This window comes from Neisseria sp. P0008.S010 (genome assembly GCF_051962715.1).
Classification (GTDB): Bacteria; Pseudomonadota; Gammaproteobacteria; order Burkholderiales; family Neisseriaceae; genus Neisseria; species Neisseria elongata.
This window is the reverse complement of the sequence record NZ_JBQCVA010000001.1, coordinates 55,025-112,079: the sequence shown is the minus strand read 5'-3', so window position 1 is coordinate 112,079 and position 57,055 is coordinate 55,025. Positions and strand designations below refer to the sequence as shown.

General features: G+C 56.4%; 49 protein-coding genes, 2 tRNA genes, 1 other RNA gene and 2 pseudogenes (2 of these 54 cut by a window edge). 37 read left to right on the top strand and 17 right to left on the bottom strand.

Annotated elements, in window-relative coordinates:
• The 5 genes and pseudogenes from ACTHSL_RS00595 to ACTHSL_RS00575 all read left to right on the top strand — a co-directional run.
• A protein-coding gene (locus ACTHSL_RS00595; protein WP_440379943.1) for an alpha/beta hydrolase crosses the window boundary here: on the top strand, positions 1-757 show its 3' portion. 83 nt of this gene lie to the left of the window's left edge; the window shows 757 of its 840 coding nt (coding positions 84-840); the start codon falls outside the window, past its left edge; it ends in the stop codon at positions 755-757.
• A gap of 76 nt (positions 758-833) precedes the next feature.
• A pseudogene (locus tag ACTHSL_RS00590) lies at positions 834-1,277 on the top strand (GNAT family N-acetyltransferase).
• 118 nt (positions 1,278-1,395) lie between these two features.
• Complete coding sequence (locus tag ACTHSL_RS00585; protein WP_440379942.1) at positions 1,396-1,839, top strand: EVE domain-containing protein; 444 nt, start codon at positions 1,396-1,398, stop codon at positions 1,837-1,839.
• Positions 1,840-1,970: 131 nt separating this feature from the next.
• Complete coding sequence (locus ACTHSL_RS00580; RefSeq protein ID WP_440379941.1) at positions 1,971-2,825, top strand: mechanosensitive ion channel family protein; 855 nt, start codon at positions 1,971-1,973, stop codon at positions 2,823-2,825.
• A 128-nt stretch (positions 2,826-2,953) separates the two neighbouring features.
• Positions 2,954-3,703, top strand: a complete 750-nt coding sequence (locus ACTHSL_RS00575) for a DUF4336 domain-containing protein (RefSeq protein ID WP_440379940.1) — start codon at positions 2,954-2,956, stop codon at positions 3,701-3,703.
• Between the two features lie 74 nt (positions 3,704-3,777).
• Here ACTHSL_RS00575 and ffs read toward each other — a convergent pair.
• Positions 3,778-3,874, bottom strand: an RNA gene (gene ffs / locus ACTHSL_RS00570) — signal recognition particle sRNA small type.
• A 224-nt stretch (positions 3,875-4,098) separates the two neighbouring features.
• Here ffs and ACTHSL_RS00565 point away from each other — a divergent pair.
• The 6 genes from ACTHSL_RS00565 to ACTHSL_RS00540 all read left to right on the top strand — a co-directional run bounded on the left by ACTHSL_RS00565 (position 4,099) and on the right by ACTHSL_RS00540 (position 13,327).
• Positions 4,099-7,929 carry a DUF3683 domain-containing protein gene (locus ACTHSL_RS00565; protein WP_440379984.1) on the top strand — a complete coding sequence of 1,277 codons (3,831 nt, stop codon included), beginning with the start codon at positions 4,099-4,101 and terminating at the stop codon, positions 7,927-7,929.
• Positions 7,930-8,364: 435 nt separating this feature from the next.
• Positions 8,365-9,090, top strand: coding sequence for a phosphoadenylyl-sulfate reductase (locus ACTHSL_RS00560; RefSeq protein ID WP_440379939.1), 726 nt, complete (start codon positions 8,365-8,367; stop codon positions 9,088-9,090).
• 78 nt (positions 9,091-9,168) lie between these two features.
• A complete protein-coding gene (locus tag ACTHSL_RS00555; protein WP_440379938.1) occupies positions 9,169-9,876 on the top strand; it encodes a helix-turn-helix transcriptional regulator in 708 nt (235 codons plus the stop codon).
• A gap of 342 nt (positions 9,877-10,218) precedes the next feature.
• Positions 10,219-10,872 carry a glutathione S-transferase family protein gene (locus ACTHSL_RS00550; protein ID WP_440379937.1) on the top strand — a complete coding sequence of 218 codons (654 nt, stop codon included), beginning with the start codon at positions 10,219-10,221 and terminating at the stop codon, positions 10,870-10,872.
• Between the two features lie 198 nt (positions 10,873-11,070).
• Positions 11,071-12,780: a molecular chaperone HscC gene (locus tag ACTHSL_RS00545; RefSeq protein WP_440379983.1), complete on the top strand. Its 1,710-nt coding sequence runs from the start codon at positions 11,071-11,073 to the stop codon at positions 12,778-12,780.
• A gap of 82 nt (positions 12,781-12,862) precedes the next feature.
• Positions 12,863-13,327 carry a hypothetical protein gene (locus ACTHSL_RS00540; protein WP_440379936.1) on the top strand — a complete coding sequence of 155 codons (465 nt, stop codon included), beginning with the start codon at positions 12,863-12,865 and terminating at the stop codon, positions 13,325-13,327.
• Between the two features lie 79 nt (positions 13,328-13,406).
• Here ACTHSL_RS00540 and ACTHSL_RS00535 read toward each other — a convergent pair whose 3' ends face one another.
• Positions 13,407-13,586, bottom strand: coding sequence for a protein MIGRI (locus tag ACTHSL_RS00535; RefSeq protein WP_440379935.1), 180 nt, complete (start codon positions 13,584-13,586; stop codon positions 13,407-13,409).
• Between the two features lie 83 nt (positions 13,587-13,669).
• Here ACTHSL_RS00535 and metX point away from each other — a divergent pair, with 83 nt between their 5' ends.
• The 6 genes from metX to fabB all read left to right on the top strand — a co-directional run bounded on the left by metX (position 13,670) and on the right by fabB (position 20,302).
• Complete coding sequence (metX, locus tag ACTHSL_RS00530) at positions 13,670-14,806, top strand: homoserine O-succinyltransferase MetX (protein ID WP_440379934.1); 1,137 nt, start codon at positions 13,670-13,672, stop codon at positions 14,804-14,806.
• Positions 14,803-15,387, top strand: coding sequence for a methionine biosynthesis protein MetW (gene metW / locus ACTHSL_RS00525; RefSeq protein WP_003772131.1), 585 nt, complete (start codon positions 14,803-14,805; stop codon positions 15,385-15,387). The genes metX and metW overlap by 4 nt, the downstream gene beginning before the upstream one ends.
• 81 nt (positions 15,388-15,468) lie before the next feature.
• A complete protein-coding gene (gene dnaX / locus ACTHSL_RS00520; RefSeq protein WP_440379933.1) occupies positions 15,469-17,829 on the top strand; it encodes a DNA polymerase III subunit gamma/tau in 2,361 nt (786 codons plus the stop codon).
• Positions 17,830-17,901: 72 nt separating this feature from the next.
• Positions 17,902-18,237 carry a YbaB/EbfC family nucleoid-associated protein gene (locus tag ACTHSL_RS00515; RefSeq protein ID WP_003772128.1) on the top strand — a complete coding sequence of 112 codons (336 nt, stop codon included), beginning with the start codon at positions 17,902-17,904 and terminating at the stop codon, positions 18,235-18,237.
• A gap of 255 nt (positions 18,238-18,492) precedes the next feature.
• Complete coding sequence (gene fabA, locus ACTHSL_RS00510) at positions 18,493-19,020, top strand: 3-hydroxyacyl-[acyl-carrier-protein] dehydratase FabA (protein WP_049253351.1); 528 nt, start codon at positions 18,493-18,495, stop codon at positions 19,018-19,020.
• A 67-nt stretch (positions 19,021-19,087) separates the two neighbouring features.
• A complete protein-coding gene (fabB, locus tag ACTHSL_RS00505; RefSeq protein WP_440379932.1) occupies positions 19,088-20,302 on the top strand; it encodes a beta-ketoacyl-ACP synthase I in 1,215 nt (404 codons plus the stop codon).
• Positions 20,303-20,441: 139 nt separating this feature from the next.
• Here fabB and xseA read toward each other — a convergent pair whose 3' ends face one another.
• Positions 20,442-21,794 (bottom strand): exodeoxyribonuclease VII large subunit, encoded by a 1,353-nt coding sequence (gene xseA / locus ACTHSL_RS00500; protein WP_440379931.1) that lies wholly within the window; start codon positions 21,792-21,794, stop codon positions 20,442-20,444.
• A 202-nt stretch (positions 21,795-21,996) separates the two neighbouring features.
• Here xseA and ACTHSL_RS00495 point away from each other — a divergent pair, with 202 nt between their 5' ends.
• The 3 genes from ACTHSL_RS00495 (at position 21,997) to ACTHSL_RS00485 (ending at position 24,340) form a co-directional block, all read left to right on the top strand.
• Positions 21,997-22,287 (top strand): TM2 domain-containing protein, encoded by a 291-nt coding sequence (locus tag ACTHSL_RS00495; RefSeq protein WP_440379930.1) that lies wholly within the window; start codon positions 21,997-21,999, stop codon positions 22,285-22,287.
• 71 nt (positions 22,288-22,358) lie between these two features.
• Positions 22,359-23,963 carry an NAD(P)-binding protein gene (locus ACTHSL_RS00490; protein ID WP_440379929.1) on the top strand — a complete coding sequence of 535 codons (1,605 nt, stop codon included), beginning with the start codon at positions 22,359-22,361 and terminating at the stop codon, positions 23,961-23,963.
• A gap of 68 nt (positions 23,964-24,031) precedes the next feature.
• Positions 24,032-24,340: a hypothetical protein gene (locus ACTHSL_RS00485; RefSeq protein ID WP_074897187.1), complete on the top strand. Its 309-nt coding sequence runs from the start codon at positions 24,032-24,034 to the stop codon at positions 24,338-24,340.
• Between the two features lie 266 nt (positions 24,341-24,606).
• Here ACTHSL_RS00485 and rnr read toward each other — a convergent pair whose 3' ends face one another.
• A complete protein-coding gene (rnr, locus tag ACTHSL_RS00480) occupies positions 24,607-27,048 on the bottom strand; it encodes a ribonuclease R (RefSeq protein WP_440379928.1) in 2,442 nt (813 codons plus the stop codon).
• 97 nt (positions 27,049-27,145) lie between these two features.
• On the opposite strand from rnr, the gene ACTHSL_RS00475 reads away from it, so the two are divergent.
• Positions 27,146-27,232: transfer RNA gene (locus ACTHSL_RS00475), tRNA-Leu, on the top strand.
• A gap of 28 nt (positions 27,233-27,260) precedes the next feature.
• A tRNA-Leu gene (locus ACTHSL_RS00470) sits at positions 27,261-27,347 on the top strand.
• Between the two features lie 107 nt (positions 27,348-27,454).
• On the opposite strand, the gene ACTHSL_RS00465 is transcribed toward ACTHSL_RS00470, so the two are convergent.
• On the bottom strand, positions 27,455-27,877 hold the full coding sequence (locus ACTHSL_RS00465; protein WP_440379927.1) for an ester cyclase: 423 nt from the start codon (positions 27,875-27,877) through the stop codon (positions 27,455-27,457).
• 456 nt (positions 27,878-28,333) lie between these two features.
• Between ACTHSL_RS00465 and ACTHSL_RS00460 the strand changes: the two genes are divergently transcribed.
• Positions 28,334-30,076 carry a bifunctional alpha/beta hydrolase/class I SAM-dependent methyltransferase gene (locus tag ACTHSL_RS00460; protein WP_440379926.1) on the top strand — a complete coding sequence of 581 codons (1,743 nt, stop codon included), beginning with the start codon at positions 28,334-28,336 and terminating at the stop codon, positions 30,074-30,076.
• Positions 30,077-30,514: 438 nt separating this feature from the next.
• On the opposite strand, the gene ACTHSL_RS00455 is transcribed toward ACTHSL_RS00460, so the two are convergent.
• From ACTHSL_RS00455 to ACTHSL_RS00435, 5 genes are all read right to left on the bottom strand, one after another.
• On the bottom strand, positions 30,515-30,925 hold the full coding sequence (locus tag ACTHSL_RS00455; RefSeq protein WP_440379925.1) for an SMI1/KNR4 family protein: 411 nt from the start codon (positions 30,923-30,925) through the stop codon (positions 30,515-30,517).
• Between the two features lie 21 nt (positions 30,926-30,946).
• Entirely contained in the window at positions 30,947-31,090 is a 144-nt protein-coding gene (locus ACTHSL_RS00450; RefSeq protein WP_440379924.1) for a hypothetical protein, read from the bottom strand.
• Between the two features lie 82 nt (positions 31,091-31,172).
• Complete coding sequence (thiD, locus tag ACTHSL_RS00445) at positions 31,173-31,994, bottom strand: bifunctional hydroxymethylpyrimidine kinase/phosphomethylpyrimidine kinase (RefSeq protein ID WP_440379923.1); 822 nt, start codon at positions 31,992-31,994, stop codon at positions 31,173-31,175.
• Between the two features lie 35 nt (positions 31,995-32,029).
• Entirely contained in the window at positions 32,030-32,662 is a 633-nt protein-coding gene (gene pdxH, locus ACTHSL_RS00440; RefSeq protein ID WP_440379922.1) for a pyridoxamine 5'-phosphate oxidase, read from the bottom strand.
• Positions 32,663-32,751: 89 nt separating this feature from the next.
• Positions 32,752-33,558, bottom strand: coding sequence for an outer membrane protein assembly factor BamD (locus ACTHSL_RS00435; RefSeq protein ID WP_107970446.1), 807 nt, complete (start codon positions 33,556-33,558; stop codon positions 32,752-32,754).
• Here ACTHSL_RS00435 and rluD point away from each other — a divergent pair.
• Positions 33,557-34,675, top strand: coding sequence for a 23S rRNA pseudouridine(1911/1915/1917) synthase RluD (gene rluD / locus ACTHSL_RS00430; RefSeq protein ID WP_440379921.1), 1,119 nt, complete (start codon positions 33,557-33,559; stop codon positions 34,673-34,675). The two genes, ACTHSL_RS00435 and rluD, sit on opposite strands and share 2 nt — an antisense overlap.
• Before the next feature lie 72 nt (positions 34,676-34,747).
• Here rluD and ubiB read toward each other — a convergent pair whose 3' ends face one another.
• Positions 34,748-36,259 (bottom strand): ubiquinone biosynthesis regulatory protein kinase UbiB, encoded by a 1,512-nt coding sequence (gene ubiB, locus ACTHSL_RS00425; RefSeq protein WP_440379920.1) that lies wholly within the window; start codon positions 36,257-36,259, stop codon positions 34,748-34,750.
• Positions 36,260-36,450: 191 nt separating this feature from the next.
• On the opposite strand from ubiB, the gene ACTHSL_RS00420 reads away from it, so the two are divergent.
• The 3 genes from ACTHSL_RS00420 to ACTHSL_RS00410 all read left to right on the top strand — a co-directional run bounded on the left by ACTHSL_RS00420 (position 36,451) and on the right by ACTHSL_RS00410 (position 39,149).
• The gene (locus ACTHSL_RS00420; RefSeq protein WP_440379919.1) at positions 36,451-36,852 is read left to right on the top strand and encodes a DUF5339 family protein; all 402 of its coding nucleotides are present in this window, start codon (positions 36,451-36,453) and stop codon (positions 36,850-36,852) included.
• 98 nt (positions 36,853-36,950) lie between these two features.
• A complete protein-coding gene (locus ACTHSL_RS00415) occupies positions 36,951-37,409 on the top strand; it encodes a hypothetical protein (RefSeq protein WP_440379918.1) in 459 nt (152 codons plus the stop codon).
• Between the two features lie 87 nt (positions 37,410-37,496).
• Positions 37,497-39,149: an electron transfer flavoprotein-ubiquinone oxidoreductase gene (locus ACTHSL_RS00410; protein ID WP_440379917.1), complete on the top strand. Its 1,653-nt coding sequence runs from the start codon at positions 37,497-37,499 to the stop codon at positions 39,147-39,149.
• A 60-nt stretch (positions 39,150-39,209) separates the two neighbouring features.
• Here ACTHSL_RS00410 and ACTHSL_RS00405 read toward each other — a convergent pair whose 3' ends face one another.
• The gene (locus ACTHSL_RS00405; protein ID WP_107854770.1) at positions 39,210-40,025 is read right to left on the bottom strand and encodes an undecaprenyl-diphosphate phosphatase; all 816 of its coding nucleotides are present in this window, start codon (positions 40,023-40,025) and stop codon (positions 39,210-39,212) included.
• A 186-nt stretch (positions 40,026-40,211) separates the two neighbouring features.
• Here ACTHSL_RS00405 and argF point away from each other — a divergent pair, with 186 nt between their 5' ends.
• The gene (gene argF, locus ACTHSL_RS00400; RefSeq protein ID WP_440379916.1) at positions 40,212-41,207 is read left to right on the top strand and encodes an ornithine carbamoyltransferase; all 996 of its coding nucleotides are present in this window, start codon (positions 40,212-40,214) and stop codon (positions 41,205-41,207) included.
• 90 nt (positions 41,208-41,297) lie between these two features.
• Here argF and ruvX read toward each other — a convergent pair whose 3' ends face one another.
• A complete protein-coding gene (gene ruvX, locus ACTHSL_RS00395; protein WP_428846546.1) occupies positions 41,298-41,762 on the bottom strand; it encodes a Holliday junction resolvase RuvX in 465 nt (154 codons plus the stop codon).
• A complete protein-coding gene (locus ACTHSL_RS00390) occupies positions 41,755-42,306 on the bottom strand; it encodes a YqgE/AlgH family protein (RefSeq protein ID WP_440379915.1) in 552 nt (183 codons plus the stop codon). The genes ruvX and ACTHSL_RS00390 overlap by 8 nt, the downstream gene beginning before the upstream one ends.
• Before the next feature lie 191 nt (positions 42,307-42,497).
• On the opposite strand from ACTHSL_RS00390, the gene ACTHSL_RS00385 reads away from it, so the two are divergent.
• The 4 genes from ACTHSL_RS00385 to ACTHSL_RS00370 all read left to right on the top strand — a co-directional run bounded on the left by ACTHSL_RS00385 (position 42,498) and on the right by ACTHSL_RS00370 (position 45,768).
• Entirely contained in the window at positions 42,498-43,223 is a 726-nt protein-coding gene (locus tag ACTHSL_RS00385) for a YebC/PmpR family DNA-binding transcriptional regulator (protein WP_440379914.1), read from the top strand.
• A gap of 85 nt (positions 43,224-43,308) precedes the next feature.
• The gene (locus ACTHSL_RS00380; protein ID WP_440379913.1) at positions 43,309-44,019 is read left to right on the top strand and encodes an SIMPL domain-containing protein; all 711 of its coding nucleotides are present in this window, start codon (positions 43,309-43,311) and stop codon (positions 44,017-44,019) included.
• Positions 44,020-44,101: 82 nt separating this feature from the next.
• Positions 44,102-45,523 carry a phospholipase D-like domain-containing protein gene (locus tag ACTHSL_RS00375; RefSeq protein ID WP_440379912.1) on the top strand — a complete coding sequence of 474 codons (1,422 nt, stop codon included), beginning with the start codon at positions 44,102-44,104 and terminating at the stop codon, positions 45,521-45,523.
• A gap of 113 nt (positions 45,524-45,636) precedes the next feature.
• Positions 45,637-45,768, top strand: coding sequence for a cell surface protein (locus ACTHSL_RS00370; protein ID WP_440379911.1), 132 nt, complete (start codon positions 45,637-45,639; stop codon positions 45,766-45,768).
• A 62-nt stretch (positions 45,769-45,830) separates the two neighbouring features.
• Here the strand turns inward: ACTHSL_RS00370 and ACTHSL_RS00365 are convergent, their stop codons facing one another.
• Positions 45,831-46,673 carry a 23S rRNA (adenine(2030)-N(6))-methyltransferase RlmJ gene (locus ACTHSL_RS00365; RefSeq protein WP_440379910.1) on the bottom strand — a complete coding sequence of 281 codons (843 nt, stop codon included), beginning with the start codon at positions 46,671-46,673 and terminating at the stop codon, positions 45,831-45,833.
• Positions 46,674-46,861: 188 nt separating this feature from the next.
• Here ACTHSL_RS00365 and alaS point away from each other — a divergent pair, with 188 nt between their 5' ends.
• The 5 genes and pseudogenes from alaS to ACTHSL_RS00340 all read left to right on the top strand — a co-directional run bounded on the left by alaS (position 46,862) and on the right by ACTHSL_RS00340 (position 53,033).
• Positions 46,862-49,771 carry an alanine--tRNA ligase gene (gene alaS, locus ACTHSL_RS00360; RefSeq protein ID WP_440379909.1) on the top strand — a complete coding sequence of 970 codons (2,910 nt, stop codon included), beginning with the start codon at positions 46,862-46,864 and terminating at the stop codon, positions 49,769-49,771.
• Between the two features lie 104 nt (positions 49,772-49,875).
• Entirely contained in the window at positions 49,876-50,226 is a 351-nt protein-coding gene (locus ACTHSL_RS00355) for a VOC family protein (RefSeq protein WP_315539270.1), read from the top strand.
• Between the two features lie 136 nt (positions 50,227-50,362).
• On the top strand, positions 50,363-50,710 hold the full coding sequence (locus ACTHSL_RS00350) for a VOC family protein (RefSeq protein ID WP_440379908.1): 348 nt from the start codon (positions 50,363-50,365) through the stop codon (positions 50,708-50,710).
• Positions 50,711-51,216: 506 nt separating this feature from the next.
• Complete coding sequence (locus ACTHSL_RS00345; RefSeq protein WP_440379907.1) at positions 51,217-52,038, top strand: CPBP family intramembrane glutamic endopeptidase; 822 nt, start codon at positions 51,217-51,219, stop codon at positions 52,036-52,038.
• A 315-nt stretch (positions 52,039-52,353) separates the two neighbouring features.
• Positions 52,354-53,033, top strand: a pseudogene (locus ACTHSL_RS00340) (IS1595 family transposase).
• A 52-nt stretch (positions 53,034-53,085) separates the two neighbouring features.
• Here the strand turns inward: ACTHSL_RS00340 and ACTHSL_RS00335 are convergent.
• Both ACTHSL_RS00335 and carB read right to left on the bottom strand, forming a co-directional pair.
• Positions 53,086-53,919 carry a LemA family protein gene (locus tag ACTHSL_RS00335; protein ID WP_440379906.1) on the bottom strand — a complete coding sequence of 278 codons (834 nt, stop codon included), beginning with the start codon at positions 53,917-53,919 and terminating at the stop codon, positions 53,086-53,088.
• A 37-nt stretch (positions 53,920-53,956) separates the two neighbouring features.
• On the bottom strand, positions 53,957-57,055 hold the 3' portion of the coding sequence (gene carB / locus ACTHSL_RS00330) for a carbamoyl-phosphate synthase large subunit (RefSeq protein ID WP_440379905.1). Its footprint extends 117 nt past the window's final position; the window shows 3,099 of its 3,216 coding nt (coding positions 118-3,216); its start codon lies beyond the right edge, outside the window — the gene reads right to left on this strand; its stop codon occupies positions 53,957-53,959.

The window sequence follows — 57,055 nt, the reverse complement described above, 5'->3', positions numbered from 1 at the left end:
CTACCAACTGTTTGCCCCCACAGCCCCTTCGCCCGAACACGTCCGGCGCGACCTTGCCTACGGTGGGCACAAACACCAGAAATTCGACCGCTACGGCCTGCCCGACAAATCGGACATCATCGTCTATATACACGGCGGCGGCTTTGTTGCCGGCAGCAAAGGCAACCCCGACAGCCCGTTTTTCGCCAATATCGGCGCATGGGCGGAAGCCAGTGGAATGCAGGCCGTCGTTCCCGACTACCGCCTTGCCCCCGACTATCCCTATCCTGATGCACGGGACGACATTACCAGCGTTGTCGGCCTGCTGCACCGCGAACGGCCCGATGCGCGGATTTGGCTTGTCGGGCAGTCCGCAGGCGCGGCCCATGTTGCCGATGCACTCGCCTTCGGGCAACGCCAAAACGTGCCGCTGCCGGTTGCAGGCGTAATCATGTTTTCGGGGATTTACGACCCGCCGTCAGCAGGCACGCACCCGGGCATCAGTGCCTATTACGGCGCGCCGTCCGAACGCACCGGCAATCTGCCGCAACTCGGCCGAATCCGCGTGCCCGCGCTTTACACCGTCTCGCAATACGACCCGCCGTTGTTCCGGCAGCAGGCGCAGGCTTTGCGCGATGCCTGCCCGCAGGCCGACTTACGCGAACTGCCGCACCACAACCACCTTTCCACAGCATTAAGCATCGGCGGCCCGCAGGACGATGTCGGTGCAATGTTGCTGGACTTTATCAGACAGAATACTTCTGCCCACGCGGCATAACCCACACCGTTTTCAGGTAGCCTGAAAGCCCTTGGAGACCACCTCGCCGATAAATATCGTCCCGCTAGCGGAACAGCTGCAGCACATCGACACCCTCGCCCACGCCCTGCACGCCGAATGACACGATTTCGCCCCGTGGCAGAACGTGAAAAAAATCCGCACCTATTACGCCCGCTGCTTGGAAGACAATGACCTGCTGCTTGCCTGGCTGGCGGTGGACGGTGGGCGACTGCTCGGTTCGGCCGCACTGAAACGGCACGACATCGCCGCGCTGCCGCAATACGAATACTGGCTGGGCGACGTGTTCGTGCTGCCCGAAGCACGCGGGCGCGGCGTGGGCAGGCATCTGATGGAACACGCCCTGATTGAAGCGCAGCGGCTCGGCCTGCCCGAACTCTATCTTTACACGCCCGACGTGCAGGCGGTGTACGCCAAATACGGCTGGCGCGAAATTGAAACGCGGCCGCATAACGGCGAAACCGTGTCGGTGATGCGGCTGGCATTGGGCAGCGGCGCGTAGGGTAGGATAGGCGTTTTCAAGCAGCCTGAATGCCGTCTGAAACCCCAAAAAGCAGCCTGCACTTTCGGAAAATCCAAGTGCAGGCTGCTTCAAATCCGCAACCGATAGAAAGACAATAATGACGAAATATTGGATTGGCACCGTATCCCAAGAACACGTCCTGCGCGGCGTGGCAGGCGGGTTCTGCCAAGTGTGCCACGGCAAAGCCGCACCGCTCAACCGCATGAAGCGCGGCGACTGGCTGCTTTATTACAGCCCGAAAATCCGCATGGACGACGCGGAAAAACTGCAAGCCTTTACCGCATTCGGTCAAATTACGGACGATACCGCCTATCCGTTCCAAATGAGCGAGACCTTCATCCCCTTCCGCCGCAATGTGGACTATGCCGAAACCCGCCGCAACTGCCCGATAGACATCATCCGCACGCATCCCGAATGGAAAAAATACGCCGCTATGCTGCGTTACGGACATTTTGAAATCAGCCGCGATTTCTTTGATTTTGTGCGGACGTATATGCAGTCGCCGCCCGACACAGTCTGGCAACAACAGGGATTTTTGTAAGGCGGGCACCGGCTGCCCACGCGTTTTCAGGCTGCCTGAAAAACAAAACGCGCAGGCATTCCGCCGCCAAAGGCAGCCTGAAACTGCACAGCATCAGAAATTCTCAATACACATCAATGGAGTAACACTATATGAACAATATGGACATCAACCTAGACCAACTCTCTTCCCTTTCCGGCTGGCAGCGGTTGGCCGAAATGGGTATGTCGTTCGGCACCAACCTTCTGGCCGCTCTGGCCATTTTCCTTATCGGCAAATGGATCGTTACCTATCTCGTCATCCTGATGAAGGCCACGCTGACCCGTGCCAAAGTGGATAGGACGCTGGTCAGCTTCCTCGGCAACGTGGCCAATATCGGTTTGCTTATCCTCGTCATCATCGCCGCACTGGGCAAACTGGGCATCCCCACCACATCGGTTACTGCCTTAATCGGCGGCGCGGGATTGGCGGTCGCCCTGTCGCTGAAAGACCAACTGTCGAACTTTGCTGCCGGCGCGCTGATTATCCTGTTCCGCCCGTTCAAAGTGGGCGATTTCATCAAAGTGAACGGCTTTGAAGGCTTTGTGAGTGAAATCAAAATGGTGCAGACTGCATTGATCACACCGGACAACGAAGAAGTTATCCTGCCCAACAGCGTGGTGATGAGCAACAGCATTGTAAACCGCTCTTCCGATCCGCTGTGCCGTGCCCAAGTGGTGGTGGGTGTGGATTACGCCTGCGATTTAAAAGCCGCCAAAGCCGCTGTGCTGAAAGCCGCCACCGAACATCCGCTGTGTGTGCAGACAGCAGGCCGGGAAGCCGTGGCACACGTGACCAATCTGGGCGACAGCGCCATTGAAATCACACTGTGGGCATGGACGAACGAGGCCAATTTGGGCGCGTTCCGCTTCGGGCTGAACGAGCAGGTGGTGGAAAACCTGCGCGCCGCAAAAATCAACATCCCATTCCCGCAGCGCGATGTGCATATTATCGGGCAGCAGGCGTAAAGGAGTATTCTAAATCAGTAGCCGTATATCGGATTTTCGAATCAGGCATCTACCCAAAGGCCGTCTGAAAGTAAAAATTTATCCCCAACCATCCTGTATCCGAAATTCTATCAAAACGAAAGTAACCCATGACAAACACTTCCGTCCCGCTCTATCAACCGCTTAATACGCTAAAACCCGTTGCCGACAATATTTGGATAGCAGACGGCGGCATTATCCACATGGATATGGTGGTGGCCAAAGTTCCGTTTTCCACACGCATGACCATTGTGCGGCTGTCAGACGGCAGCTTGTGGTGTCATTCCCCGATTGCGCCTGACGAGCAGTTGTTCCGGCAAATTGACGCACTCGGCGAGGTGCGCCATCTGGTTTCCCCCAACTATATCCACTACGCACACATCGGCGCGTGGAAAAAACGTTATCCGCAGGCAGCCGCATGGGCCAGCCCCAACGTTCGCGAACGCGCTGCAAAGCAGAAGATTACCGTCTGCTTCGATAAAGATTTGGCGGATACCGCGCCGGAAGATTGGTCGGCAGACATTGCCCAGCATATTTTCGGCGGCAGCAAAGTGATGCAGGAAGCCGTGTTTTTCCACCGCGCCAGCAAAACACTGATACTGACGGATTTGATAGAGAATTTTGAAACCGACAAAATGAACTGGTTTTGGCGCAGTGTAATGAAGCTGGCCGGCAATACCGACCCTGACGGAAAAGCGCCCATTGATATGCGCGCCACGTTTACCGACCGCGCCGCCGCCCGTGCCAGCCTTGCCGCCATCAAAGCATGGCAGCCTGAAAAAATTATCTTAGCGCATGGCCGCTGTTATTGGGAAAACGGCGCGGCAGAATTGGAACGCGCATTCCGCTGGCTGGATTAAAGGCTGTCTGAAACTTTTCAGACGGCCGCAAAAGCAAAACACCGAACATGGAAATGTTCGGTGTTTTTTGATAGGGCGGCGAGCCTAACCCCCGGCACTGACTTATCAGAGTGGGCTGCTGGCTTCCGCCCCTGACCCGTTGCTCCAACTCACCATGCGGGGAGACCCGCCATAAGGAAGGCGCGGATTATAACCGTATTGCGGCAAAACACCAAGCGGTATTTTCCCTGCCCCGCTTTCGTCCGCCCTCATTGCAAACAAGCGGATTGTCTACAGTTTAGACTTGAAATAACATTGAAGTTACATTACATTACAAACCATCACAAATCCGGCCGGGCTTTCAGACGGCCTCAATAACAAAACGACGGCAAATGCCGCAACACGGACACCAAACCATGACGACTGCCACACAACAACGCATCCGCGAAATCCCCTACAACTACACTTCTTATTCCGACCGGGAAATCGTCGGCCGGCTGTTGGGCGAAAAGGCTTGGCAGACGCTGGAAGATTTGCGCGGACGGCGCAAAACGGGGCGTTCGGCGCGGATGCTGTTTGAAGTGTTGGGCGATATTTGGGCGGTGGTGCGCAATCCTTATCTGGTGGACGACCTGCTCGAACACACCCATCGCCGCGAAGCCCTGGTGCGCGAAATGCGCCACCGTTTGAACGAAATCCAAAAGCGGCGCGACGACGACCCGCAGGTGGGCGAGCTTTTGCAGGCGGCGGAAAACGCCGTGTCCGCCTTCGACGGCAGTTTTGAAGCCACGCGCAAAAAGCGGGCGCAGATTTTGGCCAAGCTGTCCAAGCATACGAAAAAACACAATATTATGTTCGACGGACTGGCGCGGGTAACGCACGTTACCGATGCGACCGACTGGCGCGTCGAATATCCTTTTGTCGTCGTCAATCCCGACACGGAAGCCGAAATCGCGCCCTTGGTGCGCGCGCTGATTGAGTTGGATTTGACGATTATCCCGCGCGGCGGCGGCACGGGTTATACCGGTGGTGCCGTGCCTTTGGATGCCATGAGCGCGGTCATCAATACGGAAAAGCTGGACAAACATCGCGGCGTGGAGTTTGTCGAACTGGCGGGCTTGGACGGCAAGCATCCGATTATCCATTGCGGCGCGGGCGTGGTTACGCGGCGGGTGGAAGAAACCGCGCATCAGGCAGGTTTGGTGTTTGCCGTTGATCCGACTTCCGCCGATGCGTCCTGCGTGGGCGGCAATGTGGCGATGAACGCGGGCGGCAAAAAAGCCGTGTTGTGGGGGACGGCGTTGGACAACCTCGCCTACTGGCAGATGGTCAACCCGCAGGGCGAATGGCTGCGCATCGAGCGCGTGCGCCACAATTTCGGCAAAATCCATGACGAAGAAACCGCCGTGTTCGACGTTCACACGCTGGATTCAGACGGCCTCAATGTCGTTAAAACCGAACGCTTGAAAATCCCCGGCCACAAATTCCGCAAAGTCGGTTTGGGCAAAGACGTTACCGACAAATTCTTGAGCGGCCTGCCCGGCGTGCAGAAAGAAGGCACGGACGGCATCATCACCAGCGTCGCCTTCGTGTTGCACAAAATGCCGAAATACACGCGCACCGTGTGTATGGAGTTTTTCGGCACGGTCGCCACCGCCACGCCTTCTATTGTCGAAATCCGCGATTTCCTGCTCGCTCACGACAGCGTGCGGCTGGCGGGTTTGGAACATTTGGACTGGCGTTATGTCCGCGCCGTCGGTTACGCCACCAAAGCGGCGGGTAAAGGACGGCCGAAAATGGTCTTGCTGGCAGACGTGGTTTCCGACGACGAAGCCGCCGTAGAGGCAGCCGCCGAACACATCTGCGAACTTGCCCGCGCCCGCGACGGCGAAGGCTTTATCGCCGTGTCGCCCGAAGCGCGCAAAACCTTCTGGCTCGACCGTAGCCGCACCGCCGCCATCGCCAAACACACCAACGCCTTTAAAATCAACGAAGACGTGGTGATTCCGCTGGAACGGCTGGGCGAGTATTCGGACGGTATCGAACGCATCAACATCGAGCTTTCCATCCAAAACAAACTCACCCTCTGCGCCGCATTGGAGCAATATCTTTCCGGCAAACTCCCCATCGACAAAATGGGCACGGACCTGCCGACCGCCGAACTTTTGGGCGAACGCGGCAAACACGCCCTTGCCCACGTTTGCGCCGTTAAAGCGCGTTGGAACTGGTTGCTCGCCAATCTCGATACGCCACTTGCCGACTACAAAGCCCGCTACGGCTCAGCCGTCCATGCCGCGCCCGAAGCCAAAGACGACGAGAGCTGTTTCACCGCCTTCCGCGACTTCCGTTTGCGTGTGTCCGTCAAAGACGACGTAATGAAACCGCTCGCCGAAATCTTCAGCGGCAAAACCGACACCAAAATCATCGAAGGCTTGGGCAAAATCCACGCCAAAACCGTGCGCGGGCGTGTCTTCGTCGCGTTGCATATGCACGCCGGCGACGGCAACGTCCACACCAACATCCCCGTCAATTCCGACGACTACGAAATGCTGCAAACCGCGCATAAGGCCGTGGCGCGGATTATGAACATCGCCCGCAGCTTGAACGGCGTGATTTCCGGCGAGCACGGCATCGGCATCACCAAACTCGAATTCCTGTCGGACGAAGAAATGCAGCCCTTCTGGAACTACAAGGCCAAAGTCGATCCGCACGGCCGCTTCAACCGCCGCAAGCTGATGAAAGGCTCGGATTTGCGCCACGCCTACACCCCGTCTTTCGAACTGCTGGGCGCGGAATCGCTGATTATGGAACAGTCCGATTTGGGCAAAATCACCGAATCGGTAAAAGACTGCCTGCGCTGCGGCAAATGCAAACCCGTCTGCTCCACTCATGTGCCGCGCGCCAACCTGCTGTACAGCCCGCGCAACAAAATCCTGGGCGTGGGGCTTTTGACCGAAGCCTTCCTGTACGAAGAACAAACCAGACGCGGCGTATCGCTGAAACACTTCGACGAACTCAACGACGTGGCCGACCATTGCACCGTGTGCCACCGCTGCGTCAAACCCTGCCCCGTCAATATCGACTTCGGCGACGTTACCGTGGCCATCCGCAACCTGTTGAGAAAGGCGGGCAAACGCCACTTCAACCCCGCCGTATCCGCCGGATTGGCCTTTTTGAACGCCAAAGACCCGCGCGCCATCAACCTGATGCGCAAAGGCGTGGTTCAGGCGGGCTTCAAAATGCAGACCATGGGCTACGATTTGGCGAAAAAACTGCATTTGGGCGCGGAGAGCCTGAAAAACGCGCCGAAAACCACGGTCGGCAAGCCGTCCGTCAAAGAACAAGTCATCCACTTCGTGAACCGCCCGCTGCCACGCCATGTGCCGCTGCAAACCGCCCGCGCCATGCTCGGCATCGAAGGCGACAAACACATCCCCATCATCCGCAACCCCGAACTGCCCGAAGATACCGAAGCCGTGTTCTACTTCCCCGGCTGCGGCTCGGAACGCCTGTTCTCCCAAGTCGGGCTGGCCACGCAGGCCATGCTCTGGCACGTCGGCGTGCAAACCGTTCTGCCGCCCGGCTACCTGTGCTGCGGCTACCCGCAAAACGCCCACGGCGATGCCGACAAAGCGGACAAAATGGTTACCGACAACCGCGTCCTGTTCCACCGCATGGCCAACACCCTGAATTATCTCGACATCAAAACCGTCGTCGTCTCCTGCGGAACGTGTTACGACGCGCTGGCCGAATACCGCTTCGAAGAAATCTTCCCCGGCTGCCGCATCATCGACATCCACGAATTTTTACTGGAAAAAGGCGTGAAACTGCAAGGCATACAGGGCACGCAATACCTGTACCACGACCCCTGCCACACGCCGATAAAGACCATGAACCCGACCAAACTGGCGGGCGAACTCTTGGGCAAAGACGTGGTATTGAGCGACCGCTGCTGCGGCGAATCGGGCATGTTCGCCACCAAACGCCCCGACATCGCCAGCCAGGTGAAATTCCGCAAACAGGAAGAAATCGAGAAAAACCTGGCGCAGCTCCCGCCCGCCGAACAGGTGAAAATCATCACCACCTGCCCGGCCTGTATGCAGGGTTTGAGCCGCTACGAAGAAGACAACAACATCAAAGCCGACTACATCGTCATCGAAATGGCGCGCGGCATCTTGGGCGAAACCTGGCAGGACGATTTCGTGCAAAAAGCGAAAAACGGCGGCGTGGAGCAAGTGTTGCTGTAAAGCCGGAAAAGTTTTCAGACGGCCTCAAAGGCCGTCTGAAAAATACCGCATCCGAAAAAACATGCCGACCAACCGCCGATAGGCGAAACCGAATCTCCCGCCCCATTCCCGCCGAATGCCCGCATCTTCCGGCCGATTTCGCAACAGCAATCCGCCTATCCTGCCAAACTTCCGAACGTACAACAGAAACATCACACTACCGCCTTCCGTGCCAACCCGAAACACTGCGGCCGTTGTGGCAGGTTTCCCTGCCAAAGCGGCAATAGGGCAAAACCTGTATTCAAACCGAAGTACCATTCATCACCCCGGCCAAACCCGATCGACCGACCTTTCAGACGGCCCCTCCGTTATAAGCAAATAAAAAACCGTTCCTTCGCCGACAGCGCAATTGACGGGACAATGTCGGCTATCCCGAAAAACAATAATACCGCCGCCATGAAACCGAAATTTTGGCAAATGCCGCCGCCCGACCAAACCACACTGGCCCGATTGCCCGAAAAAATCCGCCTGCTCGACCAACGCCTCGAACAAATCGCGCAACGCTTCCCCCAAGCCGTTTTCGCCTCCAGCCTGGCGGCGGAAGACATGATCATTACCCACCGAATCGCCGCCGCCGACCTGCCGATTGCCGTCATCACCCTCGACACCGGCTGCCTCAACGCCGAAACGCGTGCACTGATCGCGCAAGTCCGCCGCCGCTACCCGCACATCCGCTTCACCGTCTTCTACCCTCAGCCCGAAGAAGCTGCACGCTTCGTCGCCGAATACGGCGCGGGCGCAATGTACGAAAGCATAGAATTGCGCAAACAATGCTGCCACATCCGAAAAGTCAAGCCGCTCAACCGCGCCCTCGCCGCCGCCCCCGCCTGGCTGACCGGCCAGCGGCGCAGCCAATCGGTTACGCGCGGAGACCTGCCGTTTGAGGAAACCGACCACGCCCGCGGCATCGCCAAATTCAACCCGATTTTCGACTGGCAGGACGACGACGTTTGGGCCTATGCGCAAACCGCCGACCTGCCGTTAAACGCCCTCTACAACCAAGGCTACCCCAGCATAGGCTGCGAACCCTGCACCCGTCCGGTGAAATGGGATGAAGACATCCGCGCCGGACGCTGGTGGTGGGAAAGCAAAGACAGCAAGGAATGCGGCCTGCACAAATAAAGCCGCCCCGCCCTTCCGTCCGAACAGGCAAAGGCTTATCATGCCGCCGTTTTCCTTATCCGTTCAGACGGCCTCATCATGCCCCGCAGCCAACGACTCCTCACCCTGCTCGACCTGCTCCGCCGCCGGCACGGTCCCGTTACCGCCGAAACGCTGGCGCAGCAGTTATCGGTGAGCACGCGCACGGTGTACCGCGATATTGCCCAATTATGCGCGCAAGGCGCCGACATACGCGGCGAGGCCGGGCTGGGCTTCGTATTACATACCGATCTGGGGCTGCCGCCGCTGATGTTCGACAAACCGGAAATCGAAGCGCTGGTATTCGGAATGCGCTGGGTGGCCGCAAACGGAGACGACGGCCTGGCCGCCGACGCCAAATCTGTGCTGGCGAAAATCGATGCCGTGCTGCCCGGCCATTTAAAGGAACACCTCAACACGCAGGCACTTTATCCCCGTCCGTGCCAAACCCGTCCGTTTACGCCGCAGGAAAGCGAAACGCTGTCCGCCATCCGCACCGCCCTGCGCGGCAACCGCATCCTTTCGTTCGACTATACCGATGCCCAAGGCCGCCCTACCCGCCGCAGCGTCAGACCGCTGGCGGTCGGCTATTTTCCCGAAGCCTGCCTGCTGGCGGCATGGTGCGAAAAGCGGCGGGATTTCCGCCACTTCCGCACCGACCGCATGTCAAACCTGAACATCGGCGACACCTTCCCCGTTCCGCGCATGGTGCTGCTACGCGAATGGCAGCGGCAGGAAGATTTGGACTTGTCGGTATTTGAGATTTAGAAACCTATTTTTCAGACGGCCTCAAAGCCGTAACAGGCCGTCTGAAAGACCGGAGCCTGTATTGATTTTCGACCGCCGTGGTTCCGTCATAGCCGGCTTGCTTAATCTTTGATGCGACTATTGATTGAATCCCGTCATTCCCGCGCAGGCGGGAATCCAGGATGTGGAATTTGGGAAACTTTTTTTCTCGGCAGGCTTCCGTACGGGCAGGCCTCAATTCCCGCCTGCGCGGGAATGGCGAAAAACGAAACATCAAAACAGGCCGTCTGAAAAAGCCTGCTGACAAAAATTGACGCGCCTTGCCTGTATCATAGGTCTTTTCAACCCCGCAGGAGAAACACCATGCACCGTTTCACGCTCTACACCCACCCTTATTCCCGCGGCACCAACGTAGTCTGGATGCTGAAAGAATGCGGCGCGCAATACGACGTCAAACTGATTCCGTTCGGCGAAGCCATGAAATCCGCCGACTATCTGGCAGTCAATCCGATGGGCAAAGTTCCCGCACTCAAAGTAGACGGCACCGTGCTGACCGAAACCGCCGCCATCATCACCTTTCTAGCCGAGCAGTTTCCCGACAAACACCTGATTCCGGCCGCCGATTCGTTGGCACGCGGCGAGTTCTACCGCTGGCTGTGTTTCTCCATCCACCTCGAATACGCCGGATCCGACAAAATCAACCGCGTGCCGGACAGCAGCGAGCGGCGCAAAGCCATAGGCTACGGCGATTTCGATACTGCCTTTGCCACCCTGCGCGACCATCTGGCCAAACACGACTTTATCGTCGGCGACCGCTTTTCCGCACTCGACGTATATTTCACCGGCCTGCTGATCCACTTTATCCGCACCATACCGAAGCGCGGCATACCCCCGGTTTTCGTAACGGATGAACCGGTTTTCTCCGCCTATATCGACCGCCACACCGCCCGCCCCGCCTTTGCCGAAACGATGGCTTGGGCGCAACAGGCCGCGGCGGAATTGGAAAAACAGGCTTGAGGCCGTCTGAAAACAATTTTTCGCCACACTTATCCGACATAAAACGGCGGTTTCCAAACAGAAATCCCCGTTTCACATATCGGCATCACCATGAATCCGTATGAGGCGGAACGCAAAAATTTCCTGCCGCAGCCTGAAACAACGTTTTCAGACGGCCTGTCCGCATTTAAAATGGCGCTTTTTCTCCGGCAGCCATCCATGACAGCACAAATCGGCATCGACTTGGGCACCACCAACAGCCTGATTGCCCAATTCATCAACGGCGAAACCCGCCTAATTCCCAACCGGCTCGGCCATTTCCTGACCCCCTCCGTCGTCAGCATAGGCGACGACGGGAAAATCCTGGTCGGCCTCGCCGCACGCGAACGCCTGCGCACCGCGCCCCAGTCCACCGCCTCGGCCTTCAAACGCTTCATGGGCACGGACAAAACCTTCAAACTCGGCAATAAAACCTTCCGCGCCGAAGAACTGTCCGCCCTCCTGCTGCGCCATCTGAAAGAAGACGCGGAAGCGTTTCTCGGCGAACCTGTGGACGAGGCCGTCATCACCGTGCCGGCCTATTTCAACGCCATCCAACGGCAGGCCACGCGCAATGCGGCGCAAATGGCCGGACTGAACGTCCTGCGCCTGCTGAACGAACCGACCGCCGCCGGCCTGGCCTACGGCCTGCAGGAAAAGCCCGACGACACCCGTTTCCTGATTTACGACTTGGGCGGCGGCACGTTCGACGTATCCGTTTTGGACTATTTCGACGGCGTGGTGCAAGTATCCGCCAGTGCGGGCGACAACCATTTGGGCGGCGAAGACTTCGTACAGATATTGCGCCAATGCTTCCTGCGCCAATGCAAAGAACTGAGCGATGCCGAACGCGCCAAACTGAGCGACAGCAGCGAACTGTGGCAGGCACTGGAAACCGCAAAACGGAAACTGGGCGAAGAAATGCAGGCCGAAATCGCAGTCAATGTCGGCGGCCGCATCGTTTCCGCCGTCATTGCCCGCAACGAATTTTACGAAGCCGCCAAGCCCCTGCTGACCCGCCTGCGCCAGCCGCTGGAACGCGCCCTGCGCGATGCCAGACTGCACCCTGACCAAATCGACAGCATCATCCTGGTCGGCGGTGCCACACGCATGCCGCTCATCCGCCAAACCATCGCCCAACTGTTCCGCCGCATCGCCAACGTTTCCGTCAATCCCGACGAAGCCATCGCGCGCGGGGCGGCGGTTCAGGCGGCCTTAATCGCGCGCGACGAAAGCGTGGACGAAGTCGTTTTAACCGACGTCATGCCCTTCTCGCTCGGCATCGAAACCAGCACCGACCTGGGCAACGGCGAACGCGCCTACGGCATTTTCAGCCCGATTATCGAACGCAACATGCCCGTGCCCGTATCGCGCGAAGAACGCTACAGCACGGCATCCGACAACCAGACCGAAATCGAACTTCGCGTCTTGCAGGGCGAATCGGTTGCCGCCAAAGACAACCTCGAACTCGGCCGCCTAACCGTCAAAATCCCCCCTCGCCCCGAAGGCGAAGTGTATATCGACGTCCGGTTCAGCTACGACATCAACGGCCTGCTGGACGTGGATGTCCGCAACAGCGAGTTCGACATCTCCGCCAACCAAACCTTCCGCCACAACAGCGTAAACCTTTCCGAAGAAGAAATCCAAGCCTCGCTGAAAAAACTGGCCGCACTGAAAATCCACCCGCGCGACCAGCAGGAAAACGTTTACCTGCTGGAAAAAGGCAAACGCCTGTATGAAGAATACCTCGGCGACCAACGGCAGATCATCGGCCACCGCATCATGATATTCGAACGCATCCTGGAATCGCAGGACCACGCCCAAATCCGCCGCGCGCAAAGCGAATTTGCCGAATTCCTCAGCCACTACGACGGCGGCTGGCTGCTGTAACCGCCTGCACACCGACAGCAACAGGCCGTATGAAAACGCGGCCCGTTTTACCCTTCCACCTCAACCGAAAGAAAGTAATATCATGAAATTTTTGAAAACCATCCCCCTGCTGTTAAGCCTGGCCGTTGCCACCGCGCAAGCCGCCGACGTCAATCCGCATCCGCAAAGCTTCGGCACCTGGCACGATGCGGACGGCGGAAACTTCGTCATCAACAAAAACGGCTTTAAAGAATTTGCCCATGTATCCGCCGAATGCAGCAAAAAAAGCAAAGGTTATGTGCATGAAAGCTCTTGGATAAGCGGCAAAGAACTGGCCAAAAACATCCGCGAAAGCATTGACATCGAAGACTCAGGCAATAAAGCATACGGCAGCGAAATGAACGCGGTGCTGAAAACCATCCGCCCCAATAAAAAATACCTGCGCATCGACGTGGCACTCAGTTGCAGCGACGGCGTGGAATCCTTCATCCTGCTCGACAAAAACAACGCCCTGCGCAGCACCACCGCGCCCGACGAATTTTTCCGCCGCGCCAAACGGGTGAAATAAACCGAAAGGCCGTCTGAAAAGATTGCGAAAACATCCGGGCAGCCCGCCGTTCATTCCGACGGCGGCTGCCCGAATGTTTTCAGACGGCCAACCAATAGCGCAACGCCGCCAACAGCAGCGACACCGAAACGCAAACCCAGGCTACGGTTTTCGCCGCCCTGTGCACCGCCTGCCGGTAACCGTCCGGCAGCAGCCGCACAACCGCCAAAGCGGCCAGGGCGGCAAACAAAAAGAACTTCAATAAAAAAGAAACATGCATCCGGCAAGAAAGGCCGTCTGAAACAGCCATGCAAAAACAAAAGCCGTTATAATACGGCCTTTTCCCTCTCCCGCGCACACGTTATGACCGCCGCCGACAGCATAGGGCTGGTAACGCCCGAAAAAATTCCGTTCGAACAGCCGCTTGTCCTGCAAAACGGCCAAACCCTGCCGCGCTTCGATTTGATGGTGGAAACCTACGGCACACTCAACGCCGATAAATCCAACGCCGTATTGGTCTGCCACGCCCTCTCCGGCGACCACCACGTTGCCGGCCGCCACCACCCCGACGACAAATACCCCGGCTGGTGGGACAGCATGGTCGGCCCCGGCAAACCCGTGGACACCAACCGTTTCTTCGTTATCGGGCTCAACAACCTGGGCGGCTGTTCCGGCAGCACCGGCCCGTTGAGCACCAACCCCGAAAACGGACAGGAATACGGCGCGGACTTCCCCGTCGTTACCGTAAAAGACTGGATCAACAGCCAAGCCCTGCTGGCCGACCGCTTCGGCATCCGCCAATGGGCGGCCGTCATCGGCGGCAGCCTGGGCGGCATGCAGGCACTGCAATGGGCGATAGACTACCCCGACCGCGTGCGGCACGCGCTGGTGATTGCCTCAGCCACCCGCCTGTCGGCGCAAAACATCGCCTTCAACGATGTTGCCCGCCAAGCCATCATCACCGACCCCGACTTCCACGAAGGCCACTACCGCCGCTTCAACACCATCCCGCGCCGCGGGCTGCGCATCGCCCGCATGATGGGGCACATCACCTACCTAGCTGAAGAAGGCCTGGGCAGGAAATTCGGCCGCAGCCTGCACGACGGCATACGCTACGGCTACGGCGTGGAGTTCGAAATCGAATCCTACCTGCGCTATCAGGGCGACAAATTTGCCGAACGCTTCGATGCCAACACCTACCTGCGGATGACCAAAGTGCTGGACTACTTCAGCCCCGCCGCTGCCTTCGGCAACGACCTCGTTGCGGCACTGCGGCAAACCAAGGCCAAATTCTTCGTCGCCAGCTTCACCACCGACTGGCGTTTCGCCCCCGCACGCTCGCGCGCACTGGTCAAACACCTCGTCAAAGCCGGGCGCGACGTACAATACATCGAAGTCGAATCCAACCACGGCCACGATGCCTTCCTGATGACCGACCGCCCCTATATCGCCGCCGTGGCCGCATATATGGACAACGTTTACAAGGAGTTGCAGGCATGAACGAACTGCGCGACGACTTACGGCTGATTTACGACTGGATACCGGCGGGCAGCCGCGTGCTCGACCTCGGCTGCGGCCGCGGCGAACTGCTGTCCGCACTGGTTCGGGAAAAACAATGCACCGGCTACGGCGTGGAAATCGACACCGAAGGCGTGCTGGCTTCCATCGCCGCCGGCATCAACGTCATACAGGCCGACTTGGAACAAGGCCTGCAGGATTTCGACGACGACAGCTTCGACATCATCATCTTGAGCCAAACCATACAGGCGATGCAGAACACCGAAAACATCCTGCGCGACCTGACCCGCGTCGCCAAACAAGCCGTCGTCTCCTTCCCCAACTTCGGCTACTGGCGCAACCGCCTGCAAATCGCACTGGGCGGCCACATGCCCGTCAGCGAACGCATGCCCTACCAGTGGTACAACACCCCCAACATCCACTGGTGCACCCTGCACGACTTTGACGCACTGTGCGCGAAAAACAACATCCGCGTCCTCGAACGCGCCGTCATGACCGCAGGCAAACGAATCGAAACCCTGCCCAACCTCATGGGCAGCCTGGCATTTTACCGCGTCGGCTAAACCGCCCCGCCGCCCCATCCATACCGGAGAGGCCGTCTGAAAAGCACGGAATGCCTTTTCAGACGGCCTCGGAGATTTTTTATGGCATACCAAGTACTCGCCCGCAAATGGCGGCCGAAAACCTTCGCCGACCTCGTCGGACAGGAACACGTCGTCAAAGCCCTGCGCAACGCCCTGGAAAAAGGCCGCCTGCACCACGCCTACCTGCTCACCGGCACGCGCGGCGTGGGCAAAACCACCATCGCCCGCATCCTTGCCAAAAGCCTCAACTGCGAACACCCCAAAGAAGGCGAACCCTGCGGCCAATGCCAATCCTGCCGCGACATCGACACCGGCCGCTTCGTCGACCTGCTCGAAATCGACGCCGCCTCCAACACCGGCATCGACAACATCCGCGAAGTACTCGAAAACGCCCAATACGCCCCGACCGCCGGCAAATACAAAGTCTACATCATCGACGAAGTACACATGCTCTCCAAAAGCGCGTTCAACGCCATGCTCAAAACCCTGGAAGAGCCGCCCGAGCACGTCAAATTCATCCTCGCCACCACCGACCTGCACAAAGTCCCCGTTACCGTACTCAGCCGCTGCCTGCAATTCGTCCTGCGCAACATGACCGCCCAACAAGTGGCCGACCACCTCGCACACGTCCTCGACAGCGAACAAATTCCCTACGAAACCCCCGCCCTCGCCCTGCTCGGCCGTGCCGCCGCAGGCTCCATGCGCGACGCACTCAGCCTGCTCGACCAAGCCATCGCCATGGGATCGGGCAAAGTGGCCGAACAAGACGTGCGCCAAATGATAGGCGCGGTGGACAAACGCTACCTCTACGAACTGCTGCAAAGCATCGCCGGCCAAAACGGCGCGGCCCTGATGAACCAAGCGCGCGAATTGGCCGAACGCGCCGTCGGCTTCGACAACGCCCTGAGCGAACTCGCCCTCCTGCTGCAACGCATCGCCCTGCTGCAAACCGTACCCGCCGCCGTACCCGCCGACGACCCCGAATATCCCACCCTCAAACACCTGGCGGCACAACTGGGCGGCGAACAAATCCAGCTCTACTACCAATGCGCCATCCACGGCAAACAAGACCTCGGCCTCGCCCCCGACGAATACGCAGGCTTCGTCATGACCCTCCTGCGCATGCTGGCCTTCGCCCCCTTGGCCGCCCCGCCGCAGCACACCGGCGCGCAAATCGACGGCAGCGGGCTGCACACCCCGTCCGCAGCCCCTGCAAAGCAAACGCCGTCTGAAAACCTGCCCGCCTTTCAGACGGCCTCCACCGACACAGCACCCGTCCAAACGGCAGCCGCCACAAGCGACGACGATACCCCCCCGTGCCAAGAGTCCGCCGCAAGCGCACCGCAAACCCGTCTTTCAGACGGCCTCCACCCGTCAAAAGACGACAGGCCGTCTGAAAAAACACCTGACCAAACGGCAACAACCGCCACAAGCGACGACGACACCCCGCCATGGCAGGAACCCGCCGCAAACGCACCGCAAACCCGCCTCTCAGACGGCCTCCACCCGTCGGAAGACGACAGGCCGTCTGAACAAACGTCTGAACAAACGGCAGCCGCTACAAGCAACGACAACACCCCGCCATGGCAGGAACCCGCCGCAAACGCACCGCAAACCCGCCTTTCAGACGGCCTCCACCCGTCGGAAGACGACAGGCCGTCTGAACAAACGTCTGAACAAACGGCAGCCGCTACAAGCAACGACAACACCCCGCCGTGGCAGGAACCCTCCGCAAACACACCGCAAACCCGACTTTCAGACGGCCTCCACCCGTCAGAAGACGACAGGCCGTCCGAACACACCCTGCCCGCCAGTCCCGTAGCCTGGCAGTTGGAAGAAAGCACGCCCTTCGACGACATCCCGCCCGCCGACGAATACGCTTACTACGGCGACGACACCCTACCGCCCCTGCCGCAGGACGAAGGCATGGAAACAGGAGAAACCGGACATGAAGAAGGCGAAGACGAGGGCGAAAATGCGGACGACTTCGCCCCCCTGCCCGAGCTGAACGCCGCCAACTGGCATGCCGTCATCAAACGCCTCGGCAAACGGCTGGGGGCCGCGCAAATGCTGGCCGACCACATGGCCTGGACGGAAGACGACACCGCCGCCAACCGCATCCTGTTCGCCCTCAACGGCAACAGCCAGACCACCACCACCAAAGAATATTTCGACAAAATCAGCCAAACGCTGGCCGATGCCTACAACCGCCCCGGCCTGAGCATCCAAACCCAAGCCTGGCAGGACGGTGCGGGCTGGGAAACCCCAGCCATGCGCCGCGTCCGCCTGCAACACGAAGGCCGCGAGGAAGCACGCGGCCGGCTGGAAAACGACCCCGCCTGCCGCCGCCTGATGGCCGGACTCGAAGCGGCGGGCTGGGAAGCGGAAAGCCTGCAACTGGCGGAGAACCTCGAAAACTGATTTCCCGTCCGCCGCCCACCCGCAGCGGACACCCCTTTATCTTTAACCCTCAACACACAGGAGCATAAAACCATGTTTGGAAAAGCAGGACTGGGCGGCCTCATGCAGCAAGCCCAAAAAATGCAGGAAAATATGAAAAAAGCCCAAGCCGAGCTGGCCGTTACCGAAGTAAACGGCGAAGCGGGCAACGGCCTGGTCAAAGTCGTCATGACCTGCAACCACGAAGTCAAAAGCATCAGCATCAGCCCCGACCTGATTGCAGAAGCGGCCGAAGACAAAGAAATGCTGGAAGATTTGGTATTGGCTGCGGTAAACGCCGCCCACGAAGCCGCCGAAGACCTCACCTCGTCCACCATGGGCAAATTCACCCAAGGCCTGCCCGGCGGCATCGGCGACTTCTTCAAATAATTTTCAGACGGCCTCCATGCCGCCCGAAGATAAAAAGGCCGTCTGAAACTTTTCAGACGGCCTTTCCTTTAACTTAACTTCAATAAAACAAAAACTTGCTTAAATGCATATCCCAACCCGCCCCGCAAAATATTGCTGGCCGCCCTCTTGGCATTGCGGGATTCTGCCGACTGAAATAGAATGCACCCGTTTTTTAGAGTTTAGTCTCTAAACTCAACCCCAACTGATCATATCAGGATTTATCAAAGGACAACCATGACCACCCCATTCGTTCAGCAAAACAGCTACACCAAAGAAGAACTCTTAGCCTGCGGGCGCGGCGAACTTTTCGGCGCGGGCAATGCCCAACTGCCGATGCCCAACATGCTGATGATAGACCGCATCCTCGACATCAACGGCACCGGCGGCAAATACGGCAAAGGCGAAATCGTCGCCGAATTGGACATCAACCCCGACTTGTGGTTCTTCGGCTGCCATTTCGAGGGCGACCCCGTCATGCCCGGCTGCCTGGGCTTGGACGCCATGTGGCAATTAGTGGGCTTCTATCTGGGCTGGACGGGCGCGCCGGGACGCGGCCGCGCACTGGGCTGCGCCGAAGTGAAATTCAGCGGCCAAGTATTGCCGAAGCACAAAAAAATCACCTACCACATCCACATCAAACGCGTGATGAACAGCAAACTGGTGCTGGGCATCGCCGACGCCGAAATGAGCGTGGACGGTCGCAAAATATATGAAGGCAACGGCCTGCGCGTCGGCCTGTTCACATCTACCGACGACTTCTAACCATTTGCAACGGCAAAAGGCCGTCTGAAAAAAGCGTTCAGACGGCCGCCATTAAGGAGTATCCACTATGAAACGAGTAGTCGTAACCGGTATCGGCATCGTATCCAGCCTGGGCAACAACTACCGCGAAGTGCTCGAATCGCTGAAAAATCTGAAATCCGGCATTTCCTTTGACGAAAGCTACCGCGAAATGGGGCTGCGTTCAAACGTGGCAGGCAACATCAAAATCGACACCAAAGAACACATCGACCGCAAAATCCTGCGCTTTATGGGCGACGCGGCGGCCTATGCCTACATCGCCATGAAAGAAGCCATCGCCAACGCCGGGCTGACCGAGGAGCAGATTTCCAACATCCGCACCGGCATCGTAACCGGCAGCGGCGGCGCGTCTTCCGCCTCGCAAGTGGAAGCCGCCGACACCCTGCGTGCCAGCGGCGTGAAGCGCATCGGCCCTTACGGCGTAACCAAAACCATGGCCTCCACCGTGGCCGCCTGCTTGGCCACCCCTTTTAAAATCAAAGGCGTAAACTACTCCATCAGCTCCGCCTGCTCCACTTCCGCCCACTGCATCGGCCACGCCGCCGAGCTGATTCAGCTTGGCAAACAAGACATCGTGTTTGCCGGCGGCGGCGAAGAAGTATCTTGGCAGATGAGTTCCCTGTTCGACGCGATGGGTGCGTTATCGAGCAAATACAACGACACGCCCGACCAGGCCAGCCGCGCCTACGATGCCGACCGCGACGGCTTCGTGATTTCCGGCGGCGGCAGCATCTTGGTGATGGAAGAATATGAACACGCCAAAGCGCGCGGCGCGAACATCCTGTGCGAACTGACCGGCTACGGCGCGACTTCCGACGGTTACGACATGGTGCAGCCTTCCGGCGAAGGCGCGGTGCGCTGTATGCAGATGGCACTGGCGCAGCACGGCGGCAAAGTCGATTACATCAACGCCCACGGCACTTCCACGCCGGTCGGCGACACCAAAGAACTGGGTGCCATCCGCGAAGTGTTCTCCGGACAGGAAATCCCGTTTATCAGCTCCACCAAATCGCTTTCCGGCCACGCCCTCGGCGCGGCAGGTTCGAACGAAGCGATTTACTCGATTCTGATGATGCAGAACGATTTTGCCTGTGCCAGCGCGAACATCCAAAACTTGGACGAACAAGCAGAAGGCCTGCCGATTCTGCGCGAAAACAACGAGATGAAACTCAACGCGGTGATGTCCAACAGCTTCGGCTTCGGCGGCACCAATGCCACGCTGATTTTCAGCCGTGTCGATTGACCGACACCCCCGCTTGGTTTGAAATAAAAGAAAGCCTGCACGAGATGCAGGCTTTTTCACATTTTGAGGCCGTCTGAAAACCGTTTGCCTCCACGGGCAACCCTTTTTTCAGACGGCCTCACCTGCCGTTCGGCATCATTCATGAAAAATCAAACAAATCCGGCTGCGCCTGTTCGCCCGTCACCCGAACGTCGGCCTCGCCTTCAAAAAAGGTGATGTGCAGCTTTTGCCCCTGCTTCAACAGGGCGGCATCGCGTATCACTTGCCCGCGGCTGTTTTTCACCACCGAAAAACCGCGCGCCAAAATATGCTGCGGCGACACGGCCTGCAATAGGCCGGTCTGTTTTTCCAGCAGTTGGGCCTTATCGGCCATTATCCGCCGCCTGCCGCGCGCCAAATCCGCCTGCAACTGCGCCAACCGTGCATCCGCCTGCCGCGTGTCCGGACGCAAATGCCGCAGAAGCTGGCTTTGCCGCGCCACATTCTGCCTTTGGAAGCGGCAGACGGTTTGCAGCGCGTGGCGCAACTGCCGCGACAGCATTTCGGCCTGCACGCGCTGCGCGTCGAGCTTTTGGTGCGGATGGCGGATTTGCCGCGACAGCCAGTCTATCTTTTGGCTGGCATCGTAATAACGCTGCCGCAAGGCTTCTTTAAGACGGCCTTCCGCCTGCCGCAGGGATTGCAGCGATTCGGCACGGTTCGGACTGACGAGTTCCGCCGCACCTGTGGGTGTCGGCGCGCGCACGTCGGCCGCGAAATCGGCCAGCGTGAAATCGGTTTCGTGCCCCACGCCGCTGACGACGGGAATGCGGCAGGCGGCTATTGCGCGCGCAACCGACTCTTCGTTGAACGACCATAAGTCTTCGATGCTGCCCCCGCCGCGGCACACAATCAGCACGTCGCACTCCGCCCGTTCGGAGGCCGTCTGAACCGCACGGGCAATCTGTGCCGCGCTGTCCGCCCCCTGCACGGCGGCGGGATACACGATGACGGGTATTTCGGGTGCGCGCCGCTTCAGGGTGGAAACCACGTCGCGCAACGCGGCGGCGGCCAAACTGGTTACCACGCCGATGCGTTCGGGCCGTTCGGGCAGCGGACGTTTGCGTTCGGCGGCAAACAGCCCCTCGGCCTGCAATACGGCCTTCAGCCTTTCGTATGCCTCGTAAAGCCGCCCCAAACCCTTCAGCCGCACTTCGGATACCGTAATCTGAAATTCGCCCCGCGCCTCATAGATGCCGATGCGGCCGCACACTTCGACATGGTCGCCCTCCTTCAAGGCGGGAAACCGTTGCGCCGTGCCTTTAAACATCGCGCAGCGCACTTGGGCGTGGCTGTCTTTCAACGAAAAATAATAATGCCCGCTGGCGGCGCGGGTCAGGTTGGAAACCTCGCCCGCAATCCACAGCCCGGCCAGGTTGTCTTCCAACAGGTTTTTGGCCAGGCGGTTGAGTTCGGAAACGGATAAGGCGGTGAAGGCGAAGAGGTCGGACATGGCGGAAACGGGCAAAAAAGCGCGATTATAAGGGAATTGATGCCTCAAAATGCATCAGGCCGTCTGAAAACCCGCCTTTTGCCCGAACCCATGCTTTCAGACGGCCTCCGAACTGCCTTGAATGATAATTCTTGTGAAATACATGACGTATTTTGTTATAATACGGCACCCTGTTTTCATATAAACCTTTTGGAGAGAAAAAATGTCTGAGAATACCCCGCAACAACCTGCTCCGACCCCCGCAACCAGCGACAAACGCATTATTGCCGCTGTTTTGGCCTTTTTCTTGGGTGGCTTAGGTGTTCATAAATTTTACCTGGGCGTAAACAAGGTCGGTGTGATTTACCTGCTGATTACCATTTTGGGTTCGTTCATCTTCGTCGGCCCGCTCGTTACCTTCATCTTCTGCATCATCGACATCGTCAAATATCTGAAATGCACGCCCGAAGAGTTTGAGCAAACTTACGTCATCGGTAAAAAAGAGTGGTTCTAAGCCCTCGCCGATACCGCTGAAAACTGCCCTGCCGGGGCAGTTTTTTTACCCGTTCCGATACCCCATCCGCCATGCCGCTGACCCGCCGCCAATTCCTCTACAGCTCCGCCGCACTTGCCGCCGCGTCCGCCGCCTCATGGCAACTGTGGCGCGGCCTCAATGCCCTGCCGCCCATCCATGTAAACCGCGTCGGCCTGCCGCTCGGCCATGCCCTGCGCGACAATGCCCTGCCGCCGCAGGCAAAATCCGAACACCGCTGCGACATCCTGATTCTGGGCGGCGGCGCAGCCGGTTTGAGCGCGCTGTGGTATCTGGCCAAACACGGTCGGCGCGACATCCTGCTGGCCGAAGGCTTCGAACGCAACGGCAACAACGCCGCCTACCGCCGCCAAAACCTCGCCGCCCCGTCCGGCGCGCACTATCTCGCCCTGCCTTCGGAAGAAAGCGTTTACGTCCGCGAAATGCTGCACGATTTGGGCATCATGGCAGGCGGCCGCTTCAACGAAACCGATTTGGTTTACGCTCCGCAGGAAAGGCTGCTGTACCAAGGCGGCTGGCGCGACCATCTCGCCCCGCAGGATGCCGACGGCAAACGCTTCTTCGCCCTCACAGGCCGTCTGAAAACCGCCTACGGCCGCGACGGGCGCAAAATCTTCGCCATCCCGATAGACCTCTCCTCGCAAGACGAAGAATGGCGGCAGCTCGACACATTGACTTTCGCCCAATGGCTGCAACATCAAAACTACCGCTCCGCCGAACTGCTCTGGTATCTCGACTACTGCTGCCGCGACGACTACGGCGCAGGCATCGCCGAAGTATCCGCCTTTGCGGGGCTGCACTACTTCTGCGCGCGCGGCGACCATGCCGACACCGTGCTCACTTGGCCGGAAGGGCTGGCTCACCTCTCCGAAGCCCTGCGCCGCCGCAGCGGCCTGCAAACCCTGCCCCGCCTGCCCGAACAGCCGCAATGGCGTTTCGACCCGCCCGCTTCCTGCGACGTTTCCGCAGTCAAAATCGAAGAGCTTCCAAACGGCGTAAACGTTTGGCTGAGGCACAATGTCAGCGGCGAAACCGTATCCGTCCTCGCCAACCGCGTCATTTGCGCCATGCCGCTGATGGTGGCGGCCCGCATCACTTCCCGCCCCGAATATTACGGCCTGCACACGCCCGACTACGCGCCTTGGCTGGTCGGCAATTTCGTCATAAACCGTTTCCCCGCCGAAATCGGCCGCAGCGAAACCGCCTGGGACAACGTCGTGTACGGCAGCCCGCACCTGGGCTACGTCTCCGCTGCAAACCAATTCATCCGCACCGCCAAGCCCGAACGTGCCGTTTTCACCTCCTACACCGCTTTCGGCGGCAGAAAGGCAGGCGAATCGCGCCGGATGCTGCTGCACGCGCCGTCTGAAGAACTGCTGCCGTATGCCGCACACGATTTATTGCAGGCGTACGGCAACCGCTTTTTCGGGCATGTCGAACAAATCGACCTCACCGTGCGCGGCCACGGCATGAGCATCCCCCACCCCGGCTACCTGAACCGCCCGCAACTTTTGCAACTGCGGCGGCACAACTCACCGCTGCTGTTTGCCCACAGCGATTTGAGCGGTTATTCGGTATTTGAAGAGGCCGTTTATTGGGGCGTGGAGGCGGCAAAAAAAACATTGGATGCCGTCTGAAAAACCATGGCAATCCGTATCGATTTAACGTAAGCTAATAACATATCTTGTACTGCGTATTGACCACTATGTCATATCAAACCCATGCTGCCGCCTATACCGCCTTCAAAGACTTTTATCAGGAAGAATTGGAGGCCAACCCGCTTTACCGACACCTTATCGAAGCTTTGAAACATGCCTCTTCCATGCCTGCCGGGCAATATAAGGAGGCCATTGCGGATTTACACGAATTCGAACGGAAGTGCTTCAAAAATGCCTATAGCCGGCTGAACCAACTGTCTTACGGGCATGCGGTGGAGATTATCCGGCCAAACGATTTTTTCTTTTTCCGCAGCCAGTTTAAACCGACAGCTTCATCGGAGAACGATGACGGCTAGTTTCAGACGGCCTATCCGCCGGTCATACCCTCCCGTTGCGGGTTTTATGCAGGCAAACCGGTTCTGCCGTATCGTTACCGTACTTTGACGCCCAAAACTTGGCCGAACCTTTGATACAAAGCCAACATCGGTTTTTAGCTGCCCACGCCTTCCACCCGATAGCGGCAGTACGCTTCATCTACCGTGGCGACTTTGCGCTTGCCGTCGGGAAACAATCAGAGGCCGTCTGAAAAATATTCTTCAGACGGCCTCTTCACGGTTACGGCTTATTTACGCGTTTTCTTCGGCACGCGCTTTTCACTTTTGGTTTTCGGCTTGGCCTTCCGGCTTGTTTTCTCTGCCTTGGCCTGCTTTTTCTTATCCGCTACCAACGTGATTTTTCCGTTTACCGTCCGTAAAGAACGTGCGGCTTTCTTCCCGCCTTCATTATCCTTTCCTTTTTCAGACGGCCTCTGTTCCGACTTACCCCTGCCGCAGGCCTTTTTCGGTTTTTCCTTTTCGGCAGCCCGTTCCGACACGGCGCGCTTGCGGCCTTTGCTGCCGCCGCTGATCAGTGTCAAATCGATTTTGCTGGTATCCAAATCGGCACGCGCCACTTTGACTACCACACGGTCGCCCATCTCAAAACGTATGCCGCTGCGTTCGCCTTCTATCCGCATCACTTCGGGGCGGTAGTTGAAATAATCCTCGCCCAGATCGCTGATGTGCACCAGTCCTTCGATATAGATGTCGTCCAAAGTAACGAAGAGGCCGAAATTGGCCATGCCGCTGATTCTGCCGCCAAACACCTCGCCTACTTTGTCGCGCATATAGTAGGTTTTCAGCCAGTTTTCGACATCGCGGCTTGCCTCGTCGGCACGGCGTTCGCATGCGGAAGTATGAACGCCCGCTTCGTTCCAAGACTGCGGCGCATAGGCTCCGCCCTCCAATACCGCCTTAATCGCGCGGTGTACCATCAAATCGGGATAACGGCGGATAGGCGAGGTGAAGTGGGCGTAATGTTCGTATGCCAGGCCGAAATGCCCTTCATTCCGCGCTTCGTATACGGCCTGCTGCATAGAGCGCAACAACATGGTCTGTATCAGCTCGCGGTCGGGCCGGTCGGCAATCTTGTCCGCAAGTTGAGCATAATGTTTGGGCATCGGCTTGTCGCCGCCACCCAGGCTCAATCCCAACAGTGCCAGCTGTTCGCGCAAGGCGGCCAATTTTTCCGGCGTCGGACCCAAATGGTTGCGGAACAACCCGTGGTGTTTGTGTTTCAGCAGGAAATTGGCCGCGCAGACATTCGCCGCCAGCATACATTCCTCAATCAGTTTGTGGGCATCGTTACGCACCACGGGGATTATCCGTTCGATTTTGCCCTTATCGTCAAACAACATCTGCGTTTCGACGGTTTCAAACTCCATCGCACCGCGTTTATGCCGTTTGCTTTGCAGGATGTGGAACAGCTTATGCAAGGTTTCCAACTGTTCCTTATGCGGATATTCGCCGCCCCCTTCCAGCCACTGCCATACTTGGGTATAGGTCAGCCGCGCATGGGAGCGCATCACGGCGGGATAAAAACGGTATTCTTTAACATTACCCGCATAAGTAATGGTCATGTCGCAAACCATGCACAGGCGCTCGACATCGGGATTCAGCGAACAAATGCCGTTGGACAAACTCTCCGGCAGCATGGGAATCACGCGGCGCGGGAAATACACGCTGGTGGCGCGCTGATAGGCATCCTTATCTATCGCATCATCCGGCCGGACATAATGGCTGACATCGGCAATCGCCACCACAAGGCGGTAATTGCGGCCGATTTTTTCGGCAAATACGGCATCGTCAAAATCGCGTGCCGTTTCGCCGTCTATCGTCAGCAGCGGCAAATCGCACAAATCCTCCCTGCCCTTCCTGTCCGATGGGTGCACTTTTTCCGGAATCTTGGCGGCAGCACGAAGGCAGCCGTCGGAAAACTCGTGCGGCAGCCGGTGTTTGCGGACGGCAATTTCGATTTCCATCCCGCTGTCGGCATAATCGCCCAAAACCTCCGACAATCTGGCCACGGCAGGCTGATGATTGTGCGGATAACTTTCAATCTTCGCCGACACCACCTGGCCGGACTTCGGCTGCAATTCGGCAACAGAATCCGGTTCCAGCAAAATCGGCTGCACCAGCCGCTTATCCTCCGGCTCCATAATCGCCACGCCGCGCTCGATGTAAAAACGGCCGACCACATCGGTTTGCGCGCGCTCGATAATGTCCAGCACCTGCCCTTCGCGCCGCCCCCTTCTGTCCACCCCTGCCGGACGGACGGTAACGATGTCGCCATGCATCAAATCGCGCATCTGACGCTCATACAATACAAAATCGGCCTGCTTGGGCTGCTTATCCAGCGGCACGGCAAATCCGAAACCGTCTTTATGCGCCTCCACACGGCATTTCACCAACTCCAACTTTTCCGCCACGCACACCGCGCCGCGACGGTTAATCAACACCTGCCCGTCGCGCGCCATGGCTTTCAGGCGGCGTTCGAAAAATTCATACTCATCCGCACGGATAGACAACTTTTCCGCCAGCACGGCGATACTCAGTGGCACACCTTCCGCTTCCAAAATTTCAATCACCCATTCGCGGCTGGGCAGAGGAAATTCATAACGCTGCTGCTCTCGGGCTAAAAACGGGTCTTTTTCCCGCAAACTTAATACCTTAACCTTTTTCTTCATTTTTACCTCGTTTTTATCATTGACATTCTTTCGCGAGGATATATAATGCCCGCTTCCGTTTTCCGTTACTTTAACGCAAGACGGTTATTAAAGCAAAGCCCAGGTGGCGGAATTGGTAGACGCGCTAGCTTCAGGTGCTAGTGTCCTTACGGGCGTGGAAGTTCGAGTCTTCTCCTGGGCACCATCAAATACTTTGCTTTTTATTTTATATTGCCCAGGTGGCGGAATTGGTAGACGCGCTAGCTTCAGGTGCTAGTATCCTCACGGGTGTGGAAGTTCGAGTCTTCTCCTGGGCACCAAAAACAAATACTGCCGTTAAGGCAGTTTTTTATTTCCGCTTTCGAATTTGCATTGAGGCCGTCTGAAAACTTTTTCAGACGGCCTTTAAACTTTCCGTTCAATCCGATTATTCCATCGGCGGATACACGCCTATCTGCCACAACAAAGACAAATTATCAAACTGGTTAAACTCCTTAACCACCTTTCCGCTTTTCAGACGGTAAAGGTTCATGGCAGAAATCCTTACCTCCTTGCCGCCGGGCTTGATTCCCTGAAACTCACCCAGGTGCGTTCCCGAAATATTGAAACGGGCGGCCACCACATTGCCTTCCCCGACCAACTCCTGCAATTCCCAGCGCACATCGGGAAAACCTGATTTCAAAGCAGCCAAAATCTCCAAATATCCTGACGGCCCCGTATGCTCCCTGCCGGTAATGACCGAATTGAAAACAGCATCCGGAGCAATCAATTCCACCGCCAATTTAGGCGACGCACTATTTAGCAACTCGACAAATTTCTGCATAAATGCATGATTACCGATCTGGCTCATAAAAATTTCCACACCTTTGTTTGCAGCAAGGGCCGCATCATACCCTGAAAGTAAAATTTATGTAATTGCATGTAGTCAAAATAACCGCCTTCAGTCGGAACAGGGAAAAACCAACCGCTTCAATAAAAAATCTACGAAGCATCCAACCTTGACCTGCATCAAAGCCAATGAAAAGGATTCGCTTATAATCGCCCCCGCTTGACAACGGGATTCTATGTAATCGGCCGATAAAATCGGTGAAATTTGCGAATCTCCATAGCGGCAGGCAAGTTTTCTTTCCTTTCCTCTTGATGTGTGTGTGTTTGGGTGTGGCAGTAATACCGCCACACCATTTTTTTTGCGCCCGATTTTCCCGCTGCCGAATTTTTCAGACGGTCTACACCAGTCCTTCCTTCTATTGCATACAGCCGATATGTCGTGATACCGTTCGCAAACTGATAACTACTTGGAAGCACCATGCAGGAACAGCAAAAACACTTCGCCACCCAAGACGGCACCGAACTTTTCTACCGCTACCGACCCGCTGCCGACGGCTCGGCCGATAAAGCCATCGTGCTGTTCCACCGCGGCCACGAACATTCCGGCCGGATGATGTTTGTTGCCGACGAACTCGGTTTCGACGATTTTGCCTATTTCGCATGGGACGCGCGCGGTCATGGCCATAGCCCCGGCGAACGCGGCGACAGCCCCAGTATCGGTACTTCCGTTGCCGATGTGGACGACTTTATCCGCCACATCCAAAGCGAATACGGCATCAAACCTGAAAACATCTGCGTGATCGCGCAAAGCGTCGGCGCGGTATTGGTGTCCACTTGGCTGCACGACTACGCGCCGAAAATCCGCTGCGCCGTATTGGCATCGCCCGCATTCAAAGTCAAACTCTACGTTCCCTTCGCCCGCACCGGCCTGAAAATCATGCAGAAATGGCGCGGCAATTTCTTTATGAACAGCTACGTCAAATCCCACTACCTGACCCACAATAAAGAACGCCAAGACAGTTTCAACCAAGACCCGCTGATTACCCGCGCTATTTCCGTGCGCATCCTGCTCGGTTTGTATGAAGCCGCCGAACGCGTCGTCGCCGACGCGCAGGCGATTACCACGCCCTTGCAGCTTTTGATTTCCGGCAGCGACTGGGTGGTTCACCACAAACCGCAACACGATTTCTACAACCGCTTGGGCAGCCGCATCAAAGAACGCCATATCCTGCCCGGCTTCTATCACGACACTTTGGGCGAGCAAAACCGCGAAATCGCCTTTGTCGAAATGCGCCGCTTTATCCGCCAGCGTTTCGACAACCCACCCCTACCGGTTGATCTGACCCAAGAGCACCTACACGGCGACAGCCGCCGTGAAGCCGACGAATTGGCAACACCTTTGTCTATTTGTTCGCCGCGCGGCGTATTCTGGGCGGTTTACCGCGCCGCCCTCGACCTTGGCGCGCGCTGGAGCGAAGGTTTGAAAATCGGCAAGGAAACCGGCTACGACTCCGGCAGTACGCTTGATTATGTGTACCGCAACCAGCCGCAGGGCAGCAATGCCTTTGGTGTGGCGGTGGACAAACACTATCTCAACGCCATCGGCTGGCGCGGCATCCGCCAACGCAAAACCAATATCGGCAAAGCGATTCAGACGGCCTCTGCCAAGCTGCGCGAAGCGGGCAAACCCGTACACGTTCTCGATATTGCCTCGGGGCACGGCCGTTATGTGCTCGACGCGCTGACTGCCGATACTTTGCCCGATTCCGTGCGCCTGCGCGATTACAGTCCGATTAACGTCGAAGCCGGACGCAAGCTGATTGCCGAACGCGGCCTGCAAGACACGGTTACTTTCAACGAGGTCAATGCCTACGACCGCGCCAATTATCAGGATTTGCAACCCCGTCCTACGCTGGGCATCGTTTCCGGCCTGCACGAATTGTTTGCCGACAACGATTTGATTTTAAACTCGCTCTACGGCTTCGGCGATGCGATTGAAACGGGCGGCTACCTGATTTACACCGGACAGCCGTGGCATCCGCAGCTCGAAATGATTGCGCGCGCGCTGACCAGCCACAAAGCAGGCAGTCCGAACTGGGTAATGCGCCGCCGCAGCCAGCAGGAAATGGATCAGTTGGTCGAGAAAGCCGGTTTTGAAAAAATCCATCAGTGGATAGACGAAGACGGCATCTTTACCGTGAGTCTGGCTGTGAAGAAATAAACCTTTTCGCTCTCTACAGCATCAACCGCTTGTCCGAAATATATTCACAAATCATAAAAAGGCCGTCTGAAAACCACATTTCGCGTTTCAGACGGCCTTTTTATAGCCTGAACATCTTCCCGTACGGCAACCCACATCACATATATAAAACGGTATTGACTCGGAAATCCGAACAGTGCTTATTCACAAAGAATGCCGATTTGGTCGGTATGGTAGTAGGACAGGTAGAGTTTCTCGTCCTTTTTGTTCAGGAATACATACGCCAGGGGTTCGTAGCTGTCCTGGTCAGTGGAGTGCAGGCTGCTTTTTAGGGCTTTGAAGCCGTTAAAAAGCAGCCTGCACTTTTTCAGGTAGCCTGTTAGGGGCTACCTGAAGGCTGAAACCGCGTGCGTGCGTTCCGCACATACCCTACCGCGCAGGCTACGCTTGCTGGATGATTCAATCTGGGTCAAAGAGATTAAAGAAGTTTTCGATGCTATCCGCAATTATTCTCCATTCAAGATTTCCATCATCCCAAAAAATGATTCTTGGCATTTCTCCATTAAGAAAATCCATACAAAATGGATTACCAGTGCCATCAGTTGCAAAACAAATGGCCTTACTTGGAATATAGTTAGAACCTAAACTATATTGATTCAAGTTTGATAAGTTAGATGAATAAAGTTCATCATCAGCTTCAAGGTAGTTTTCTAAAATATTTTTACTTTCTCTTGTTAATTGTTTTTCTGTCGTAAATATATCAGAAATTTCTGTTTCAAGAAGATTGCCAAATTGGTCTAGTTCTTCTTTTAATGTTCCACCATCTTTAAATTTTTTAGATAGCTTAAAGTAGATTTTTGGAATATTCATTATTACCTCTAGTTGGTATTGTTAAATAAAATTTTTCTGTTTTGCGTATGCAATAACCTTTGCAATAGCATCCTCGCAAGCATCTCCAAATAAGTTTCTAATATCTTCAATATCTTTAAGAAGACGATCTTTAAAATCTAGGTTTGAAGCAGCATCAAGTCTCATAGATTGTTTGCCTTGCGCATAATGCCGTCCAACAACTGATGCTCTTCAGCATGCGCCTTCGCTTTATCTTGAATTTATCTCGTCAACGGACGGTACGCCAAAAATGGGCAACCGGCCCCGCACCTTCTCCCAAACGCCAGCTCCGTCCCGCATCTATCGCGCCGTGCAGGTAACTTTTGGCGGCGGCAACGGCCAAAGGCAACTGTCGGCGGTGCGGGTAGAGCGCGGCAATCGCGCTGGACAAAGTGCAACCCGTGCCGTGCGTATGACGGGTATCGATGCGGCTGTTGATGAAGCATTGCGGATCGGCATCCGGCCGCACCAGCCAATCGCGGGCGAACTCCCCGCTCCAATGGCCGCCTTTGAGCAATACGGCTTTCGCGCCCCGTTTCAACAACATTTCCCCCTGCCCCAACATTTCTGTTTCATCTTGCGGCAGCGTTTTTCCGGTCAGCTGCGCGAGTTCGTTCAGGTTCGGTGTCAGCAGGTCGGCCAGAGGCATCAACTCGGACAAAATGGTTTCGACGGTATTTTCCAACGCCAGTCTGTCGCCCGAAGTGGCTACCAGCACGGGATCGGCAACGACAAACGGCGCGGGATGACGGCGCAACACGTCGGCTACGGTACGGATGGTTTCCGTATCGGGCAGCATGCCGATTTTTACCGCGTCGATGCGGATGTCGGAAAACACCGATTCGCACTGCTGCCGTACCATTTCGGCCGGAACGGTATGCACGCCCTGCACGCCTTTCGTGTTTTGGGCGGTAACGGCGGTAATGACGCTTGCGCCGTATGCGCCCAACGCGCCGAAGGTTTTCAAATCGGCCTGTATGCCCGCGCCGCCGCCGGAATCGGAGCCGGCAATGGTCAAAACGCGCGGGAAAGGCTTGTCTGCATAAATCATGTCGCTCTCCTTGCAAATATGCTGGCCTTCCCGTTTTACGGGGCGAGACGTTCTTTCAACCAAAGGCCGTCTGAAAGCCTGTATCGGATGCGGTCGTGCAGCCTGCTCGGCCGCCCCTGCCAGAATTCGACGAGGTCGGGGATAACGATGTAGCCGCCCCAATGCGGCGGGCGCGGCACGTTCAGTGGATGTTTCAAACCAATGGCGGCGGCGCGTTTGACCAGCACGCTTTTGTCGGCAATCACGCTGCTCTGCTCGCTCGCCCACGCCCCGATGCGGCTTGTATAGGGGCGGCTGGCGAAATATTCGTCGGACGCGGCGGCATCCAATTTTTCCACCCTGCCCTCAACGCGCACCTGCCGTTCCAGCTCGGGCCAGAAAAACGTCAGTGCGGCAAACGGGTGTGCGGCCAGAGACTGCCCTTTCCGGCTTTGGTAGTTGGTGAAAAACACAAAACCGCGCGGATTGACTTCCTTCAATAAAACCATGCGGCTGTTCGGCCGGCCGTCGGTGCCGACGGCGGCCACATTGACGGCGGTCGGCTCGTTTACCTGCGCCGTCATGGCTTCGTTCAGCCATTGTTCGAATTGAACGATCGGGTCGGCCGCGCAATCTTCCTCCGACAACTGCCGCTTGCTGTAATCTTCGCGTATGCCGTGCAAATCCATAATGACTCCTCAAAATTAGCCCTGCCGTTCCCATTATACGCCGCAGGCCGTCTGAAAACCTTTCAGACGGCCTGCCGATTGTTAAAAAGCTATTTCCAATAACGCCACCACGGCGCATCGTCGCTCCTCCATTCCTGCTGCAAATAAGGGCTTTGCGGGAAGTTTTGCTGCAAAATGCGGCGGGTATCGTCCGCCAACTGCTGGCGGTTCATTTTGCGGTAGGACACTTCCATAATCGCCAAGGCCTCTTCCGTGAAGCGGGTATTCTGGAAGCCCGTAATGATATTCTGCGCACGGTTGGCAGCGGCCAGATGTGCGCCGCGTTTGGCGTAATAACGGGCGACGGAAATTTCGTTACCCGCCAGCGCATCGACCAGTTTTTCCATCTGCTTGGACGCTTCTTCGACATATTTGCTCTGAGGATAACGTTGAACCAGCTCGGCAAACGCCTGATAGGCCTCGCGGTTGGCTTTCGGGTCGCGGTCGGACCAGTCTTGGGAAGCCAGCTTGTTCAAGAACGATTTGTCTTCGTTAAACAAAATCAAACCCTTCAGGTAAAGGGCATAATCCATATTCGGATGCTGCGGATGCAGGCGTCGGAAGCGTTCGACCGCCGCCAATGCTTTTTCGCGTTCCTCGTCCTTGTAGTAGGCATAGGCTGTGTCCAACTGAGCCTGCTGCGCATAACGCCCCTGAGGGAAACGCGATTCCAAAAGTTCATATAACTTGACAGCCCGCGTATAATTGCTGCTGTTTAACTCATCTTGCGCCTCGGCATACAACTTCTCGACCGGCCAATCCTGGGTAATCTGCGCATCTTTGTCGGAAGTTCCCTTGTTGGCGGCACAACCGCCCAGCGCGATACCCAAAGCTACTACTAAAAGAATTTTTTTCATGCAGAACTCTTCCTTTGAAAATGCCGCCGATTATAACGACGATTTCGATTTTGGTGCAGCCCCCACTGCGGAAAGTTGTCTAAATTTAACCGTCCCCCTCGAATATGCCGGCCTGAGGCTCGATGCCGCGCTGGCCAAACTGCTGCCCGACTACTCCCGCTCGCGGCTGGCCGACTGGATTAAAGAAGGTGCGGTGTCGGTAAACGGCAAACCGGCCAAACCGAAAGACAAACTCATCGGCGGCGAGAAGCTGGCCGTGCAAATCCGCGAAAGCAACGAAACCCTGGCCTTCACGCCCGAAGCGATGGATTTGGACATCATATACGAAGACGACAGCGTCATCGTCTTGAACAAACCCGCCGGACTGGTCGTCCACCCGGCGGCGGGCAACTGGTCCGGTACGCTGCTCAACGGCCTCTTGGCGCACTGCCCCGCGCTGCAAAACATCCCGCGCGCAGGCATCGTCCACCGCTTGGACAAAGACACCAGCGGACTGATGGTCGTGGCCAAAACCCTGCCCGCGCAAAACCACTTGGTGCAGCAGCTGCAAACCCGTACCGTCAAACGCATCTACCGTGCCGTTGCCGACGGCATCGTGCCGTTCGACGGCAAAATCGAAACCCAAATCGGACGCGACCCGCACAACCGCGTCAAAATGGCGGTGGTAAAATTCGGCGGCAAAGAAGCCGTTACCCACGTCAAAGTCTTGGAACGCTACCAGGCGCACAGCTACATCGAATGCTCGCTGGAAACCGGCCGAACCCACCAAATCCGCGTCCACATGCGCGAAGCCAAGCATCCGCTGGCGGGCGATCCCGTTTACGGCAACCCGCGCCATCCCTGCTCCGACACGGTAAAAACCGAAATCAAGGCATTGGCCCGACAGGCATTGCACGCCTACCGCCTGAGTTTCATCCACCCGCAAAGCGGCGAGGAAATGCAGTTTGAAGCCCCGCTGCCACAGGATATTTACCACCTGCTGTCCGTATTGCGTCTGGAAAGCGGCCTCGACTCCCCGCTCAGCCGCGAAGAAGAATGGCGGAACAAACTCGATGACGATGACGACGACTGGAATGAAGACGACTACGATGTCGAAATCGTTTATGTCAAAGAATAAGGTTTTCAGACGGCCTTTCAGGTTTGGGGCCGTCTGAACCCTTTTCAGACGGCCTCCCCTTATCTAAAAATCCTATTTAAACAGCAAAATCAACACCAAAGCCACGGCAATTACCGCCAACCACAAGCTCTGCCGCTGCTGGATTTTCACCAAATGGACATAGGCATCGCGCATTTCCTTCTGCCGCGCCTCGTCCACCAGCGCATTCAGTTTGCGCGGCAGGGCGGGCAGCATTTCCGCCCAATCCGGTGCTTCGTTCTTCAAATTGCGCCAAAAGGCTTTCGGCCCGACCTGCTCGTTCATCCATCTCACCAAAAACGGTTTAGCCGTCACCCACAAATCCAAATCGGGCTCCAACTGCCGCCCCAGCCCCTCGATATTCAACAGCGTTTTCTGCAGCAACACCAGCTGCGGCTGGATTTCGACGTTAAACCGCCGGCTCACTTCAAACAGCCGCATTAAAACCAAACCGAAGGAAATTTCGGAAATCGGCTTGTTGAACACCGGCTCGCACACTGCGCGTACCGCCGCTTCCAACTCCTCCGCCCGCGTTTCGGGTGGCACCCAGCCCGACTCGATGTGCGCCGTAGCGACACGGTGGTAGTCGCGGTTGAAGAAAGCCAGAAAGTTAATCGCCAAATAACGCTTGTCGTAATCCGTCAGGCTGCCGACGATGCCGAAATCCAACGCGATATAGCGGTTGTCGGCCGACACCAAAATATTGCCCGGATGCATATCGGCATGGAAGAAGCCGTCGCGGAACACCTGTGTGAAAAAAGTTTCCACACCGTATTCCGCCAACCTGTGCAAATCCTGCCCCTGCGCCCGCAAGGCGGCAATATCGGAAACCGGCGTGCCGTCCATCCATTCGATGGTCAGCACGTCGCGGCTGCAATAATCATAAAACACCTTAGGCACAATCAGCATTTCGCTGTCTTTGAAATTACGGCCGAGCTGGCTGCAATTGGCCGCTTCGCGCATCAAATCCAACTCGTCGTGCAAATACTTGTCGAATTCCTCCACCACTTCGCGCGGCCGCAGGCGTTTGCCGTCGGCAAACAACCGCTCCACCCAACCCGCACCGAAACGCAGCAGTGCCAAATCCTGCTCGATAACCGGCAGGATGTCCGGCCGCAACACTTTTACCGCCACACGTTCGCCGCCGTGCAGCCGCGCCTTATGCACCTGCGCCACCGACGCGCTGGCTACCGGCTGCGTTTCAAACTCGGCATAAAGTTCCGCAATCGGCTTGCCGAAGGCCTTTTCAATCTGACGGCGCGACAAATCCGCATCGAAAGGCGGTACTTTGTCCTGCAATTTGGCCAATTCCACCGCATAATCGTGCGGAATCAGGTCGGGGCGGGTGGAAAGGACCTGTCCGAATTTCACAAACACCGGCCCCAGGCTTTCCAAAGCCAGCCGCAACCGCACAGGCAGGGGCTCACCCACCGAATCGCGCGATTGCGGCAGAGCGGCCAGCAACCTGCGCTGCCAACCCTTTTTCGCCAACGGGACAAACAGTTCGGCCAAGCCGTAGCGGCGGACGGTTTTCCAAAGGGTATTGCTGCGTTTCAACCATTTCATACGTTATCTCGGGAGCATCGGACACAAAGGAGCGCGATTATAAAGCACGCCGGCAAGAACAGTTTGAAATGTTGCTTTTTCCAATCAACTTTCTGACCGATATAAATAAATAACCGCAAAAATCTTGACGAACGAAAGGAATATCATAACAATCCAAGTTCTTTTCAACAACAAACCAAAGAGAGATACAAATGAAAACATCCGCTTTACTGGCATCCCTGTTGACCGCATTGGCATTGTCCGCTTGTGGCGGAGATTCCGGTTCTACAAATTCTGCCAGCGCCACCGGTGGCAACGCAGCTACCAGCGGTTCAGTTTGCGACGAATATGAAAAAGCATTTGCCGATTCTATCGCCAATGTCGATGCGGCCACTAAAGCAGAACTGCAAAAATCATTCGAACAAGGCAAAGAGGCGATGAAAAACCTGCCTGCCGACCAGCGCGATGCAGCTTGTAAAGAATCCCTGAATGCCCTGAAAGGTACTCCTTCAGCTGCCGACACGGCCGAGGATGCTAAAGAAACTGCTTCCGAAGCTGCAGAAGAAGCTAAAGAAGCCGCCTCTGAAGCTGCCGAAGAAGCCGCTTCTAAATAACCCGCACAGATTCGTCTATCCAAGCCGTCTGAAAACCCTTTTTCGAAACAGGGTTTCAGACGGCCTCTTTCCATGAGTTGCCATATCGGGAGAACATTATGCAGGGCGACCTCCTTCCCATTGTTATCGGCTCGATTGTCGGCGGACTGTTCGGCGGGATTTTATCAATCGTTATATTGTGGGTAATGTCAAACAAAGCGCAACGCACCTACCCCGCACTCTCCGTCCCCGTGCCCAACGGCGCGCGTTACAGCCCCGATTTCGAACTGTGGGCGCAGTTGAATAAATACCGCCGCACGGAAGAAAACTGTTACACCAAAGGCCACGGCCTGCTGACCAGCTCCACCGAAATCCGCTTTCACGGCAACGAGATGGAAATCGTAGAAGTCGTCAATTTCCTGTTTGCCAAGCGGCGTTTCGCCATCAACGCCCCGGTGATGTTCGGCAAACCCGTGCGCCGACACAAAATCAAACAAATCAACAAACTGCTGGAACACTGGCAATGCCCGCCCATCGAATTCGGCAAACCGTCGGACGGCTTGCGCTTCAACCGCTAAACCGCCCGCATCGCAGGCCGTCTGAAGATATTTTTCAGACGGCCTGCGGTATAATCGCGCCCGAATAAAACCAAGGAACACACAAACATGGAACAAACCATCGAACGCGAAAGTATGCAATACGATGCCGTGATTGTCGGCGCAGGGCCTGCCGGGCTGAGCGCCGCCATCCGCCTGAAGCAACTGGCCGGAAAAGACGGGCGGGAAATCAGCGTCTGCGTTGTGGAAAAAGGCTCGGAAGTCGGCGCGCACATTCTGGCCGGCGCGGTCATCGACCCGAAAGCCTTAAACGAACTGCTGCCCGGCTGGCGCGAAAACGGCGCACCGCTCGACTGCCCCGTCAGCGAAGACAAGGTACTCTTCCTCACCAAACAGCGGGCGTTCAAACTGCCCGTTACCCCCTGCTTCCAAAACCACGGCAACTATGTCATCAGCCTCGGACTGCTGACCCGCTGGCTGGCCGAACAGGCGGAAAACCTCGGCGTGGAAATCTATCCCGGCTTTGCCGCCGCCGAAATCCTGTATCACGCCGACGGCTCGGTCAAAGGCATCGTCACCGGTAACATGGGCGTGGGCAAGGACGGCGAAGCGACCGAAATGTTTCAGGCAGGCATAGAGCTGCACGCCAAACAAACCCTGTTTGCCGAAGGCTGCCGCGGTTCGTTGAGCAAACAGCTTATCCGCCGTTTCGAGTTGGACAAACACAGCCAGCCGCAAACCTACGGCATCGGCATCAAGGAAATCTGGGAAATCCCTGCCGAAAAATCACAGCCCGGATTGGTGATGCACAGCACGGGCTGGCCGCTCGACAGCAAAACCTACGGCGGCGCGTTCCTATACCATCTGAACGACAACCAGGTAGCCGTCGGCTTCGTCGTCGGACTCGACTATCAAAACCCCTATCTGTCGCCGTTTGAAGAATTCCAACGTTTCAAAACCCACCCCGAAATCCGCAAAACCTTCGAAGGCGGGCGGCGTATCGCCTACGGTGCCCGCAGCCTGAGCGAAGGCGGACTGCAAAGCCTGCCAAAACTCACCGCCCCGGGCGCGTTGTTAATCGGCGATGCGGCGGGCTTTTTGAACGTGCCGCGCATCAAAGGCATACACACCGCCATGAAATCAGGCATGTTGGCCGCCGAAGCCGTGCTGGCCGTGTTGGACGAAAACGACCATGCCGAAAGCGGCCGCGAAGCCGCAAGTTACCAAACCCTTTTTGAACAAAGCTGGCTCTACCGCGAACTGCACGAAGTCCGCAACGTCCGCCCGTCTTTCAAATGGGGCATGTGGCCAGCCTTCGCCTACACCGGTTTGGAACAATACCTGTTCAAAGGCCGCACGCCGTGGACCATCAGCCACCACGGAACTGACCACGGCAGCCTGAAAAAGGCCGCCGACTGCACGCCGATAGACTATCCCAAACCCGACGGCGTGCTGACTTTCGACCGTTTGAGCAGCGTCTTCCTCGCCAACGTCAGCCACGAGGAAAACCAACCCGTCCACCTGCAACTCGCCGACCCGCAGGCCGCGACAGGCATCAACCTCCGCGAATACGCCTCGCCCGAAACGCGGTACTGTCCGGCCGGTGTGTACGAAATCGTGCAGGAAAACGGCAGCCCGAAACTGCAGATTAACGCCGCCAACTGCGTACATTGCAAAACCTGCGACATCAAAGACCCAACGCAGAACATCACTTGGGTTTGCCCCGAAGGCGGCAGCGGGCCCAATTACGGCGCAATGTAAAAGAGGCCGTCTGAAAAACCGTTTTCCGGCGGTTCAGACGGCCTCTTCCTTTTCAAACCGCTATTTAATCAATGTGAAATATGCAATCACCAGCAAACCCAGCACAATCCGATACCAGCCGAACACCTTGAAGTCATGGCGTTTGATATACGACATCAAAAATTTGATGGCCAGAATACTGACGGTAAAACTCACCAGCATCCCGCTACCCATCACCGCCAACTCATGACCGCTGAACGACAAACCGTGTTTCGCGATTTTCAGCAGGCTGGCACCGAACATCACCGGCACGGCCAGGAAAAACGTGAATTCCGCCGCCACCGCGCGGCTCAGGCCGACGGCGATGCCGCCCAAAATCGTCGCCCCCGAACGGCTGGTTCCGGGAAACACGGCGGCAATCACCTGAAACATCCCCACCCAAAAAGCCTGCTTATAGGAAATCGCCGCCAGCTCGACCGTATGCGGCCGATGGCTTTGATTGCGGTTTTCCACCGCGATAAAGGCAACGCCGAACGTAATCAAAGCCAGCGCAACCGTCCACGGATTGTAGAAATGCTCGTCTATCCAATCGTTCAAAGCCAAACCGATGACCGCCGCCGGCACGCAGGCCAGCATGATTTTGCTCCACAGCGGCACGGCATGGGGCTTCAGGCGCAGACCACCGGCAAACGGCCAAAGCTTGTCGAAATACAGCACCACCACCGCCATAATCGACCCAAGCTGGATCACGACCAAAAACATCTTCCAAAACTCGGGCGTCATGTCCAACGACACAAACTCGTTCAACAAAATCATATGCCCTGTCGAACTAACGGGCAGCCACTCGGTAATGCCCTCCACAATGCCGAACAACGCGGCCTTCAATATTTCCAACATAACTTAATTCTGCAACTTCAAAACAAAAGCGCGGATTCTACCCGATTTCGCCGCCGAATGTTTTCAGACGGCCTTTGACGCGGCGCAAAAGCGTCTGAAACAGCACTGTTAAAAAAGATTAAATCCGTTTAAGATAGCCTTTTGAAACGGCTTTGCGAAAGGCCGTCTGAAAACAAGGAGACGACAATGACCGTGCGGCAGCAACATTTCCTCAAACTCACCGACTACACTCCCGAAGAAATCGGTGTCCTGCTCGACTTGGCCGCCGAACTGAAGGCCGACAAAAAAGCCGGACGCGAAAAACCGCGCCTGTGCGGCAAAAATATCGCCCTGGTTTTCGAAAAAACCTCCACCCGCACCCGCTGCGCCTTCGAAGTGGCCGCGCGCGACCAAGGCGCGGGCGTTACCTACCTCGAACCGAGCGGCAGCCAAATCGGCCACAAAGAAAGCATCAAAGATACCGCCCGCGTGTTGGGCAGGATGTTCGACGGCATCGAATACAGGGGCTACGGACAAGAAGTCGTGGAAGAACTGGCGCATTACGCCGGCGTGCCCGTATTCAACGGCCTGACCGACGAATTCCACCCCACCCAAATCCTGGCCGACCTCCTTACCATGCGCGAACACAGCGGCAAACCCCTGCAACAGACCGCCTACACCTACGTCGGCGACGCGCGCTACAACATGGGCAATTCCCTGCTGCTGATCGGCGCACTGCTGGGCATGGATACGCGCATCGGCGCACCCAAAGCCCTGTGGCCGTCTGAAAACATCATCGCGCAGGCACACAGCCTGGCCGAAAAAAGCGGCGCGCGCCTGCTGCTGACGGACAACCCGAAAGAAGCCGTGCGCGGCACAGACTTCATCCACACCGACGTATGGGTCAGCATGGGCGAACCGAAAGAAGTCTGGCAGGAACGCATCGACCTGCTGCGCGGCTACCGCGTTACCACCGACCTGATGGCCGCCGCCGGCAACCCGCAAGTCAAATTCATGCACTGCCTGCCCGCCTTCCACAACCGCGAAACCAAAGTCGGCGAATGGATATACAAAACCTTCGGCCTCGACGGCGTGGAAGTGACGGAAGAGGTATTTGAAAGCCCGGCCAGCATCGTTTTCGACCAAGCCGAAAACCGGATGCACACCATCAAGGCCGTACTCGTCGCCCTGTTGGACAAATAAACCACAACACAAACACAAAAAGGCCGTCTGAAACAGATTGTTCAGACGGCCTTTCCAATGGTAACTCAAACAAAAAACACACGGCTGCGGTCATTCTCCGCCGTCGAAAAACTCAACCGCCCCGCCGGCAAAAAAGCCCTGCAAGATGGCCTGTGCCGCCACACTGTCCGACACCGCCTTCTGTTTGCGGCCGAACACCTGCGCCTCGCCCAACAGACTTTCGGCGTACAGCGAAGTCAGCCGTTCGTCCGCCCAATACACAGGCAGGCCGAAGCGGCCGTGAAGGCGGCGGCCGAATTTCCTTGCCAACCGCGTCAGCTCGTGTTCCGTGCCGTCGCTGTGGACGGGCAGGCCGACCACCAGATAATCGGGCCGCCATTCTTCAATCAGGCGGGCAATCGCGGCAAATTTGCGTTCGTTGCCCTCGCCGGAAACGGTTTGCAGCGGATGGGCGATGCCGACTTCCGCGCCGCCCTGCGCCACGCCGATGCGCGCCTCGCCGAAATCAAAGGCCAGGCACGTCCCGGCCGGTGCGGGATACAAGGCCTCAGGCATGTCCCGCCTCCCTCATCAGCATCACCGGCTCGATACCGATCTTGGCCAGTGCCGCGCGGTAGCGTTCGTGAAACGGCAGGTCAAACAGGATATTGCCGTCGGCAGGCACGGCCAACCACGAATTTTCTTCCAATTCGCGTTCCAACTGCCCCGCATCCCAACTGGCGCAGCCTATGGTCAAAATCGCCTTGCCGACGACATCGTTTTCCGCCAGCCGTTCGATGATGTCGCGCGACGTGGTCAGCGCGGTATCGGCATTGACGGCGATACTACTCTGCCATTGCCCGCAGGGCGAATGGACGACGAAGCCGCGGTCTATCTGCACCGGCCCGCCCATCATCACGAGGCTGCTGCGGAATTGTTCGGGCACGGGCTTGTCGATGGCGGAAAATACCGCATCCATCGGTATCGGCGAAGGTTTGTTGATGACCAGCCCCAAAGCGCCGTCCCCGTCGTGGCGGCACATATAGACCACGCTGCCGCCGAAAAACGGGTCTTCCAGAGAGGGCGTGGCAATCAGAAAATGGTCGGTCAGATTATCCATGGTTTGATTGTTCCTTTTCGATGGGCGGCAATATTTAGGCCGCAGGGCGAAATTGCAAGCCCGGCGGGCAAGTGTTTTCAGACGGCGCAGTATGATAAAATCGCGCCTTTCTTTTTCAATGCGGCAGGCGGTGCCGTTTGACAGGCCGTCTGAAACCGCCCTCCGAAACAGCAATAAAAAGGACAAAATATATGGCAGGCCACAGCAAGTGGGCAAACATCCAGCACAAAAAAGCCCGAGCCGACGCACAGCGCGGCAAAATCTTCACCCGTCTGATTAAAGAAATCACCGTCGCCGCGCGCCTGGGCGGCGGCGATCCCGGCGCAAACCCGCGCCTGCGCCTGGCCATGGACAAGGCCGCGGCCAGCAACATGCCGAAAGACAACGTCCAGCGCGCCATCGACAAAGGCACGGGCAATCTGGAAGGCGTGGAATACATCGAACTGCGCTACGAAGGCTACGGCATCGGCGGCGCGGCCCTGATGGTAGACTGTATGACCGACAACAAAACCCGCACCGTCGCCGACGTGCGCCACGCCTTCAATAAAAACGGCGGCAATCTGGGCACCGACGGCTGCGTGGCCTTCAACTTCGTCCATCAGGGCTACCTGGTCTTCACCGGCGTCGACGAAGACGCACTGATGGAAGCCGCGCTGGAAGCCAGTGCGGAAGACGTGATTGCCGACGACGAAGGCATCATCGAAGTCATCACCGCCCCCGCCGATTGGGCGGAAGTCAAAGCCAAGCTCGAAGCGGCAGGCTTCAAATCGGAAGACGGGGACGTTACCATGCGCGCCCAGAACGAAACCGTCTTGAGCGGCGACGATGCCGTCAAAATGCAGAAACTCATCGACGCGCTCGAAGCCTTGGACGACGTGCAAAACGTTTACACTTCCGCCGTCCTGGAGCTTGAATAAACCCGGCGGCAACACTTTTCAGACGGCCTCTACCGCAGTGTGAGGCCGTCTGAAAAATATCCGCCCGCAGGAAAGGACATCCGAAATGCAAAACAAGCCCGCCCTACTCCTGAACCTGATACTGGCCTGTACCGCCGCCGGTGCCGAACCGCTGAACTACAACATCGTCGAATTTGACGAAAGCGTTTCCGCCACCGTGCCGCGTGACACCATGACCGCCTCCTTCGTCATCCGTGCCGAAGGCCGCGACCGTTCGGCGGTAAACCGCGCCTTTACTGCCAAACTCCAGTCTTTTTCCCGCCGTACCGAAGGCAAAACCTTCGAAGCCGCGCAGTTCGGCCGCACCGCCGTCCCAACCTACGAATACCGCAACAACAAACGCATCCTGACCGGCTGGCAGGAATCGGTGGAATTTTCGGTGAAAAGCAAGGATTTCGCCGCACTCAACCGCCTGATTGCCGACTCGCAGGCCGAAGCCGAAGTGCAAAACACCTCTTTCTCCCTGTCCAAACAAAAACAAAAAGAAACCGTGGACGAACTGAGCCGCACCGCCCTGCACCGTTTCCAAGAACGCGCCGCCGATTTGGGCAAAGCACTGGGTTTCTCCGGCTATAAAATCGTCAAACTCCGCATCAACGAATCCGGCAGCCCGTCCGCCGTCCTGGAAAAATCCCTGGCCGAAGGACGATACGCCGCCGCGCCGGAAGCACTGTCCGCGCCCGCCGCACCCGACCTGCCCGTTTCGCCCGGCAGCGAAGAAATCCGCGTAACCGTGAGCGGTTCGATACAAATGTAACCGAACCGTACAGGCCGTCTGAAAAGCCGCCCTGCACTTTTTCAGACGGCCTCAGACATATGCGACAGCACAAAGGAACAGCATGAGCCGCGAATCCGCCGTTACCACCAACAGCCTGATCGAACAACTGGTCTCCCGCGCCTCCGGTGCGGAGGCCGGTTCGGGCAACCGCATCGAAATCCTGCTCGATAGTACGGAAAACTTCCCCGCCTGGGAAGCGGCCATGCTGGCGGCCGAAGAGAGCATCTGCATCGAAATGTACATCTTCGCCGACAACGCCTTCGGCCGCCGCGTCCGCGACATCCTGCTGGAAAAACTGTCGCAGGGCGTAACCGTCGTCTTGGCTTACGACTGGCTAGGCTGCCTGCCCGCACACCTTACCGGCTTTTTCCGCCCTCTGCGCGAGGCAGGCGCGCACATCACGGCCTACAACCCGCCCAGCCTCTCGCTCGGACTCGGCATGGTCTCACGCAACCACCGCAAATCCATCATCATCGACGAGCAAACCGCCTTCGTCGGCGGCTTATGTATCTCTTCGGCCTGGGAAGGCGACCCGAACCGCGGCATCGCCCCGTGGCGCGACACCGGCCTGCGCATCGACGGCCCGGCGGTGCACGACATTATGGCCGCCTTTGCCGACACCTTGGCCTCTCAGGGAAAATCCCTGCCCGCCACGCTGAAAAACTACGAACGCGGCACACTTGACCCTTGCGGCGACATTCAGGCCCGCGTGCTGGCCACCACACCCGACAACACCAACACCGTACGGCTGGATTTGAACCTTATCGGCCTGGCGCGGGACAACCTGTGGATTACCGATGCCTACTTCATGCCCACCCGCATGTACACGCAGGCACTGATAAACGCCGCAGCCGCCGGCGTGGACGTGCGGATACTCGTCCCGCGCACCTCCGACATCAAATGGATAGGCACCGTGTCGCGCACGCAATACCGCCAGCTGCTGGACGCGGGCGTGCGCGTATTCGAGTGGGACGGCACCATGCTGCACGCCAAATCCGCCCTCATCGACGGCACATGGGCGCGGGTCGGCAGCACCAACCTGAACCTGTCGAGCTGGTATGCCAACCGCGAACTGGACATTTCCATCGAAGATTCCGACACCGTGGCCGAACTGGAAAAAATCTTTTTGGACGATTTGCAACACGCCACCGAAGTCGTACTCGACGAACACGCCCACACGCAACTGCTGCGGCGGCGCGCCCGCGCATGGAAGCGGCCGTACCGGGGCCGCGTAAACGGCATGGTGCGTCGGGCACTGCAGCTGGCCGCCATGCTGGACGGTCAGCTCGGCAAAATCCGCCCCGTCGCGCCCTCCGAAGCATGGGCGCAACTGAGTATCGGCGCAACATTCCTGCTCGCCGCCCTACTGCTGTGGCTGCTGCCGCAATTGGTCGTATGGCCGCTGCTGTTCCTGCTGGCCGCCGCAGGCATCGGCACTGTGGTTCAAGCCGCCCGCCGCCTATACCGCCTGCCTAAAAAATAAACCGATTATCCGTAAGCTTGTGTAAAAAAATCCTGTTCGATTACCATGCCGCACATTCCTTCCCACGATTCAAATCAAAATAACAGCCGTCAGGCAACCACAGGAGAGTGCAAATGAAAGTCAGCGTTTTCATCATCGCCGCAGCCGTTTTCGGCGGCATGTATTTTGTCAAAAACCATGTCGATACTTCGGCCTTCAACAAAGACCATTTGTTGAAACCCGCCGTGCAGTCTGCACAACGCTAATTCGGCAAGATATGGAAAACCGCCCTTTCGGGCGGTTTTCTTTTTTCAGACGGCCTCCGTCCTTATCCTCTGCATTCCAATACGAAACGCGCACCCGCATCCTGCGCCAGCAGCTCGGTCAGAACCGGCAGACTGTCGCGCAACTGTTCCGCCAGCAGGTAAGGCGGGTTGATGACGAACATCCCGCTGCCGTGCATACCGAAGCCGTCTCGGGCAGGCTGTTTGACGTACAACTCGGCCTGCAAGAAATTGTCGGGCGAAAGCTTTTGCAGTTGTTCGGGCAGTTTGCGGCTCTCCTCGCGGCTCAGACAGGGATACCAAACAAGATAGCAGCCCTGTTCGAAACGTTTGCGCGCTTCTTTCAGTGTGTGGGCGACGCGGGCGTAATCTTGTTTTTGTTCGTACGGCGGGTCGATTAAGACCACGGCGCGGCGGGTCGGCGGCGGCAGCAGGGCAATCAAGCCTTGGAAGCCGTCTTCCTGCCTGATGATGCCGCGCCGTTTCAAGCCTGCCGTTTCCATATTGTTTTGCAGATGCCGGTAATCCGCCGGATGCAGTTCGAACAGGCGCAGTTTGTCGGTTTCGCGCGTTGCGGCCTGCGCCAGCCACGGCGAGCCGCAATACAGGCCGGCCTGCGGTAGCATGGCTTGCAGGCGTGCGCGGAAGGCCGAAAGCGCGTCAGGCAGTTTTTCCGCCGTTATCAAGCGGGCGATGCCGTCGCGGTATTCGCCCACTTTTTGCGCTTCGCCGCCCGACAAATCGTACAAACCCGCACCGGCGTGGGTGTCGATGTACCAATAGGGTTTGTCTTTGCGGTTGAAGTAATCCAACACCAGACAAAGGACAAAATGTTTGAGCATGTCGGCATGGTTGCCGGCGTGAAAGGCGTGTCGGTAGCTGAGCATGACGAAAAGGCCGTCTGAAAAAAGAAACGCGCATTTTACGGGATTGCGCTGCAAAAGATAAGGCGGGATAGGCTTTTAGGGGGAAGTGCTATAAAATGCACTGCTTTGATTTATTCTGTTTAGCACACTTTTCAGACGGCATTTCCTGTCCGAATCAGGCCGTCTGAAAACCGTTTTGAAAGACCACAATGAAAACCTCCGAACTACGCCAAAAATTCCTAAAATTCTTCGAATCCAAAGACCACACCATCGTCCGCTCTTCCTCGCTCGTGCCGCACGACGACCCCACGCTCTTGTTTACCAACGCGGGCATGAACCAGTTTAAAGACGTATTCCTCGGCTTTGACAAACGCCCATACAACCGCGCCACCACCGCGCAAAAATGCGTGCGCGCAGGCGGCAAACACAACGACTTGGAAAACGTCGGCTACACCGCCCGCCACCACACCTTCTTCGAAATGATGGGCAACTTCTCCTTTGGCGACTACTTCAAACGCGACGCCATCCACTTCGCTTGGGAATTTCTCACTTCCCCCGAATGGCTGAACATCCCCAAAGAAAAACTCTTGGCGACCGTGTATGCCGAAGACGACGAAGCCTATAACATCTGGCTGAACGAAATCGGTATGCCTGCCGAGCGCATCGTCCGCATCGGCGACAACAAAGGCGCGAAATACGCGTCCGACAACTTCTGGCAAATGGGCGACACCGGCCCCTGCGGCCCGTGTTCCGAAATTTTCTACGACCACGGCGAAGAAATCTGGGGCGGCATTCCCGGCAGCCCTGAAGAAGACGGCGACCGCTGGATTGAAATTTGGAACTGCGTGTTCATGCAGTTCAACCGCGACGAACAAGGCAATATGAACCCGCTGCCCAAGCCGTCCGTCGATACCGGCATGGGCTTGGAGCGCATGGCGGCCGTGATGCAGCACGTCCACAGCAACTACGAAATCGACCTGTTCCAAGACCTGCTCAAAGCCGTTGCCCGCGAAACCGGCGCGCCGTTCAGCATGGACGAGCCGAGCCTGAAAGTCGTTGCCGACCACATCCGCTCCTGCTCCTTCCTGATTGCCGACGGCGTGATGCCGTCCAACGAAGGCCGCGGCTATGTACTGCGCCGCATCATCCGCCGCGCCGTGCGCCACGGTTACAAACTCGGTCAGAAACAGGCGTTTTTCTACAAACTCGTACCCGATTTGGTCAAAGCAATGGGCGATGCCTATCCTGAGTTGAAAGAGAAGCAGACGCAGATTATGGAAGCCCTGCGCGCGGAAGAAAGCCGCTTCGGCGAAACGCTGGAAAAAGGCATGGGGCTATTTGAAAAAACGTATAAATTTAATAGTGTATTTGAATTTTTGAAACTTAATAAACATTATATTGAGCTTATTGATAATAATGACTTAATTAAGAAGGATTTAAAAATACAGAGTGCATTGTTAGTGGATGATAAATGTGGCTATAAGAATGATAAATTTTCAGTAATAGCAATTCAACTAGCAACTGGCAAAAAATATATTAGTATTTATTTGAATAATGGGAATGGTGTTCGCTTAGATGATAGTTCATGGGATAATGAAAAATATCATTTATATTGTGATATATTATTTAAAGACTCTCCCAAAAATAAAAATATCTTACTGAGCGGCGAACATATCTTCAAACTCTACGACACCTACGGCTTCCCATACGATCTAACCGCCGACATCTGCCGCGAACGCAATATCGATTTGGACGAAGAAGGCTTCAACCGTGAAATGGAAGCCCAACGCGCCCGCGCTCGCGCCGCGCAAAACTTCAAAGCCAACGCGCAACTGGACTACACAGGCGCGGACACCGAGTTCACCGGCTACGAAAAACGCAGCCAAGACACCAAAATCATCGCCTTATACAAAGGCAGCGAAGCCGTGGACGAACTCCAAGCAGGCGAAGCCGGCGTGGTCGTTTTGGAACAAACCCCGTTCTATGCCGAAAGCGGCGGCCAAGTCGGCGACGTAGGCTTTATCTTCGCAGGCGAAAACCGCTTCCGCGTCGAAGACACGCAGAAAATCAAAGCCGCCGTACACGGACAATTCGGCGCAGTCGTATCAGGCCGTCTGAAAGTGGGCGATGCCGTATCCGCCGAAATCGACAACGATATCCGCGACAGCATCATGCGCAACCACAGCGTTACCCATCTGATGCACAAAGCCCTGCGCGATGTTTTGGGTACACACGTCGAACAAAAAGGCAGCCTGCAAAACGCCGAGCTGACCCGCTTCGACATCTCCCACCCGCAAGGCATCAGCGCGGAAGAAATCGCCGAAGTCGAACGCCGCGTCAACGCCGCGATTATCGCCAACGTGCCCGTCAAAGTGGAAACCATGTCCATTGAAGACGCGCAAAAATCCGGCGCAGTCATGCTCTTCGGCGAAAAATACGGCGATTTCGTCCGCGTCATCACCATGGGCGACTACTCCATCGAACTGTGCGGCGGCACCCACGTCGCCCGCACAGGCGACATCGGCTTCTTCAAAATCATCAGCGAAGGCGGCATCGCCGCAGGCATCCGCCGCGTAGAAGCCATCACCGGCCTTGCCGCGCTGGCATGGGCGCAAAACCAAGAAAGCCTGATGAAAAACATCATCGCCGAAGTCAAAGCCCAAACCGAAAAAGACGTACTCGCCAAAATCCAAACCAACGCCGCAAACGCCAAAGCCTTGGAAAAAGAGTTGGCAAAAGCCAAAGCCGAACTCGCCGTCCACGCAGGCGCCAAACTCTTGGACAACGCGAAAGACTTGGGCGCAGCCAAACTCGTCGCCGCCCAAATCGAAGCCGACGCAGCCGCCCTGCGCGAAATCGTTACCGATTTAACCGGCAAATCCGACAACGCCGTGATTCTTTTGGCAGCAGTGAACGACGGCAAAGTCTCCCTGTGCGCCGGCGTATCCAAACCGCTGACAAACAAAGTAAAAGCCGGCGACTTGGTCAAATTCGCAGCCGAACAAGTCGGCGGCAAAGGTGGCGGCAGACCGGATTTGGCGCAGGCAGGCGGGACGGATGCTTCCCAAGTCGGCGCGATGCTGGATTCGGCAGAAGGCTGGGTTAGAGAGAAGCTGTAATATAGGAAAGTGCAGGCTGCCTGAAAGTGGTTTTCAGGTAGCCTGAAACTCATATTGAATATTGATGTCTGATTAATTCAGCCGCTTTAAAATAAGGATTGAGCATGGGCGTTAAACGCATTGTGGCCAATATAAACGCAACCCAACCCGCCGCAGCAAAGGCTTTCTACCATGACCTGCTTGGATTGGAATTGCTGATGGATCATGGGTGGATACAGACCTACGGACAGGATACGACTATGTCTGTGCAGGTCAGTTTTGCCAGTGAAGGCGGTTCTGGTATGCCTGTGCCTGATTTGTCTATTGAGGTGGACAATCTGGACGAATTATTAGCACGGATGCAGCATGCTGGTTTCACGCCTGAATACGGGCCGACTACTGAACCTTGGGGCGTGCGCCGCTTTTTTGTGCGCGATCCGTTTGGGCGATTGGTGAATATTTTGCAGCATGAATAAGCCAACCGCGTGCGTGGCTATGCCGCTGAATTTCTGTATTTTGACGATTACAACATCAGCATGGTTTCAGACGGCCTAAATGACGTGAGCGTGGAAGAGTTGCTGTGATAACGAATTATTGATAAGGAGAAAAATCATGAAATACGATAATTTTTTCTTTCCTGCAGACGATCTTGCTGCTAGCAGTCGCTTTTACCAAGATGTACTAGATTTACCCGTTAAATTCGACTTTTCAGAAAACGGCATGGTTGCTTTTCGGGTAGGTAACGAAGAAGCCGCCATTATTCTCAAAGAGCGGAAAAAGTTCCCTGATATGACTCCTACTGTGTGGATTGAAGTGGAAGATGTGCGGGCAAAATATGCGGTATTACAAGGGAGAAATATCAATTTTCTAGGCGAACCCTTTCGCATTCGCACCGGATGGGCGGTAGAATTTATCGATCCATCGGGTAATCGTTTGGGGTTTGTCGATTATCAGGAGTAAACGCAGATTTAAAGAATGGGAAATATGAATATCCCCCTTTCCGCCCTGCAACACTACGCCTTCTGCACGCGCCAATGCGCCTTGATTTACAACGGGCAGCAAGCCGTAGCCTGAATCCCTACCAACCGCGTGCGTGGCTATGCCACATACCCTACCTGTGGGTGACGCAAACCTTAAGATTAAGGTGTAGGGTGTGTGCGGTACGCACGCACGCGGTTTTTGTTGTTACCGAATGATTCCAAACCATGCCGTAATCCGGTCGGCAGCAAACGCAGCTTGGTTCATAGTCCAACGAAATCCTCATATTACTTGTAATATCAAAGGCCGTCTGAAAAATAATTTTCAGACGGTCTCTCTATAAAAAGCAGCCTGCACTTTCAAAAATCGAAGTGCAGGCTGCTTTTCATGATGATTGGAAAAAACGCGCAATATTTTTATACTGTACATCATGTAGCAGGCCGTACCTGCTCCCCTGCCAACTTATTGACTGAACGAACAGGAATAACATGCAAAACCCCTCTTCAGAAAAACCGACAGCCGGTTATTCGCATCCGTGGCAATACTTTCTGCTGGTGTACGCTTTGAGCGCACCGTTTTGGCTGTTGTCTTTGTTTCTCAAACACAGTCCTCTGCCTGATAATCTGCCGCTGACCGACATCGGCGCGGCACTCACTCCGACGATTGCCGCTGCGTTGCTGCGTTATCGCGAGGGCGGAATGGCGGCGGTGCGTGGACTGTTTGGCCGTGTGTTTGATTACGGGCGGATAAAGCATTCTGCCTATTTTTGGACGGCAATACTGATTTTCCCCCTGCTTTATCTGCTGACTTATGTCGCGATACGTCAAACAGGACAAATCATACCCGCCTTATCCGTATCGTTTGCGCCGCTTGCCGGTGCGTTCGTCATGTTCTTTATCGCGGCAGTTGCCGAGGAATTGGGCTATGCAGCCTACGCTACGGAAAGTCTGCAACGGCGTTTTACCCCGCTCATTACGGCGCTGATTATCGGGGTGCCGTGGGCATTGTGGCATTTGCCGTCCATGATTGCCGTGGGGCAGTCTGCCGAACTGATTGCATGGGGGCTAGCAGGGACGGTTGCCGTAAGGATTATCTATGTATGGCTGTATAACGGCAGCGGCGGTTCGGTGTTTGTATTGATTGCGTGCCACACGGTTGCCAATACAGCGCGTACAGGCTTTCCGGGCGGACGGGCGGTATATGAAAACGGCAACGGTATGATTCCATACGGAATTATCATCATTGCGGCGGCAATCGTGATGGTTTTTTGGCGTAAGGCGATGTGTTCATTTAATGGCAAGCAAACGTAGTTTGGGTCATGTACCCAACGGAACTGAATATCAAAGGTCGTCTGAAATCTATTTTCAGACGACCTCTTTATATAAAAAGCAGCCTGCACGTTCAAAAGTCGAAGTGCAGGCTGCTTTTGGGGCTGTACTAGATTAGCAGATATGTTACCCTCGGAATATGAAGATAACACACTGCAAGAGACCTTTGCAATAACATAGGTTACTAAAATTTTATGCTCAATCTCATTTTCAAAATGCAAAACCTTTCTGATTTTTCCTAATTTTTGCTCAATATTAGGAAGGTTTTAGTTAATCGAAATTTTTTGGCGCATTTTTATGCGTCAAATTTCGTTAACAGACTATTTTTGCAAAGGTCTCTGCAAATTAAAGAAAAAAGTACAGAAAGAACTGCTCCGTTTTTTTGTACTCGAAGTTACCGTCCGTTCCGCTGACGATATTTTAGGCATGCAGCCCAACTCTACTATTTTTTCTACCGTAAAATCCGTATGGTCATCAGCCATTATCTGGCCTTGGCTGCCGATGAGGTTTTCGAGGGCTCTGTCGAGTTAGACGAAAGCTAGTTCAGCGGACTGCGTAAAGGCAGACGTGATCGCGGTGCGGCAGGAAAAGTGGTTGCCTTCAGCATTCTGAAACGCAACGGACGGGTCTATACCGTTGTCGTAGATAATGCCAAGTCCGATACGTTGATGCCTGTTAGCAAACAGACAATCATGCCGGACAGCATTGTTTATACCGATAGTCTGAGCAGCTATGACAAGCTAGACGTAAGCGGTTTTATCCATTACCGCATCAATCATTCCAAAGCGTTTGCCGACCGTCAGAACCACATCAACGGCATTGAAAATTTTTGGAATCAGGCAAAACGCGTCTTACGCAAATACAACGGAATCGATCGCAAATCTTTCCCGCTGTTCTTGAAAGAATGCGAATTTCGATTTAACTTCGACACACCGTCTCAACAGCTTAAAATCCTGCAAAAATGGTGTGAAATTTAGGGCTAATCTAGTACAGCCCCCTGCTTTTTGCCTTTCAGGCTGCCGTGCGGCGTTATTCCGGTTTTTCAGACGGTTTGTCTGCCGCATCGGATTCGTTATCCGAATCCGTTGTATCTGCCGCATTGTCGGACGGTGCGGCGGTTTCGGCCTTGTTGCCCAACTGGTTTTTGCCCTGCACGGCTTGGACGGCTTGGCTGGAAATATTTTTCACGGCCTGTGCGCTGCTGCCGATGATTTCTTGCAGCGCGGCGGTGTCGTCCCGCGCGAAGTTTTGTGCCTGCGCGTCGAATTTTTCGTCGTCGCTGTCAAAATAGTCCACGGTACCGAACGACAGTTTTTGAGCCACCAGCACGGCGGGGAAGGAATTGCGGTAGCTGTTGAACTGCTTCACACGTTTGTTGTAGCTTTCGCGGCGCGCCAAAATATCGTTTTCTAGCGTTTCCAGCTGCCCCATCAGTTTCTGGTAGGTGGCATCGGCCTTCAATTCGGGAAAACTCTGCGCCATGGCGACCAGCTGCTGCGTGTTTTTCGTCTGCGCCACTTTCAGCTGGGTAATTTGCTCGTGCGCGAGATAACCCGATGCGATTTCGATAATCTGCCCGCTCAGCTGTTGGCGTTTTTTCAGGCCGGCCTGCAAATTGGAAAAGCCTTCGCGGATATTCTGCATGCTGCTTTGCAGCGTGTTGTACACCTTGACCAGCCACAACACGATGGCTGCCAAAATAATCAATAGCCAAATCATTTCATACTCCTTGCTCTGTTTGTCGTCGGATTTCAGGCAGCCTGCACCCATGTTCTTAAAGGTGCAGGCTGCTTTTGGTTTTTCAGACGGCCTTCGGACTGTTGCGCCTATCCGCCCCTTCAAAGCAGCCTGCACTTTGGCCATTCAGGGTGCAGGCTGCTTTTTGCCCTTTCAGGCTGCCCTATTTCCTCGCCTTCAACCGTCCATGCAACTCCTGCACGCTGTACACGCCCAGGTGGTCGCGGCTTTTTGCGCCTTCGCTCATGGCTTCGCCGCCGGCCACGGTGGTGTATTGCGGCACGCGCTGGGTGAGGGCACTGCGGCGGATGCTGTGGCTGTCGGCCACGGACTGCGGGCTGCTGGCCACGGTGTTCACCACCAGCGCGATTTCGCCGTTTTTAATCGCATCCACGATGTGCGGGCGGCCTTCGGGCACTTTGTTGACCGCCTGTACCACCACGCCGTGCTCTTTCAGGTAGCCTGCCGTGCCGCGTGTGGCGCAGACGTCGTAGCCGAGGGCTTGGAAGTTTTGCGCGGTTTTCACGATAAGCGGCTTGTCTTCTTCGCGCACGGAAAGGAAGATTTTGCCGGTGGCGGGCATGCGTTCGCCTGCGCCGAGCTGGGCTTTAAGGTAGGCTTCGCCGAAGGTTTCGCCCACGCCCATCACTTCGCCGGTGGAGCGCATTTCGGGGCCGAGAATGGTGTCCACGCCGGGGAATTTGATGAAGGGGAACACGGCTTCTTTAACGGCATAGAAATCGGGGACGACTTCTTTTTCCACGCCCTGCTCTTGCAGGGAAATGCCCGCCATGCAGCGCGCGCCGACTTTGGCGAGCGGCACGCCGGTGGCTTTGGAGACGAAGGGAACGGTACGGCTGGCGCGCGGGTTCACTTCCAATACGAACACCACGCCGTCCTGCACGGCAAACTGTACGTTCATCAGGCCGACCACGCCCAGCGCGTAGGCCATGGCTTTGGTTTGGCGGCGGATTTCGTCTTGGATTTCTTCGCTGAGCGAGTAGGGCGGCAGCGAGCAGCCGGAGTCGCCGGAGTGGATGCCTGCCTGCTCGACGTGCTGCATGATGCCGCCGATAACGACGTCTTTGCCGTCTGAAACGCAGTCCACATCGACTTCAATCGCGTTGTTCAGGAAGAAGTCGAGCAACACGGGGCTGTCTTCGGATACCTGCACGGCTTCGCGCATGTATTTTTGCAGCTCTTCGGCGGAGTGGACGACCTGCATGGCGCGGCCGCCGAGGACGTAAGACGGGCGCACGACCAGCGGATAGCCGATTTCTTCGGCTTTGACGAGTGCTTCTTCTTCGTTGTGGGCGATGCGGTTGGGCGGCTGGCGCAGACCTAAGTCGTTCAACACTTTTTGGAAGCGTTCGCGGTCTTCGGCGGCGTCGATGCTGTCGGCGGATGTGCCGATGATGTTTACGCCGTTTTCAACCAATGCATTGGCGAGTTTGAGCGGGGTTTGACCGCCGTAATGCACAATCACGCCCCACGGATTTTCGGTGCGGACGATTTCCAACACGTCTTCCAGCGTCAGCGGCTCGAAATACAGGCGGTCGCTGGTGTCGAAGTCGGTGGACACGGTTTCGGGGTTGCAGTTCACCATGATGGTTTCAAAGCCCGATTCGCGCAGGGCGAGCGCGGCGTGAACGCAGCAGTAGTCAAACTCGATGCCCTGACCGATGCGGTTCGGGCCGCCGCCGAGAATCATCACTTTCTTACGGTCGGAAGGACGCGCTTCGCATTCTTCTTCGTAAGTGGAATAGAGGTAGGCGGTTTCGGTGGCGAACTCGGCGGCGCAGGTATCGACGCGTTTATACACGGGATGCAGGTTCAGCGCGTAGCGGTGTTCGCGCACTTCTTTTTCTTTTACGCCCAAAAGCTGTGCGATGCGTTTGTCGGAGAAACCTTTGCGTTTCAGACGACGTAAGGCGGCGAAATCCAAGTCTTGCAGGCAGCCTGCACTTACCTGCCGTTCTTCTTTCACCAAGTCTGCGATTTGCGCCAAGAACCAAGGGTCGATGGCGCAGATTTCGTGGATTTCTTCCAGCGTGAAGCCCGCGCGGAACGCGTCTGCCACAAAGAGCATACGCTCAGGGCCTGGGTTCGCCAGTTCGCGACGGATTTCCGCTTTGTCTTCGCTGCGCGGATTGAAGCCGCACAAGCCTGTTTCCAAGCCGCGCAGGGCTTTTTGGAAGCTTTCCTGAATCGTGCGACCCATCGCCATCACTTCGCCCACCGATTTCATCTGCGTGGTCAGGCGGTCGTCTGCGGCGGGGAATTTTTCAAACGCAAAACGCGGGATTTTGGTTACGACATAGTCGATGGAAGGCTCGAACGACGCAGGCGTGCGGCCGCCGGTGATGTCGTTGCGCAACTCGTCCAGCGTAAAGCCGACAGCCAGTTTCGCCGCCACTTTCGCAATCGGGAAACCCGTTGCTTTGGAAGCCAGCGCGGACGAACGGCTCACGCGCGGGTTCATCTCAATCACAATCATCTCGCCGTTTTCAGGGTTCACCGCAAACTGCACGTTCGAGCCGCCTGTGTCCACGCCGATTTCGCGCAATACCGCTAAGCTTGCGTTGCGCATGATTTGGTATTCTTTGTCCGTCAGCGTTTGCGCCGGCGCAACCGTAATCGAGTCGCCCGTATGCACGCCCATCGGGTCGAAGTTTTCAATCGAGCAGATGATGATGCAGTTGTCGGCCTTGTCGCGCACCACCTCCATCTCGTACTCTTTCCAGCCGAGGACGGACTGCTCAATCAGCAGCTCATGCGTGGGCGACGCATCGAAACCGCGTTCGCAAATCGCCAAAAACTCGTCTTTATTGTAGGCAATGCCGCCGCCCGAACCGCCCATCGTGAAAGAAGGACGAATCAGCGTCGGGAAGCCGACCTGTTCCTGCGCCGCCAAGGCTTCGTTCATCGTGTGGCAGACAAAGGATTTCGGGCAGGAGAGGCCGATTTTCTCCATCGCCTCCTTAAAGCGGCCGCGGTCTTCCGCCTTGTCGATCGCGTCTTCCGTCGCGCCGATCAGCTCGACATTGTATTTCGCCAGCACGCCGTTGCGCGCCAAATCCAGCGCACAGTTCAGCGCGGTCTGGCCGCCCATCGTGGGCAGAATCGCATCGGGCCGCTCCTTGGCGATAATCTTCTCCACTGTCTGCCACATAATCGGCTCGATGTAGGTAACATCCGCCATTTCAGGGTCGGTCATAATCGTGGCGGGGTTGGAATTCACCAGAATGACTTTATAGCCTTC

What these genes read in the sequence shown, in the direction of transcription:
- ACTHSL_RS00435 (WP_107970446.1), bottom strand. Translation starts at nt 33,558, where the DNA reads ATGAAAAAAATTCTTTTAGTAGTAGCTTTGGGTATCGCGCTGGGCGGT.
- ACTHSL_RS00420 (WP_440379919.1), top strand. Translation starts at nt 36,451, where the DNA reads ATGAAAACATCCGCTTTACTGGCATCCCTGTTGACCGCATTGGCATTG.
- rnr (WP_440379928.1), bottom strand. Translation starts at nt 27,048, where the DNA reads ATGAAGAAAAAGGTTAAGGTATTAAGTTTGCGGGAAAAAGACCCGTTT.
- ACTHSL_RS00405 (WP_107854770.1), bottom strand. Translation starts at nt 40,025, where the DNA reads ATGTTGGAAATATTGAAGGCCGCGTTGTTCGGCATTGTGGAGGGCATT.
- ruvX (WP_428846546.1), bottom strand. Translation starts at nt 41,762, where the DNA reads ATGCCTGAGGCCTTGTATCCCGCACCGGCCGGGACGTGCCTGGCCTTT.
- ACTHSL_RS00365 (WP_440379910.1), bottom strand. Translation starts at nt 46,673, where the DNA reads ATGCTCAGCTACCGACACGCCTTTCACGCCGGCAACCATGCCGACATG.
- xseA (WP_440379931.1), bottom strand. Translation starts at nt 21,794, where the DNA reads ATGTCCGACCTCTTCGCCTTCACCGCCTTATCCGTTTCCGAACTCAAC.
- metW (WP_003772131.1), top strand. Translation starts at nt 14,803, where the DNA reads ATGAACGAACTGCGCGACGACTTACGGCTGATTTACGACTGGATACCG.
- ACTHSL_RS00495 (WP_440379930.1), top strand. Translation starts at nt 21,997, where the DNA reads ATGTCTGAGAATACCCCGCAACAACCTGCTCCGACCCCCGCAACCAGC.
- fabB (WP_440379932.1), top strand. Translation starts at nt 19,088, where the DNA reads ATGAAACGAGTAGTCGTAACCGGTATCGGCATCGTATCCAGCCTGGGC.
- ACTHSL_RS00335 (WP_440379906.1), bottom strand. Translation starts at nt 53,919, where the DNA reads ATGGCCAAAGTGCAGGCTGCTTTGAAGGGGCGGATAGGCGCAACAGTC.
- ACTHSL_RS00390 (WP_440379915.1), bottom strand. Translation starts at nt 42,306, where the DNA reads ATGGATAATCTGACCGACCATTTTCTGATTGCCACGCCCTCTCTGGAA.
- ACTHSL_RS00355 (WP_315539270.1), top strand. Translation starts at nt 49,876, where the DNA reads ATGGGCGTTAAACGCATTGTGGCCAATATAAACGCAACCCAACCCGCC.
- fabA (WP_049253351.1), top strand. Translation starts at nt 18,493, where the DNA reads ATGACCACCCCATTCGTTCAGCAAAACAGCTACACCAAAGAAGAACTC.
- ACTHSL_RS00450 (WP_440379924.1), bottom strand. Translation starts at nt 31,090, where the DNA reads ATGAGACTTGATGCTGCTTCAAACCTAGATTTTAAAGATCGTCTTCTT.
- rluD (WP_440379921.1), top strand. Translation starts at nt 33,557, where the DNA reads ATGCAGAACTCTTCCTTTGAAAATGCCGCCGATTATAACGACGATTTC.
- ACTHSL_RS00515 (WP_003772128.1), top strand. Translation starts at nt 17,902, where the DNA reads ATGTTTGGAAAAGCAGGACTGGGCGGCCTCATGCAGCAAGCCCAAAAA.
- thiD (WP_440379923.1), bottom strand. Translation starts at nt 31,994, where the DNA reads ATGATTTATGCAGACAAGCCTTTCCCGCGCGTTTTGACCATTGCCGGC.
- ACTHSL_RS00575 (WP_440379940.1), top strand. Translation starts at nt 2,954, where the DNA reads ATGACAAACACTTCCGTCCCGCTCTATCAACCGCTTAATACGCTAAAA.
- dnaX (WP_440379933.1), top strand. Translation starts at nt 15,469, where the DNA reads ATGGCATACCAAGTACTCGCCCGCAAATGGCGGCCGAAAACCTTCGCC.
- ACTHSL_RS00490 (WP_440379929.1), top strand. Translation starts at nt 22,359, where the DNA reads ATGCCGCTGACCCGCCGCCAATTCCTCTACAGCTCCGCCGCACTTGCC.
- ACTHSL_RS00350 (WP_440379908.1), top strand. Translation starts at nt 50,363, where the DNA reads ATGAAATACGATAATTTTTTCTTTCCTGCAGACGATCTTGCTGCTAGC.
- ACTHSL_RS00565 (WP_440379984.1), top strand. Translation starts at nt 4,099, where the DNA reads ATGACGACTGCCACACAACAACGCATCCGCGAAATCCCCTACAACTAC.
- ACTHSL_RS00560 (WP_440379939.1), top strand. Translation starts at nt 8,365, where the DNA reads ATGAAACCGAAATTTTGGCAAATGCCGCCGCCCGACCAAACCACACTG.
- ACTHSL_RS00485 (WP_074897187.1), top strand. Translation starts at nt 24,032, where the DNA reads ATGTCATATCAAACCCATGCTGCCGCCTATACCGCCTTCAAAGACTTT.
- ACTHSL_RS00415 (WP_440379918.1), top strand. Translation starts at nt 36,951, where the DNA reads ATGCAGGGCGACCTCCTTCCCATTGTTATCGGCTCGATTGTCGGCGGA.
- ACTHSL_RS00385 (WP_440379914.1), top strand. Translation starts at nt 42,498, where the DNA reads ATGGCAGGCCACAGCAAGTGGGCAAACATCCAGCACAAAAAAGCCCGA.
- ACTHSL_RS00375 (WP_440379912.1), top strand. Translation starts at nt 44,102, where the DNA reads ATGAGCCGCGAATCCGCCGTTACCACCAACAGCCTGATCGAACAACTG.
- argF (WP_440379916.1), top strand. Translation starts at nt 40,212, where the DNA reads ATGACCGTGCGGCAGCAACATTTCCTCAAACTCACCGACTACACTCCC.
- ACTHSL_RS00410 (WP_440379917.1), top strand. Translation starts at nt 37,497, where the DNA reads ATGGAACAAACCATCGAACGCGAAAGTATGCAATACGATGCCGTGATT.
- ACTHSL_RS00465 (WP_440379927.1), bottom strand. Translation starts at nt 27,877, where the DNA reads ATGAGCCAGATCGGTAATCATGCATTTATGCAGAAATTTGTCGAGTTG.
- ACTHSL_RS00580 (WP_440379941.1), top strand. Translation starts at nt 1,971, where the DNA reads ATGAACAATATGGACATCAACCTAGACCAACTCTCTTCCCTTTCCGGC.
- ACTHSL_RS00585 (WP_440379942.1), top strand. Translation starts at nt 1,396, where the DNA reads ATGACGAAATATTGGATTGGCACCGTATCCCAAGAACACGTCCTGCGC.
- ubiB (WP_440379920.1), bottom strand. Translation starts at nt 36,259, where the DNA reads ATGAAATGGTTGAAACGCAGCAATACCCTTTGGAAAACCGTCCGCCGC.
- ACTHSL_RS00545 (WP_440379983.1), top strand. Translation starts at nt 11,071, where the DNA reads ATGACAGCACAAATCGGCATCGACTTGGGCACCACCAACAGCCTGATT.
- metX (WP_440379934.1), top strand. Translation starts at nt 13,670, where the DNA reads ATGACCGCCGCCGACAGCATAGGGCTGGTAACGCCCGAAAAAATTCCG.
- ACTHSL_RS00550 (WP_440379937.1), top strand. Translation starts at nt 10,219, where the DNA reads ATGCACCGTTTCACGCTCTACACCCACCCTTATTCCCGCGGCACCAAC.
- ACTHSL_RS00380 (WP_440379913.1), top strand. Translation starts at nt 43,309, where the DNA reads ATGCAAAACAAGCCCGCCCTACTCCTGAACCTGATACTGGCCTGTACC.
- ACTHSL_RS00540 (WP_440379936.1), top strand. Translation starts at nt 12,863, where the DNA reads ATGAAATTTTTGAAAACCATCCCCCTGCTGTTAAGCCTGGCCGTTGCC.
- ACTHSL_RS00555 (WP_440379938.1), top strand. Translation starts at nt 9,169, where the DNA reads ATGCCCCGCAGCCAACGACTCCTCACCCTGCTCGACCTGCTCCGCCGC.
- ACTHSL_RS00455 (WP_440379925.1), bottom strand. Translation starts at nt 30,925, where the DNA reads ATGAATATTCCAAAAATCTACTTTAAGCTATCTAAAAAATTTAAAGAT.
- ACTHSL_RS00370 (WP_440379911.1), top strand. Translation starts at nt 45,637, where the DNA reads ATGAAAGTCAGCGTTTTCATCATCGCCGCAGCCGTTTTCGGCGGCATG.
- pdxH (WP_440379922.1), bottom strand. Translation starts at nt 32,662, where the DNA reads ATGGATTTGCACGGCATACGCGAAGATTACAGCAAGCGGCAGTTGTCG.
- ACTHSL_RS00460 (WP_440379926.1), top strand. Translation starts at nt 28,334, where the DNA reads ATGCAGGAACAGCAAAAACACTTCGCCACCCAAGACGGCACCGAACTT.
- ACTHSL_RS00535 (WP_440379935.1), bottom strand. Translation starts at nt 13,586, where the DNA reads ATGCATGTTTCTTTTTTATTGAAGTTCTTTTTGTTTGCCGCCCTGGCC.
- alaS (WP_440379909.1), top strand. Translation starts at nt 46,862, where the DNA reads ATGAAAACCTCCGAACTACGCCAAAAATTCCTAAAATTCTTCGAATCC.
- ACTHSL_RS00345 (WP_440379907.1), top strand. Translation starts at nt 51,217, where the DNA reads ATGCAAAACCCCTCTTCAGAAAAACCGACAGCCGGTTATTCGCATCCG.